At 66.8% G+C, this 56,969-nt stretch carries 54 protein-coding genes (1 of these 54 running past the window's edge); 8 read left to right on the top strand and 46 right to left on the bottom strand.

Annotated elements, in window-relative coordinates; genetic code table 11:
• Positions 1-911, bottom strand: the 5' portion of a protein-coding gene (gene hrcA, locus ACPYN9_RS14170; RefSeq protein ID WP_424467189.1) for a heat-inducible transcriptional repressor HrcA. Its footprint begins 121 nt before the window's first position; only the first 911 of its 1,032 coding nucleotides appear in the window; it begins with the start codon at positions 909-911; its stop codon lies off the left edge, out of view.
• A 162-nt stretch (positions 912-1,073) separates the two neighbouring features.
• Here hrcA and ACPYN9_RS14165 point away from each other — a divergent pair, with 162 nt between their 5' ends.
• Positions 1,074-1,649 carry a DUF4870 domain-containing protein gene (locus ACPYN9_RS14165; protein ID WP_424467188.1) on the top strand — a complete coding sequence of 192 codons (576 nt, stop codon included), beginning with the start codon at positions 1,074-1,076 and terminating at the stop codon, positions 1,647-1,649.
• Between the two features lie 27 nt (positions 1,650-1,676).
• On the opposite strand, the gene hemW is transcribed toward ACPYN9_RS14165, so the two are convergent.
• Positions 1,677-2,888: a radical SAM family heme chaperone HemW gene (hemW, locus tag ACPYN9_RS14160; protein WP_424467187.1), complete on the bottom strand. Its 1,212-nt coding sequence runs from the start codon at positions 2,886-2,888 to the stop codon at positions 1,677-1,679.
• Positions 2,889-3,028: 140 nt separating this feature from the next.
• Between hemW and ACPYN9_RS14155 the strand changes: the two genes are divergently transcribed.
• Positions 3,029-3,982, top strand: coding sequence for a TIGR01777 family oxidoreductase (locus ACPYN9_RS14155; RefSeq protein WP_424467186.1), 954 nt, complete (start codon positions 3,029-3,031; stop codon positions 3,980-3,982).
• A gap of 13 nt (positions 3,983-3,995) precedes the next feature.
• On the opposite strand, the gene ACPYN9_RS14150 is transcribed toward ACPYN9_RS14155, so the two are convergent.
• The 10 genes from ACPYN9_RS14150 to ACPYN9_RS14105 form a co-directional block, all read right to left on the bottom strand.
• Positions 3,996-4,457 carry a hypothetical protein gene (locus ACPYN9_RS14150; protein WP_424467185.1) on the bottom strand — a complete coding sequence of 154 codons (462 nt, stop codon included), beginning with the start codon at positions 4,455-4,457 and terminating at the stop codon, positions 3,996-3,998.
• On the bottom strand, positions 4,454-5,191 hold the full coding sequence (gene dapB / locus ACPYN9_RS14145) for a 4-hydroxy-tetrahydrodipicolinate reductase (RefSeq protein ID WP_424467184.1): 738 nt from the start codon (positions 5,189-5,191) through the stop codon (positions 4,454-4,456). Before dapB ends, ACPYN9_RS14150 begins: the two co-directional genes overlap by 4 nt.
• Before the next feature lie 79 nt (positions 5,192-5,270).
• Complete coding sequence (locus tag ACPYN9_RS14140) at positions 5,271-5,870, bottom strand: histidine phosphatase family protein (protein WP_424467183.1); 600 nt, start codon at positions 5,868-5,870, stop codon at positions 5,271-5,273.
• Positions 5,870-7,219 (bottom strand): M16 family metallopeptidase, encoded by a 1,350-nt coding sequence (locus ACPYN9_RS14135; RefSeq protein ID WP_424467182.1) that lies wholly within the window; start codon positions 7,217-7,219, stop codon positions 5,870-5,872. The genes ACPYN9_RS14140 and ACPYN9_RS14135 overlap by 1 nt, the downstream gene beginning before the upstream one ends.
• A gap of 141 nt (positions 7,220-7,360) precedes the next feature.
• Complete coding sequence (locus ACPYN9_RS14130) at positions 7,361-9,619, bottom strand: polyribonucleotide nucleotidyltransferase (RefSeq protein WP_424467181.1); 2,259 nt, start codon at positions 9,617-9,619, stop codon at positions 7,361-7,363.
• A 238-nt stretch (positions 9,620-9,857) separates the two neighbouring features.
• Positions 9,858-10,940, bottom strand: coding sequence for a polyphosphate kinase 2 (gene ppk2 / locus ACPYN9_RS14125; protein ID WP_424467180.1), 1,083 nt, complete (start codon positions 10,938-10,940; stop codon positions 9,858-9,860).
• Between the two features lie 116 nt (positions 10,941-11,056).
• The gene (rpsO, locus tag ACPYN9_RS14120) at positions 11,057-11,326 is read right to left on the bottom strand and encodes a 30S ribosomal protein S15 (protein ID WP_068480294.1); all 270 of its coding nucleotides are present in this window, start codon (positions 11,324-11,326) and stop codon (positions 11,057-11,059) included.
• A 108-nt stretch (positions 11,327-11,434) separates the two neighbouring features.
• Complete coding sequence (locus tag ACPYN9_RS14115) at positions 11,435-11,809, bottom strand: FKBP-type peptidyl-prolyl cis-trans isomerase (RefSeq protein ID WP_424467179.1); 375 nt, start codon at positions 11,807-11,809, stop codon at positions 11,435-11,437.
• Positions 11,810-11,812: 3 nt separating this feature from the next.
• Positions 11,813-13,057 carry a PrsW family intramembrane metalloprotease gene (locus tag ACPYN9_RS14110; protein ID WP_424467178.1) on the bottom strand — a complete coding sequence of 415 codons (1,245 nt, stop codon included), beginning with the start codon at positions 13,055-13,057 and terminating at the stop codon, positions 11,813-11,815.
• Entirely contained in the window at positions 13,054-14,235 is a 1,182-nt protein-coding gene (locus tag ACPYN9_RS14105; protein ID WP_424467177.1) for a PrsW family intramembrane metalloprotease, read from the bottom strand. Before ACPYN9_RS14105 ends, ACPYN9_RS14110 begins: the two co-directional genes overlap by 4 nt.
• A 165-nt stretch (positions 14,236-14,400) precedes the next feature.
• Here ACPYN9_RS14105 and ACPYN9_RS14100 point away from each other — a divergent pair, with 165 nt between their 5' ends.
• Positions 14,401-14,904: a hypothetical protein gene (locus ACPYN9_RS14100; protein WP_424467176.1), complete on the top strand. Its 504-nt coding sequence runs from the start codon at positions 14,401-14,403 to the stop codon at positions 14,902-14,904.
• Between the two features lie 93 nt (positions 14,905-14,997).
• On the opposite strand, the gene ACPYN9_RS14095 is transcribed toward ACPYN9_RS14100, so the two are convergent.
• Both ACPYN9_RS14095 and ACPYN9_RS14090 read right to left on the bottom strand, forming a co-directional pair.
• On the bottom strand, positions 14,998-16,494 hold the full coding sequence (locus tag ACPYN9_RS14095; RefSeq protein WP_424467175.1) for an aspartate ammonia-lyase: 1,497 nt from the start codon (positions 16,492-16,494) through the stop codon (positions 14,998-15,000).
• A 51-nt stretch (positions 16,495-16,545) separates the two neighbouring features.
• Complete coding sequence (locus ACPYN9_RS14090) at positions 16,546-18,702, bottom strand: DEAD/DEAH box helicase (RefSeq protein WP_424467174.1); 2,157 nt, start codon at positions 18,700-18,702, stop codon at positions 16,546-16,548.
• Between the two features lie 265 nt (positions 18,703-18,967).
• On the opposite strand from ACPYN9_RS14090, the gene ACPYN9_RS14085 reads away from it, so the two are divergent.
• Positions 18,968-19,624: a maleylpyruvate isomerase family mycothiol-dependent enzyme gene (locus tag ACPYN9_RS14085; RefSeq protein WP_424467173.1), complete on the top strand. Its 657-nt coding sequence runs from the start codon at positions 18,968-18,970 to the stop codon at positions 19,622-19,624.
• Positions 19,625-19,668: 44 nt separating this feature from the next.
• Here the strand turns inward: ACPYN9_RS14085 and ACPYN9_RS14080 are convergent, their stop codons facing one another.
• From ACPYN9_RS14080 to truB, 4 genes are read right to left on the bottom strand one after another with little or no spacing between them, the layout of a single operon-like run.
• Entirely contained in the window at positions 19,669-20,628 is a 960-nt protein-coding gene (locus ACPYN9_RS14080) for a bifunctional riboflavin kinase/FAD synthetase (RefSeq protein ID WP_424467172.1), read from the bottom strand.
• Positions 20,612-21,064 carry a hypothetical protein gene (locus ACPYN9_RS14075; protein ID WP_424467171.1) on the bottom strand — a complete coding sequence of 151 codons (453 nt, stop codon included), beginning with the start codon at positions 21,062-21,064 and terminating at the stop codon, positions 20,612-20,614. Before ACPYN9_RS14075 ends, ACPYN9_RS14080 begins: the two co-directional genes overlap by 17 nt.
• A complete protein-coding gene (locus tag ACPYN9_RS14070; RefSeq protein ID WP_424467170.1) occupies positions 21,061-21,447 on the bottom strand; it encodes a hypothetical protein in 387 nt (128 codons plus the stop codon). Before ACPYN9_RS14070 ends, ACPYN9_RS14075 begins: the two co-directional genes overlap by 4 nt.
• Positions 21,444-22,367 (bottom strand): tRNA pseudouridine(55) synthase TruB, encoded by a 924-nt coding sequence (truB, locus tag ACPYN9_RS14065; RefSeq protein ID WP_424467169.1) that lies wholly within the window; start codon positions 22,365-22,367, stop codon positions 21,444-21,446. The genes ACPYN9_RS14070 and truB overlap by 4 nt, the downstream gene beginning before the upstream one ends.
• A 102-nt stretch (positions 22,368-22,469) precedes the next feature.
• Between truB and ACPYN9_RS14060 the strand changes: the two genes are divergently transcribed.
• A complete protein-coding gene (locus ACPYN9_RS14060) occupies positions 22,470-24,374 on the top strand; it encodes a 2-dehydropantoate 2-reductase (RefSeq protein WP_424467168.1) in 1,905 nt (634 codons plus the stop codon).
• Between the two features lie 73 nt (positions 24,375-24,447).
• Here the strand turns inward: ACPYN9_RS14060 and rbfA are convergent, their stop codons facing one another.
• The 12 genes from rbfA to ACPYN9_RS14000 form a co-directional block, all read right to left on the bottom strand.
• Positions 24,448-24,879: a 30S ribosome-binding factor RbfA gene (gene rbfA / locus ACPYN9_RS14055; RefSeq protein ID WP_424467167.1), complete on the bottom strand. Its 432-nt coding sequence runs from the start codon at positions 24,877-24,879 to the stop codon at positions 24,448-24,450.
• A 151-nt stretch (positions 24,880-25,030) separates the two neighbouring features.
• The gene (infB, locus tag ACPYN9_RS14050; protein WP_424467166.1) at positions 25,031-27,895 is read right to left on the bottom strand and encodes a translation initiation factor IF-2; all 2,865 of its coding nucleotides are present in this window, start codon (positions 27,893-27,895) and stop codon (positions 25,031-25,033) included.
• Positions 27,896-27,962: 67 nt separating this feature from the next.
• Entirely contained in the window at positions 27,963-28,268 is a 306-nt protein-coding gene (locus ACPYN9_RS14045) for a YlxR family protein (protein ID WP_424467165.1), read from the bottom strand.
• Position 28,269: 1 nt separating this feature from the next.
• Positions 28,270-29,289, bottom strand: coding sequence for a transcription termination factor NusA (gene nusA / locus ACPYN9_RS14040; RefSeq protein ID WP_424467164.1), 1,020 nt, complete (start codon positions 29,287-29,289; stop codon positions 28,270-28,272).
• A 109-nt stretch (positions 29,290-29,398) separates the two neighbouring features.
• Positions 29,399-31,177 carry a proline--tRNA ligase gene (locus ACPYN9_RS14035; protein ID WP_424467163.1) on the bottom strand — a complete coding sequence of 593 codons (1,779 nt, stop codon included), beginning with the start codon at positions 31,175-31,177 and terminating at the stop codon, positions 29,399-29,401.
• Between the two features lie 81 nt (positions 31,178-31,258).
• A complete protein-coding gene (locus ACPYN9_RS14030) occupies positions 31,259-31,984 on the bottom strand; it encodes a tetratricopeptide repeat protein (RefSeq protein WP_424467162.1) in 726 nt (241 codons plus the stop codon).
• Positions 31,981-32,967, bottom strand: coding sequence for a VWA domain-containing protein (locus ACPYN9_RS14025; RefSeq protein ID WP_424467161.1), 987 nt, complete (start codon positions 32,965-32,967; stop codon positions 31,981-31,983). Before ACPYN9_RS14025 ends, ACPYN9_RS14030 begins: the two co-directional genes overlap by 4 nt.
• Positions 32,964-33,959: a vWA domain-containing protein gene (locus tag ACPYN9_RS14020; protein ID WP_424467160.1), complete on the bottom strand. Its 996-nt coding sequence runs from the start codon at positions 33,957-33,959 to the stop codon at positions 32,964-32,966. Before ACPYN9_RS14020 ends, ACPYN9_RS14025 begins: the two co-directional genes overlap by 4 nt.
• The gene (locus tag ACPYN9_RS14015; RefSeq protein WP_424467159.1) at positions 33,950-34,438 is read right to left on the bottom strand and encodes a hypothetical protein; all 489 of its coding nucleotides are present in this window, start codon (positions 34,436-34,438) and stop codon (positions 33,950-33,952) included. The genes ACPYN9_RS14020 and ACPYN9_RS14015 overlap by 10 nt, the downstream gene beginning before the upstream one ends.
• Complete coding sequence (locus ACPYN9_RS14010; protein ID WP_424467158.1) at positions 34,425-35,321, bottom strand: DUF58 domain-containing protein; 897 nt, start codon at positions 35,319-35,321, stop codon at positions 34,425-34,427. Before ACPYN9_RS14010 ends, ACPYN9_RS14015 begins: the two co-directional genes overlap by 14 nt.
• Positions 35,322-35,323: 2 nt before the next feature.
• Positions 35,324-36,262, bottom strand: coding sequence for an AAA family ATPase (locus ACPYN9_RS14005; protein ID WP_424467210.1), 939 nt, complete (start codon positions 36,260-36,262; stop codon positions 35,324-35,326).
• 199 nt (positions 36,263-36,461) lie between these two features.
• On the bottom strand, positions 36,462-37,799 hold the full coding sequence (locus ACPYN9_RS14000; RefSeq protein ID WP_424467157.1) for a M50 family metallopeptidase: 1,338 nt from the start codon (positions 37,797-37,799) through the stop codon (positions 36,462-36,464).
• A gap of 111 nt (positions 37,800-37,910) precedes the next feature.
• Here ACPYN9_RS14000 and ACPYN9_RS13995 point away from each other — a divergent pair, with 111 nt between their 5' ends.
• Positions 37,911-38,924, top strand: a complete 1,014-nt coding sequence (locus ACPYN9_RS13995) for an asparaginase (protein ID WP_424467156.1) — start codon at positions 37,911-37,913, stop codon at positions 38,922-38,924.
• Here ACPYN9_RS13995 and ACPYN9_RS13990 read toward each other — a convergent pair.
• From ACPYN9_RS13990 to prmC, 16 genes are all read right to left on the bottom strand, one after another.
• Positions 38,890-41,838 carry an FtsK/SpoIIIE domain-containing protein gene (locus ACPYN9_RS13990; protein ID WP_424467155.1) on the bottom strand — a complete coding sequence of 983 codons (2,949 nt, stop codon included), beginning with the start codon at positions 41,836-41,838 and terminating at the stop codon, positions 38,890-38,892. The two genes, ACPYN9_RS13995 and ACPYN9_RS13990, sit on opposite strands and share 35 nt — an antisense overlap.
• A complete protein-coding gene (locus ACPYN9_RS13985) occupies positions 41,828-42,916 on the bottom strand; it encodes a DUF4192 family protein (RefSeq protein ID WP_424467154.1) in 1,089 nt (362 codons plus the stop codon). The genes ACPYN9_RS13990 and ACPYN9_RS13985 overlap by 11 nt, the downstream gene beginning before the upstream one ends.
• 165 nt (positions 42,917-43,081) lie before the next feature.
• The gene (locus ACPYN9_RS13980) at positions 43,082-43,786 is read right to left on the bottom strand and encodes a DUF5684 domain-containing protein (RefSeq protein ID WP_424467153.1); all 705 of its coding nucleotides are present in this window, start codon (positions 43,784-43,786) and stop codon (positions 43,082-43,084) included.
• Positions 43,787-43,956: 170 nt separating this feature from the next.
• Complete coding sequence (locus tag ACPYN9_RS13975; RefSeq protein ID WP_424467152.1) at positions 43,957-44,772, bottom strand: YaaA family protein; 816 nt, start codon at positions 44,770-44,772, stop codon at positions 43,957-43,959.
• Positions 44,769-45,047 carry a F0F1 ATP synthase subunit epsilon gene (locus tag ACPYN9_RS13970; protein ID WP_424467151.1) on the bottom strand — a complete coding sequence of 93 codons (279 nt, stop codon included), beginning with the start codon at positions 45,045-45,047 and terminating at the stop codon, positions 44,769-44,771. The genes ACPYN9_RS13975 and ACPYN9_RS13970 overlap by 4 nt, the downstream gene beginning before the upstream one ends.
• A 2-nt stretch (positions 45,048-45,049) precedes the next feature.
• Positions 45,050-46,516, bottom strand: a complete 1,467-nt coding sequence (gene atpD, locus ACPYN9_RS13965; RefSeq protein ID WP_424467150.1) for a F0F1 ATP synthase subunit beta — start codon at positions 46,514-46,516, stop codon at positions 45,050-45,052.
• 30 nt (positions 46,517-46,546) lie between these two features.
• Positions 46,547-47,443 carry a F0F1 ATP synthase subunit gamma gene (locus ACPYN9_RS13960; protein ID WP_424467149.1) on the bottom strand — a complete coding sequence of 299 codons (897 nt, stop codon included), beginning with the start codon at positions 47,441-47,443 and terminating at the stop codon, positions 46,547-46,549.
• A gap of 38 nt (positions 47,444-47,481) precedes the next feature.
• A complete protein-coding gene (atpA, locus tag ACPYN9_RS13955) occupies positions 47,482-49,107 on the bottom strand; it encodes a F0F1 ATP synthase subunit alpha (protein WP_424467148.1) in 1,626 nt (541 codons plus the stop codon).
• 52 nt (positions 49,108-49,159) lie between these two features.
• Entirely contained in the window at positions 49,160-49,951 is a 792-nt protein-coding gene (locus tag ACPYN9_RS13950; RefSeq protein ID WP_424467147.1) for a F0F1 ATP synthase subunit delta, read from the bottom strand.
• Positions 49,951-50,520: a F0F1 ATP synthase subunit B gene (locus ACPYN9_RS13945; protein WP_424467146.1), complete on the bottom strand. Its 570-nt coding sequence runs from the start codon at positions 50,518-50,520 to the stop codon at positions 49,951-49,953. Before ACPYN9_RS13945 ends, ACPYN9_RS13950 begins: the two co-directional genes overlap by 1 nt.
• 12 nt (positions 50,521-50,532) lie before the next feature.
• Positions 50,533-50,763, bottom strand: coding sequence for an ATP synthase F0 subunit C (gene atpE / locus ACPYN9_RS13940; RefSeq protein ID WP_104241494.1), 231 nt, complete (start codon positions 50,761-50,763; stop codon positions 50,533-50,535).
• A 58-nt stretch (positions 50,764-50,821) separates the two neighbouring features.
• On the bottom strand, positions 50,822-51,730 hold the full coding sequence (gene atpB, locus ACPYN9_RS13935; protein WP_424467145.1) for a F0F1 ATP synthase subunit A: 909 nt from the start codon (positions 51,728-51,730) through the stop codon (positions 50,822-50,824).
• Positions 51,731-51,820: 90 nt separating this feature from the next.
• Complete coding sequence (locus ACPYN9_RS13930; RefSeq protein ID WP_424467144.1) at positions 51,821-52,264, bottom strand: hypothetical protein; 444 nt, start codon at positions 52,262-52,264, stop codon at positions 51,821-51,823.
• Positions 52,261-53,472 carry an MraY family glycosyltransferase gene (locus ACPYN9_RS13925; RefSeq protein ID WP_424467143.1) on the bottom strand — a complete coding sequence of 404 codons (1,212 nt, stop codon included), beginning with the start codon at positions 53,470-53,472 and terminating at the stop codon, positions 52,261-52,263. The genes ACPYN9_RS13930 and ACPYN9_RS13925 overlap by 4 nt, the downstream gene beginning before the upstream one ends.
• 1 nt (position 53,473) lies before the next feature.
• Positions 53,474-54,214 carry an L-threonylcarbamoyladenylate synthase gene (locus ACPYN9_RS13920; RefSeq protein ID WP_424467142.1) on the bottom strand — a complete coding sequence of 247 codons (741 nt, stop codon included), beginning with the start codon at positions 54,212-54,214 and terminating at the stop codon, positions 53,474-53,476.
• A gap of 6 nt (positions 54,215-54,220) precedes the next feature.
• On the bottom strand, positions 54,221-55,129 hold the full coding sequence (prmC, locus tag ACPYN9_RS13915; RefSeq protein ID WP_424467141.1) for a peptide chain release factor N(5)-glutamine methyltransferase: 909 nt from the start codon (positions 55,127-55,129) through the stop codon (positions 54,221-54,223).
• Positions 55,130-55,263: 134 nt separating this feature from the next.
• On the opposite strand from prmC, the gene cysK reads away from it, so the two are divergent.
• Entirely contained in the window at positions 55,264-56,199 is a 936-nt protein-coding gene (cysK, locus tag ACPYN9_RS13910; protein ID WP_424467140.1) for a cysteine synthase A, read from the top strand.
• A 3-nt stretch (positions 56,200-56,202) separates the two neighbouring features.
• Positions 56,203-56,805: a serine O-acetyltransferase gene (gene cysE / locus ACPYN9_RS13905; protein WP_424467139.1), complete on the top strand. Its 603-nt coding sequence runs from the start codon at positions 56,203-56,205 to the stop codon at positions 56,803-56,805.
• Positions 56,806-56,969 lie beyond the last annotated feature (164 nt).

The following is a 56,969-nucleotide window of genomic DNA, read 5'->3' as shown; positions in this document are numbered from 1 at the left end:
CTGCCCGAACTGCGATAGCCGCTCGTCAGGATCGCGGTCTCGCCGAGTCCGAGGTCGACGTTCTCCTGGCCGATACTCACCGAGTAGGCCTCCTTGCTGGAGTGGAGCTCGTCGAGCAGACGCAGCAGCACGACCTGCTCCTCGATCGCCTCGAGGACCGGCAGGATGCTCGAAGGGAAGTCTCGCTCGGTTCTGGCGAGATTCGCAGTGCCCGCCATGACGAGACGCTCCTGGCGGTGCGAAAGCACGAGCTCGAGCAGGTTCGCGACGACCGGTGCGAAGAGCTCGGCTTCCTGCTCCCCCATTACTCCGCTCACGTCGCGCAGCTCAAGCGATGCCTGCGCCACTGTCTTGCCGACGAGGCGGCCCGCGAGCCGGTCACGAAGCACGTGCAGTTGCTCGACACTCACCTCAGCGCTGAGGTGGCCAATACGCTGCTCCACCCGGCCGGAGTCGGTGATGAGCACGGTCAGCACGCGCATGCTGGAGAGCAGGACGAACTCGACATGCTGAATGGATGCGTTGGCGAGCGACGGGTACTGGGCGATCGCCACCGAGTTCGTGAGCTGCGCCAGAAGCCGCACCGACCGGCCGAGCACCTCGTCGACGTCGTCGTTCCCCTCAATGAACGTCTCGATGGCGCGTCGTTGCGCGCCAGAGAGTGGTCTGAACTCGGCGAGTCTGTCGACGAACAGGCGGTAGCCCTTGTCGGTCGGGATGCGCCCTGACGAGGTGTGCGGGGCGACGATGAGCTCCGCGTCTTCGAGCTGCGCCATGTCGTTGCGGATGGTTGCGGCCGACACTCCGAAGTCGTGGCGATCCGCGATCGACTTGGACCCGACCGGCTCGCGGCTCGTCACGTAGTCGGTGACGATGACCCGGAGCACCTGCATGCTTCTGTCTGAGACCACGGTGCTCCTCCCTTCACACGTCGCCGACCGTCCGGAAACCGACTGGCACTCCGAACCTGAGACTGCCAATCCTACCGCGTTCGCCCTTCCTCGTCACCGGAACGCCCAGGGCTCCTCGGAGGAAGCCGATTAGCCTTGAGCGAACCCATCGAGAGGAATCCAGTGTCAGATCACAACGCACCGACGCCGCAGCCCGACCCACAGGATTCCGCTCGTCCGCCGCAGCCGTACAATCAGCCTGGCGCGTACGGGCAGCAAGCCCCTTTCGGGCAGCAGCCGCCGTTCGGCCAGCAGGCCCCGTACGGTGAGCAGGCCAGCTACACCGGTCAGCAGCAGGGCCACTACTCGCATACGTACCCGAATCAGGCACAGCCCGCTACCGAGCCCCCGCTGACCCCCGACGGCGACCGCCTCGTAGCGACCTTCGCGCATCTGCTCAACATCGTCGCACCGGCGGTCGGACCGCTCATCCTCTGGCTGGTCACGCGGAGACGCGGGCCGCTGGCCGACAGCGAGGGGCGCGAGGCGCTCAACTTCGGCATCACCGCCGCGATCTTCTCGCTCGGTATCGGCGTGCTCTCGCTGTTCGCGCTGTTCGGCGGCCCGCTCGCGCTCCTGGTGCCGCTGCTCTTCCCGCTGCTCGGTGTGGCCGTGGTCGTGTTCGCCATTCTCGGTGCCGTCCAGGCGAACCAGGGACGCCCCTGCCGCTACCCGGTCACGTTCCGTCTCGTGAGCTGACAGGCCCCGAAAGCAAAGCCGCACCGATCACGCGGCGATGCGGCGCACGATCGCATCGGCCATGAGGCGTCCGCGGAGCGTGGGAACAAGCCTCCCGGCAAGCGCCGCCCTGCCATCGACCAGCGACTCGGCGATGAGCTCGGCGACGACGCCGCGATCCGGTAGCTCGGAGATCGCGAGCCCCTCCCTGAGCCTCGAGCCGAGCATGATCCGCTCGAATCTCCTCGTATCTTCGTCGAGCACCTCGCGGCCGACGGCCGGGGTGCTTCCCTCAGCCAGTCGCGATGCGTACGCGCTCGGATGCTTGGCGTTCCACCAGCGCACGCCGCCGACGTGGCTGTGAGCCCCCGGGCCAAAGCCCCACCAATCGGCGTCGCGCCAGTACGACAGATTGTGGCGTGATGGATGCTCGCCCCGCAGTGACCAGTTGCTGACCTCGTACCACTCAAAACCGGCGCCTGCGAGTCGCTCCTCGGCAAGCTCGTACATGTCAGCTTGGAGGTCGTCGTCCACCGTCGGCACTTCGCCGCGGCGGATCTGCCGCGCGAGCTTGGTCCCGTCCTCGATGATGAGCGCGTACGCACTCACATGCAGCGGCTCCTGCTCGAGCGCCATGTCCAGCGAACGACGCCAGTCGTCGATCGACTCGCCGGGCGTCCCGTAGATGAGGTCAAGGCTCGGTTCGAGCCCGACGCGCTTGGCGGCGGCGACCACGATCGGGATGCGGGCTGGGTCGTGTGTGCGCTCGAGCACCGCGAGCACATGCGGGACGGCGGACTGCATCCCGAAGCTGACTCTCGTCACCCCCGCCTCGCGTAACTGCGCGAGCTCACGCTCACCGACCGAATCGGGGTTCGCCTCGACAGTCACCTCTGCCCCTGGAGCCAACCCCCAGCGGCTGCGGACGCCGTCGAGCATCCCGGCGAGGTCCTCGACCGGAAGCAGCGTCGGGGTCCCTCCCCCGAAGAACACCGTCGAGACAGGGCGCGGGGACTCGCGCAGCACTCGCTCCGCGATCGCCATCTCCTTGTCCACCTCGCCGGCATAGCTCGATCGCGAGACACCGCCGAGTTCCTCCGCCGTGTAGGTGTTGAAGTCGCAGTACCCGCAGCGGACACGGCAGAAAGGCACGTGAATGTACACGCCGAAATCGCGGGCCTCTGCGCCGACGAGCGCCTGCTCTGGCAGCTCGCCGCTCGGGGGCACGGGCTCACCAAGCGGCAGGGTGCTAGGCGCCACGGCGCCCGCCCGATCGGGCACAGTCTGGAGCTCGGGTCTCGTGATGCACCCGCACAGCCTAGGCGCAATCGGGACCCACGTCAGCCGCAGCACCGCTCGCGTTGCGCTCCCGCCCAACTGAGAGGGCTACCGTCGGTGGTATGAGCACCCAGGCGACCTCACCGAAACACGTCCTCATCTCCGGAGCCTCCGGCATGATCGGCCACGGCCTCATCGAGGAGCTCCAGGCGCACGGCCATCAGGTCACGAGGCTCGTCCGGCGCGAGCCAAAGCATCCCGGCGAATTCCAGTGGAACCCAGCCCAGCGGATCCTCGACGCACGAGTGCTCGACCGCGCCGACGCCGTCGTGAACCTCTCCGGCTCACCGCTCAGCAAGCTGCCGTGGACCTACAACGTCAAGAAGGAGATCCTGCGGTCGAGGGTGAACGCGACCCTCACCATCACCGCAGCCATGGCCGCATCCGCGAACCCACCGTCGTTGCTGGTCAACGGCTCCGCGTCCGGAGCCTACGGGGACCGGCCCGGCCAGGTCCTTGACGAGCATTCCGCGTTGCCAGAGACCGACGAATTCCTGCCACGCGTGGTCGACCGCTGGGAGCGCGCCGCGCAGACCGCGCCGGAGGGAACTCGCGTCGTGCTGGCCCGCACCGGACTCGTGCTCGGCCGCGGCGGGGTACTCACCGTGCTCAAGACCCTGGCGAGCGTCGGACTCCTCTCCCAGCTCGGCGACGGCACCCAGCATTGGCCATGGGTCAGCCTGCGCGACGAGGTCCGCGCGCTCCGCTTCCTGCTTGAAGCCGACAACGCGGAGGGTGCCTACAACCTGGTCGGCCCCGCGCCCGCCACCGCCGACGAGATCCAGCAGCACCTCGCGAGCGAACTCGGGCGCCCCTACAAGCTCAAAGCGCCGTCAACCCTCATCGACCTCACCCTGCAGAAGGCCGGCCGGGAACTCTTCCTCGCCGACCAGGAGATCCGCCCCACGCGCCTGCTCGACGCGGGCTTCACGTTCAAAGACCGCACCGCGGCTCACGCCGTCGAGCTGGCGCTCAAGTCGCCGGAATTCGAACCAGAGCCAGGCGGAGGTGTCTAGAGGGCCGACGCGGTCAAGCCGAGGCCCTGGAGGACTTCTCGAGGCGAATGCCCTCGCGCAGCGCCGCCCGTGCGCGCTTCCGGTCGCCCGAGGCTGAGTACGCGAGGCCCAGGCGCATCCACGTGCGCCAGTCGTCTGGCGCGGCCTCAGCCTCGGCCTTCCACCTCGGAAAGTCCTCATCGGCTGCTTCTCGCACGACTCGGCCGCTTGGCCGCTTCGGTAAATCGTCCTCGGGCAGTTCGCCGGCGTCGGCCAGACGACGCAAGAGCCGCTCCGTTTGCACGCCGAACAGCAGTTCGCGCGCCACGAACACCACCGCGAGGACCGGCAGCACCAACAGCGCCGCGCCCATGATCTTGGCGACGACGTCACCTGCGAAGAGCGAGATCGCCATCCCGGCGACAAAAACGACGTAGATCACCAAGAGCAGGCTGACGGCCGCGACACCAAGCTTCGTCGAGACGTTGCTCTTCATGCTCGCCCGAGCAGGCCGTCGAGACCCAGCACCCCGTCGAGCCCGACGGTGGTACCCCGTGAGCTCACCGCGTGCGCGATGGCGAGCCTGATGCCCCGCACGTACGCGTCCTGCGAGATCGTCTCGTGACGGATCGTGAGCACCTCCCCCTCGCCACCGAAGACCACCTGCTGGTCCGCGACGACGCCCCGGAGACGCATGCTGTGGATCGGCACGCCCGCTACAAGCTGCCCTCTGGCTTCTTGCTCAACATTCGGCGCGAGCAGCGGCTCGTCGCGTGATGCCGCGATCCGCTCCGCGGTGCGGACTGCCGTACCCGAAGGTGAGTCGATCTTCTTGTCGTGGTGCGCCTCGAGGATCTCGACCGAGTCGAAGAACCGGCCGGCAACGCTCGCCAACGCCGTACCGAGTACTGAGCCGAGCGAGAAGTTCGGGACGAAGACGACGGCGCGGTCAGCTGGCACCGCCTCGGAGACCTGAGTGATCCGGCGCTCGTCCCAGCCGCTCGTCCCGACGACGACATCGATGCCGTGCTCGAGCGCGAACGGCACGGCGACCTCTGAGGCCTCGATTCGCGACACGTCCACGAGCACGTCTGCGCCGAGCATCTCCTCGAGAGACGACGAACTCGTCAGCGCAGCGTGCAGGGCAAGCCCATCGGTGGAGTCGATGACGCGGCCCAGCAGACTTCCCATGCGACCGGACGCGCCGAGCACGGCGACCTGAGTATCCATGCCGACCAGCCTACGGCCTCGTTCATCCACCCCCGCCGCGATGACAGGTCGCCGCGGGGCGCGCAACAGCGCCAGGTGGTCAGACGACGATGGCCGTGTTCACTCCGGTTTGCAGCTCGGGAGTCAGGTGCGCCCGGTCGTTGAACAGGAGCAACTCAGCGGGCTTGCGGGTGCGGACCCGCACGACGGTGAGCCCCGTGTTGACCGAGTTGAGTCCGAGCCAACGCCATTCGGGTGCGTCGAGCGCTCGACGCACGAACTCCCCGATCACGAAGTTATGCGTCACGAGGAGGGTGTGTCGATCCTCCCTGCTCTTACTGAAGAACGTGTCGTACGCGTCGTTCATCTGCGCCATGCCCGCCTCGACCACCTCGTCGCCGATGCCACCGAAGAAACCGTCGTAGGTGGGGGGCGCCCCGTCCTGACCGGTGGGGATGCAGTCGAACAGCAGCGTGGACTCGAGCGCCGCGGGTCCGCTCGTGTACTGGTCGATGACCGCACTGGTCTCGACAGCACGGTCGAGCGGCGAGGTGTAGCTCTCGCTCAGCGGAACCGAGGCGAGCCTGCGGCCGATAAGGTGCGCCTGCGCCCGACCGCGTTCCGAGAGCGGACCATCGTTGATGCCGTGCTCTGCGTTCTCCTGCTCCCCGTGCCTGACGAGGTAGAGGTAGTGCGACATCAGCGGCGCTCCAGTTCGTTCCTTGCTTCTGTGGAGAGCTTACCGACGGCAGAGGCGACGAGCTCGCCGCTGAACATATCGGCCGCCACAGACTGCACCTCGTCGAGGGTTACGGCCTCGACGCGCGAGAGCGCGGCCTCGAGGTCGTAGAAGCGCCCCGTGTGGATCTCGGCCCGTCCAAGGCGCGACATCCGAGTGTCTGCGTCCTCGATCGCCAGCGCTGAACCCCCGGCGCTGGCGCTCTTGGCATCGGCGAGCTCTGTCGCCGTCACACCGTCCTGCACGAGCCGTTCGGCCTCCTGGCGGAGCACCCGAACAGTCTGCAGCACGTTGTCCGGTGCACATCCGGCGTACATCCCGGTCACCCCGAGGTCAGAATGGCTACCGCCGAACGAGTAGACGGAGTACGCGAGGCCCCGCTTTTCCCTGATCTCCTGGAACAGGCGCGACGACATGCCGCCGCCGAAGATGCGGTGCATCAACCCGAAGGCCTCGCGTCGCGGGTCGAGCTGCGTGATGCCCTGCCCACCGATCACGAGCGCCAGCTGCTCCAGCGGGCGGTCGATCGCGGAGAGCGGGCCCGTGGGGAGCGCCGAACCAACCTCCAAGGAAGTCGCGCGACGGTCGACCGGTGCGGCAGGAGCGTCGAGGTCCCACCCCCCTGCACGAAGGTGCCCTTCGAGCTGCGCCCGGACGGTGTCGTGGTTGACAGCCCCAGCGATCGTGACGACAAGCTCCTCCGGGCGGTAATGCTGCCTGTAGGAGCTCCAGACGGCGTCGCGCTCGGCCGCGCGAATCGAGGCCGGTGTCCCGCCGATGGGGCGAGCAAGCGGATGCGAGCCCAGCAGGGTCTCGTAGAACCGTTCCCAGACCACGTCGTTAGGGTCGTCGTCGGCCATCGCAAGCTCTTCGATGATGACGCCGCGCTCGATCTCGAACTCATCGCGGTCGATCACGCTCGAGGTGATCATGTCGCTCAGCACTTCGACGGCCATCGGGAGGTCCGCGTCGCGCACCTTAGCGTGGTAGAGGGTGTGCTCTTTCGCCGTTTGCGCGTTCACCTCTCCTCCAACACGCTCGAAGGCGGCAGACACCTCGAACGCCGTGCGAGACGGCGTGCCCTTGAACAGGAGGTGCTCGAGGAAGTGCGTCGAGCCGTACTCGTGCGGGAGCTCGTCGCGTGACCCCACTGGCACCCAGAGACCAATGCTCGTGCTTGCGGCGCCGATGACCTCCTCGGTCAGCAGGCGCACCCCGCTCGGCAGCACGGAGCGGCGGAAGAGTCCACCGTTCGACACACGTGCTTCGATCTCGGGAAGGTCAAGGGGCAGTTCAATGGCTTCGCGCATAACCAGTCAAGCCTAGAGCGTGACGGCGCCCCCGGTGGCAGCGACGTGAGAACTCCCAGCGACACGAGACGTAGACCCCGGGTACGCCGAAATGGCCCCGCGCATCTCGCGCGGGGCCATCTCGTGGGTGAGGAAGCGGAATTACTCGGCGCTTGCCTCGAGCGCGACGCCCTCTTCTGCCGCCGTCTCTTCGATCACGGGTGCGAGCGACAGCTTTCCGCGGTCGTCCACCTTCGTGATCTCAACGAGGATCTTCTGTCCGACGCCGAGCACGTCTTCGACGTTCTCGACGCGCTTGCCACCGGCAAGCTTGCGCACTTCGGAGATGTGCAGCAGGCCGTCCTTGCCCGGGAGCAGCGAAACGAAGGCACCGAAGGACGCGATCTTCACGACCGTTCCCAGGTACTGCTCGCCGACCTCAGGGTTAGTGGGGTTGGCGATCGCGTTGACCGCTGCACGCGCTGCCTCCGCCGAGGGGCCGTCAACCGCGCCGATGTAGACGGTGCCGTCGTCCTCGATCGAGATGTCAGCACCGGTGTCGTCCTGGATCTGGTTGATGACCTTGCCCTTCGGCCCAATCACCTCGCCGATCTTGTCGATCGGCACACGGACCGAGATGATGCGCGGAGCCGTGGCAGCGAGCTCATCCGGGGTGTCGATGACGGCGTTGATCGCCTTGTCGAGGATCTGGATGCGCGCATCGCGAGCCTGCGTCAGCGCCCCGTCGAGGACCGAGGTGGGGATGCCGTCGAGCTTCGTGTCGAGCTGGATGGCCGTCACGAACTCCGAGGTGCCAGCGACCTTGAAGTCCATGTCGCCGAGCGCATCTTCTGCACCGAGGATGTCGGTGAGCGCGGCATAGCGCGTTTCACCGTCGACCTCGTCGGAGACGAGCCCCATGGCGATACCGGCGACCGGAGCGCGCAGTGGCACACCGGCGTTGAGCAGCGAGAGCGTCGATGCGCAGACGGAGCCCATCGACGTCGAGCCGTTCGAACCCAGGGCTTCGGACACCTGACGGATGGCGTAGGGGAACTCCTCGCGGCTGGGCAGCACCGGCACGATGGCGCGCTCAGCGAGGAAGCCGTGGCCGATCTCACGACGCTTTGGCGACCCGACACGTCCGGTCTCACCGGTCGAGTACGGCGGGAAGTTGTAGTGGTGCAGGTAGCGCTTCGACGTGATCGGCGAGAGCGAGTCAATCTGCTGCTCGAGCTTGAGCATGTTCAGCGTGGTGACGCCGAGGATCTGCGTCTCGCCGCGCTGGAAGATCGCCGAGCCGTGCACGCGAGGCACAACATCGACCTCGGCGTCGAGCTGACGGATGTCGGCGACGCCGCGACCGTCCATGCGCTTGCCCTCGCGGAGGATGCGGCCGCGAACGACGTCCTTCGTGACGTCCTTATAGGCCGCCGAGACCTGACCGGCGACGGAGGCGTCGAGCTCACCGCTCTCGATCTTCGCGGCGATCTGCTCCTTGACACGGGCCTTGAGCGCGTCGTCGGCGTCCTGGCGCTCGATCTTTCCGGCGATCTGGTACACGTCGACAAGTCCGTCGTGTGCGAGCGCCGTGACGGCGTCGAGGGCTTCCTGCGTGTAGGGCAGGAAGACCGGGTACTCGACGACCGGCTTCGCGGCCTGGTCTGCGAGCTCCTGCTGCGCCTTCACGAGCTGCGTGAGGAACGGCTTGGCGGCCTCAAGGCCCTGGGCGACGACCGCCTCATCGGGCTTCTGTGCGCCAGCCTGGATGAGACCCCACGCGTGCTCGGTGGCTTCGGCCTCGACCATCATGATGGCGATGTCCTCGGAGCCGTCCGCCTTCGTGACGATGCGTCCCGCGACAGTGAGATCGAAGACCGCCTCAGCGAGCTGCTCGAACTTGGGGAATGCCACCCACTGACCGTCGATGAGCGCGAGGCGCACACCTGCGATCGGACCGGAGAACGGCACACCGCTGAGCTGCGACGAGAGCGAAGCGGCGTTGATGGCGAGCGCATCGTAGAACTCGCCGGGCGCGATGGAGAGCACCGTGACGACGACCTGGACCTCGTTGCGGAGACCCTTAACGAAGGAGGGGCGCAGCGGACGGTCGATGAGGCGGCAGACGAGGATCGCCTCGGTCGAGGGACGTCCCTCGCGACGGAAGAACGATCCGGGGATCTTGCCCGCGGCGTAGCTGCGCTCTTCGACGTCGATCGTCAGCGGGAAGAAGTCGAAGTTTTCCTTCGGGTTCTTCGAGATGCTCGTTGCCGAGAGCAGCATGGTCTCGTCGTCGAGGTAGGCGACGGCCGAGCCCTGTGCCTGCTGTGCGAGGCGGCCTGCCTCGAAGCGGATCTTGCGCTGACCGTGCTTGCCGTTGTCGAGGACAACTTCAGAGAACTTGATTTCGGGACCTTCCAAGAGGTCTCCTCCTTAAGCGTGTGCACGCGAAGGGAGAGCGCGACCGGGTCATCCCGGGCTGATCGTCAGTAGAAGACCTCTGTCTTGTTCGCGCTTCGACGCGAAGCCACGACAGGAACCCACCACCGAGGACCAGCTACTCGCCGCCCCGCGTATCTTGAGTGATTGCGTGACTGACTCTACCAGCGCAGGGCGACGAGCGGCTGGAACCGATGCGGCGATTGCCGAACGGCCCTAGCTACTTCTTGCGGGACACCCCGGGGAGTTCCTTCACGAGCGGGAACTCACCGGTCGGCCTCTCCCCCTCGTCGTAGAGCTTGCTCGGGGAGCCGACGATCTTCTTGTCTGCAGCGTGTGCCACGCTCTCGTCCTTCGACGGGTAGTCGAACTGGGAGAGCACGAAGCGCATGGCTTCGAGTCTCGCCCGCTTCTTGTCGTTCGACTTGACCACGGTCCACGGCGACTCGGCGGTGTCGGTATAGAAGAACATGGCTTCCTTCGCCTCGCTGTACTCGTCCCATTTGTCGAGCGAGGCGAGGTCGGTGGGGCTCAGCTTCCACTGGCGCACTGGATCGTCGCGGCGGGCAGCGAAGCGCGCCAGCTGCTCAGCTCGTCCGACGGAGAACCAGAACTTGATGATGGTCGTGCCCGAATTGACGAGCATGCGCTCGAACTCGGGCGCCGAGCGCGTGAACTCGAGGTATTCCGTCGGCGTGCAGTACCCCATGACGCGCTCCACACCAGCGCGGTTGTACCAGGAACGGTCAAGGAGCACGATCTCACCCCCAGAGGGTAGGTGCTCGACGTAGCGTTGGAAGTACCACTGGGTTCGTTCCTTCTCAGTGGGCTTCTCCAGCGCGACGGTTCGGGCGCCGCGAGGGTTCAGGTGCTCCATGAACCGCTTGATCGCACCACCCTTGCCCGCCGCATCCCGGCCCTCGAAGATGATGACGACCTTCTGTCCCGTCTCCTTGACCCAGGTCTGGAGCTTCAGAAGCTCAATCTGCAGTGCACGCTTCTGCTTTTCGTACTCCTTGCGCGGGAGTTTGCTGTCGTACGGGTACCCGTGACGCCACGCCTCACCGAGCGGATCCTCATCTCGCAACTCGGCGAGCTCGTCCACTTCCGGAGTCATGTCGGGGATGCCAGCTCGATTGAGGCGGTAGGAACCCTCCGAGTTGGCGGCGCTCTTGCGCGTTCGAGTACTGGCGCTCGCCGCAGGCTTGCCCGCGGCGACGAGGGCGGCGTCGCCCTCGCTCGCGTTCTTCGCCTGGCCCTTGGCGTCAGTCTGCTGCTTCGCTGGAGTTCGAGGGGCTGCCATGGCAACAGCATAGTGTCGGCTGGCCAGCCCGAGTGTGTCGCCATCGAGCAGTTCGTGCCTACCTGGAGACGGAAAAGAGCCCCTGCCGGAGGCAGGGGCTCTTTTGCAGAAAGTGCTTAGCGGCGAAGGCCGAGTCGCTCGATGAGCGAACGGTAACGCGCGATGTCGACGTCGGCGAGGTAGCCGAGCAGACGACGACGCTGGCCCACGAGGAGGAGCAGGCCACGACGCGAGTGGTGGTCGTGCTTGTGCTCCTTGAGGTGCTCGGTGAGCTCCTTGATTCGCGTGGTGAGGATGGCAACCTGAACTTCAGGGGAGCCAGTGTCACCCGGGTGCGTTGCGTACTCTTCGATGATGGCCTTCTTGCCCTCAGCGCTTAGTGCCATTGACAGACCCCCTTCTCTTCGTTGCGCGGCGCTCAACACACAGCGTGCGAGCTCTCTTGATCCGCGGCCGTTTCACGGCAACCGAAAGAGCATAGCAGGTTCCGAGAGTCAGCTCACGCCGAGCAGGTCGATGATGAAGACCAGCGTCTTGCCCGAGAGGGGGTGTCCTCCGCCGGCCGCGCCGTACGCGAGGTGCGGGGGCAGAACCAGCTTGCGCCGACCGCCAACCTGCATCCCGGGAATCCCCTCCTGCCACCCACGGACGAGGGCCTTGAGCGGGAAGTTGACGGACTCGCCGCGGTTCCAGGAGGAATCGAACTCCTCACCCGACTCGAACTCGACGCCGAGGTAGTGCACGTCGACCGTGGAAGAGGCTTCAGCCACCGCCCCATCGCCCACAATGATGTCCTCGGTGACCAGCTCTGCTGGCGCCTCCCCGCCTGGGAAGTCGACTTCTGGCTTTGTGCGATCAGTGTTTGTCATGCTCTACATCCAAGCGCCGGAGCCTGGACGAGTCCCGGATGACGCGCCGTGCGGCTGACCCTGGGCACGGATGAGCTCGGCTCGAAGCTCGCCCAGCCGCCGCAGCAGCAGCCGCTCGTCGAGCAGCTTGCTCGTGCGATTGGGGTCGAGCACAACCTGATGCCGGACGCTCGCGAGCCGCGTCGACTCCGTGATGAAATCGCGCATCGCCCTGTCGGCTCGCTTGCCTGACCTTCGCGCCCAGGCCCGCGCGCTTGATCGGCCCCGCATCGTCGAGAGCATCGTGATCTCGGCTTGCGAGTACCAGCCCACCGCTGCGTATTCAGACAGGCGGTCGACGATGATGCGCGCGTCCTGCTTCCGGAGCACGAAGATCGTCACGACCCACGCGATGAAGATCGGCACCATGATGAGTGCGAAGAACGCGATGAGGCCAAGGCTGCCGGCCGCCTCCTGCGCGAGACCGGAGCCGACGTTCCAGAGCGCGTGCAGGCCCATGGCTGGGATGAGGCCGACGGCGAAGCCGCCGAGTGCCGCCCCCCATCCCCCGCGGCGGGCGCCGATCCCCATCCCGATTCCGGTGAGCGAGACGCACATTGGGTGCAGCAGCGGCAGCGCGATGCCGCGGATGAAGTACTGCGCCACGAAGCCGCCGACTCCGGCTTCCTGCCACATGGCCGAGAAGTACAGGATGTTCTCCGTGAAGGCGAATCCGGCACCGAGCAAAGCGCCGTAGACGAGACCGTCGGTGGGCCCGTTGAAGTGGCGACGCGCGACCGCGTAGATGACGATGAGCCCGAGCCCCTTCCAGATCTCCTCGCCGATAGGCGCTTCGACCGAAGGCCCCCACCACGCGGGGAGCGCGCCGGGGAGGAGCAGCTCACGGAGGAGACCGGTTAGGAGGGCCCCGCCGACCGCGATCCCACCACCCCAGAACACGGCGCCGATGAGCAGGATTCGAGGCTCCGGTTCCCAGCGGTCGATGAGCCACACGACCATCCACACGACGAACAACGGGACGAGAGCCGCGAGCACGCTGCCGAGGAGCATAACATCACTGCTGCCGAGGTAGGCGAGGAACAGGACCACCGCGATGATGACGGCCGCGAGGCTCATCACCACGATCGTCGTGATCCGCATCGCGAGTTCGCCCTTCGTGGGCGCCTGCGGAATTACGAACTGCGGGTCGACGGGCCGGTGCGCGCCAGTCGCCGCCCACTGTCCCTGGCGCTGCTGGGGAACGCTCACGATGCGGCCCTCCTGTTGCCTGCCACGCCGAAGGCGGCCAGCTGCGAGCGATGTTCCTTGACCCGATCGAGCATGCGCTTCTCGACGACGCGGCGACTGGGGTCGCGCTTGTTCACGCGAGCGTGCTCTCTGGCGAATGCGAGACGCGACGCATCCTGCACGAAGCCGCGCATGGCCCGGTCCGCCTCCGGACTCACCGACTTGGCCCACGCGAAGGCCTGCTCGCGTGCGCTCCAGTCCCCGATCATGGCGACTTCGGAGCTCGTGAACCAGCCCGCGTCCGCGTACTCGCCGAGGCGGTCGACGATGATCAGACGGTCGCGGTCATGGAGCTTCACGAGAAGCCAGGCGAGCAGGAGGAAGATCGGCAGCTGGACGACGAGGTAGAAGATCAGCCAGCCGAACTGGTTGCTCGGGTCGACGCCGAGGAGCGGCAGGATGAGCAGGCTACCGCCGTTCCAGAAGGCGTGGGCGAGGATGGCGATGAAGAGCCCGCCGATGCCCATGGCAATCGGGCGCAGCCAGCCGCCACGGCGCGCGCCCCACCCGATGGCCATCCCTGTGATGCCGGTGAACAGCGCGTGGGCGAACGGCGACAAGATGCCACGCACGATGAAGGTCGAGGCGAACCCGGCCGCGGACTCAGCCGCCTGGGAGAAGTAGATGATGTTTTCGGTGAACGCGAAGCCCGCCCCGATGACCGCGGCGTAGCTGAACCCATCCAGCGGGCTGTCGAAGTGGCGTCTCGCGAAGACGAGAATGAGGAACAGGCCGACGGCCTTGATCGCCTCCTCGGAGATCGGGGCTTGGATCAGCACCGAGAACTTGCTGACGTCGCCCTCGGTCGCAAGATAGGACCTTGCAACATCGAGCATCATGCCGCCGGTGACCAGCGTGCCGACGACGGAAGCACCGGCACCCCAGAACAGGCCGAAGGCGAGCAGGATGCGCGGCTCGGGCTCCCAGCGGTCGAGCCACCAGACGGCGGCCAGAACGAGTCCGAGCGGGACCAGCGCGGGGATCGCCATGGTGAGTGCCGCGAAGCGGAGCTCGCTGAAGAGCCAGGCCACGACACCGACGGAGAGCAGCACGGCGAAGCCGAGCAGCAGAAGCCAAGTGAGCCTGCCTCGCGTCAGCCTTCGACGCCCCTTCGGCGCGACGGACGTGGCACTGCTCATCGATGTTCCTCCGTGCGTTGGGGTAGCTGTCCGGATCGTGAGCCACGAGGTCGCGGCGTACGCGGGGCTCTGCGCCTCGCGGGCGCTGCGGTCAGCATAGTCAAGCGGGGACCCGTGCGGCGAACGGCCAGTCGACTCTTCCGGACGCACGGTAGATTAGGAGCCATGATGCGTCTCGGATTTCTTCTCGGTGCCACTGTCGGCTTCATCGCTGGTATCAGCACGAGTCGAGTCCACGCCGAGGAGGTAGCGAAGGACCTCGGCGGAAAGTCAAAGGCCTTCGCGGAGCGCATGACGGTCTCCGCTGAGGACCTCCGCAGGCGCAGTGACACCCAGCTCGAGGACATGCGTCGGCGCATGGACGAGCAACTCGAGGACATGCGCAAGCGGGTCGACGAGGGCTTCGACGACGTCAAAAGGCGCGTCGAGGAAGAGGTCGAGAAGAGCCTGGAGTCTCAGGTGCAGACACTGGTCCGCGCTGGCCAGGCGCGCGAGGACGTGCTCGAAACTTTTGAAGACGACGATGCCGACGCCATGGTCGCTCCGGGTGAGACAACGTCGCCCCGGCACGCGGCGGCAACGTCCGACGACCAGCACTCGACGGACTCGACCCATGCCGACGGCCGCCCAGCCGACGGTGACCATGGCGACGAGAAGGTTGCCCGATAGCGACCAACCCTGCTGATGACTTCGGCCCCGCCGGTGCACGCACCGGCGGAGCCGAAGTCATCTCGAGCGGCCGCCTCGAGACAATCCGCGCCGCTAGGAGAGGTCCCTGAGATCCGCCCGATCGAGGCTGTCCTCAAGCGCGAGGGCCTGCGCCTGGGAGATGATCGGGATGGCGCTCGTGACGGCCTGGATGCCCGAAAGCCGCTCAGGCGAGAGGATGCTGGTGACTTCCTCCCTGCTGAGGAGCCCACGCTCGACCACGAGATCCGCGATGGTGGCGTTGGTCGTCAGCGCTTCCTTCGCGAGCTTCGAGGCTTCGGAGTAACCCACGTAGGGGGTGAGCGCCGTCACGACGCCCACGGAACTCGAGACCCGCGATGCGAGCAGCTCCTCGTTGGCTGTGATGCCATCGATGCAGTTCACGCGCAGCGTGCGTGCTGCTCGACGGAGCCAGGCGGAGTTCTGCATGAGCGTGTGCAGCATGACGGGCTCGAAGGCGTTGAGCTGGAGCTGTCCAGCCTCCGAGGCCATGGAGACGGTCACGTCAGCACCGGCGATGACGAAGGCCACCTGGTTGACGGCCTCCGGGATGACCGGGTTGACCTTGCCTGGCATGATCGACGAGCCCGCCTGACGCGCGGGCAGGTTGATCTCGCCGAGGCCAGCCTGCGGTCCGGAGGACAGCAGCCGAAGGTCGTTGCAGATCTTCGAGAGCTTCATGGCCGTACGCTTGATGACGCTCGAGAGCGACATGAACACGCCAGTGTCGCTGGTCGCCTCGATCAGGTCGTGGGCCGTCTGCAGCTCGCCGTAGCCCGTGATCTTGCGCAGATGCCGCATCACAGCTGACGCGTAGCTCGCCTCTGCGGTGATGCCGGTGCCGATAGCCGTGGCGCCCAGGTTCAGCTCGAGCAGTAGCGGGAGCACATCGCGCAGGCGCTGGATGTCCTCAGCGATCGTGGTCGAGAAGCCGCTGAACTCCTGGCCGAGCGTCATCGGCACGGCGTCCTGGAGCTGCGTGCGGCCGATCTTCAGGATGTGCTTGAACTCGCTCCCCTTCACTCGGAAGGAGTTCTGCAGCAGCGTGAACTCATCGATGAGGCGCTCGGTCGCGTGTACAAGCGCCACCTTGACGGCGCTCGGGTACGTGTCGTTCGTCGACTGCGAACGGTTCACGTGGTCGTTCGGCGACAGGAACTCGTAGTCACCAAACGACCTGCCGGCGAGCTCAAGGGCGCGGTTCGCGACGACCTCGTTGACGTTCATGTTGGTGCTGGTGCCCGCACCGCCCTGAATCACACCGACTACAAACTCATCGTGGAGCTTGCCGTCGATGATGTCCTGGCACGCGCGATCGATGAGCCACGAGCGTTCCTGGTCGAGCACACCGATCTCGAGGTTCGCCCTCGCGGCGGCCTGCTTGACCTGCGCGTAGGCGACGATGAAATCCGGATACACGCTGATGGGCCGGCGGCTGATCGAGAAGTTTTCGAGCGCACGCGCCGTGTTCACGCCCCAATAGGCACCTGCGGGGATCCGCATCTCGCCGAGCGAGTCGCGTTCGACACGGAATTCCTGCGTTTCTGACATGACCTGATGGTCCTCCAACTTCGTCGTCTGAGATCCCGCGCTGACCTCAGCCTACTGCCGGCGCGCACCTCGGATCGCCGCTTCGAGGAGACTCGCGAGCGCATCCACCTGGATGCTGTCGGCCGACTGCTCGCCCGTGTCGACGCCCTCGAGGGCGCGCAGGGCCAGGCCCTGCTTCGCGTCGATGAGCTCGGCGATGCGTGCGTCGATCGTCTGAGCGGCGACGATGCGCCACGCCGTGACGGGCTCCTCCTGGCCGATGCGGTGCACGCGGTCGATGGCCTGCGTCTGTTCCGCGGCGGTCCAGCTCAGCTCGGCGAGCACAACGTCCGACGCGGCCTGCAGGTTGAGGCCGACACCGGCGGCAAGCAGTGAGCAGACGACGACTTGCACACTCGGGTCGTTCTGGAACGCGTCGATAGCGGCCTGACGCGCTGCCGCACTCTGATCGCCACGGATGGAGACCGACGAGATCTCGTTGTCGGCGAAGGTCCGCTCCGCCGCGTCCATGACCTCGATGTGCTTCGCGAAGAACACGACCTTGCCCGCCGAACGTGCGATCTGACCGGCGTACTCCGCAGCCAGGCGAGCTTTCGCGGCTCCGATGGTTCGCAGCATGGTGAAGATGCTTGCACCGGTCGAGGAGGCCTTCGACTCCTCCACCTCCTGGCGAGCGATCATCCTGACCCGCTCGAGGTCGACAACGCCCGGCTCGAGTCCTGCGGCCGACGCCATGCGCCGGTAGCGCTCGAGGAGGCGCGCGACGAGCGCAGCCTCGGCGGCACGGATGCTGCGCCCCTCGTCTGAGTCCAGCTCGACCGGCAGGTCAACGACGCGCTTTGCAGGCAGATCTGCGGCCACATCGATCTTGCGTCGCCTGACGATGCCGAGATCGATGACCGTCTGTCGCGCCGCCGCTAGGAAGCCGGGGTCGCTCGGAACGAGGCCCGTCTCATCGAGACGGTCGAGCAGCTGCTGCGATGGCCTGTCGCCTTCGAGCCAGCCAAGGAACTGCCAGATGGCCTTGAAGTCGTCGACGTCGTTGATGAGCGGCGTGCCAGTGAGCGCCATGAGCAGCGGGTCGGCACCGGGGACTCGTGCGCGGATGCTGTGTGCGAGCTGCATCACGAGTCGGGATCGCTGCGACTGCAGGTTCTTGATGAAGTGGGCCTCGTCGAGAACCATGCCCTTGAAGCCGAGCGAGGTGAGCCAGCCAAGGTGGCGGTCGAGGATCTCATAGTTGACGATGAACACGTCGGCGAACGCGTCGATGTCCTGCCCGTCGCCGGAGATGACGGTGACGCGACGATTCGGCGTCCAACGCTGGACCTCGCGAGCCCAGTTGGTCTTCACGACGTTGGGGACGACGCAGAGCAGCGGGTAGGCGTCGGCGACAGACGCGGCCAGGAGGGCCTGAGCGGTCTTGCCGAGTCCGGGCTCGTCGGCGAGCAAGTACGCACGGTGACCTTCGGCAACACTGGCGAGGAGCCGAGCCTGATGGTCCATGAGCTCGCGACCAGGTGGCGAGATGCGATCCCAACGGGGCGCGGGGGGCAGCTCCATCGAGGCCGCGTTTCCGCCGGCACCGGTCTCGAAGGCGCGGAGCAACGGGCCGAGAAGTTCCCAGTTCGACAGGCGCGAGTAGTGCGGCGTCGGGATGTTCAGGTTCGTGAGCACGGGCGCCAAGAACGGGTTCGACCGCGTGCGTGCCTTCACGGATCCGGGCACAACCTGACGCTGCGCAATCTCTGGCGGCAGCTTCTCGGCCTGCGCCTCCGGCTCTGGCTGCTCGTCGACGACCATCTCGATGCCGCCGGCGAAAAGCATCTGCTTCCGCAGGGCCTTCGCCGCCTCGCTGACCGGAGCACCCGGCTCGAGGAGGCTGATGAGCGAGGTGTCGCGAGCGGCGGTCTTCGCGAGGATCGAAGCGAGGCCGTCGAGGCGCTTGAGCGCCTCTGCCTTGTCATGCTCGCCGAGCTCCGTCGTCTCCTTGGCCTTCGCGCGCTCCTCGCGCATGAGGAGGGCGATGACCTGGAACTTCGTGCGGTTCGACGGAGAAACCTTGCCGCGCTGTGCGGAGGCTTCGACCTCCCGTGCGGCCTTCGCGAGCTGAGGGATGACGCCGGTGTTGTCGACCGGCTTGCGGTGGCGTGGCGCGGTGTGAACGCCGGCGCGACCGCCAGCTTGGGCGCGTGTCCTACGAGACATGCCCCTCCTTATGCAACGTGGCAGGGATCGTGAAGTTGAGCCGGGCGGAGGTCGCAGCTTCGGCGCCGAACGCGGCGACCGGCAGTGAGGCGGGCGTCGGCCCACTCGAGTGACGAGCTCCCGGATGTCATGCAGGTCTCGAGGAGAGTTCAGATTCCCTCAGACACCAGCGCTCACAGTGTACGCCAGGCGACCCGAAGGTTTCGACTCGGGAACGACGTGTCGTTGTGGGGCACAGACTCCGAGCGGGTGCGATAATTGCCTGGTGCCACAACGCCCCTTCCCAGATCCTGATCGGCCGTACTTCACGCCGTCGAAGCGGGTTGCAGGCGACTGGAGCGCTCACATCGCCACGACGCTCGACCGAACTGCGACGCTCCTCTCCGGGCTCACCTCCGAGCAATGGAACTCGCCGAGCAAGTGCGACGGGTGGAGCGTGCGCGACGTTGCCGGCCACCTCACCTGGCGGCTCGGCTCTCCGACCTCGGAGCTGGTGCGCGAAGCTTCGCGAGGTGTGCTCCGCAAGGGGCTTCGCGTCGACTCCTACCTGGACGAGGTCGCGAAGCGCGAGGCCGCTGCTCCGACCGACGAGCTCGTCGCCCGCATTCGCACCATCGCCGCGGCGAAGGTGGTCTCCCCCACCAGGGCAGGCATCTCCGAGCTGACCGAGGCCGTCGTGCACACCTACGACATGACCGAGGCGCTCGGGCTCCGTATCCGCCTCAGCCCGCGGTCGACGAGCGCCGTCGCGCTCGTTCGCACCCGCGTTCCGCTCACGAGCGCCGCCTCGCTTGCGAGGCGGAACCGGCTTCGTGCCACGGATGCCCGCTGGCAGATCGGCGATTCTGGCCCGGTCGTCGAGGGAACCGCGGCCCGTATCGTGCTCAGGCTCTTCGGTCGCAGCGTGCAGCTCGACGACTAATCCCGCGAGGCGCACGCGCCTCGCGGGACACCCGGCCTGCGCCGTCAGACGACGTAGCTGCCCCCGAGCGTGTCTGCGGCCTCATCGACGTCCAGCGCCATGCGCTCCTTCAGCGCGTCGATGCTGTCGAACTTCTCCATTCCGCGGATGCGCTCGACGAACTCGACCTCTGCGATCAAACCGTAGAGGTCGACCGTCTCGCCGATCAGATGGGCTTCGACCTGCTTGCGGGGCACGCCATCGAACGTGGGGTTGTTGCCGATCGAGATTGCGGCAGGGGCGCTGGTCTCGCCGCCCCGGAACCACCCCGCGTAGACGCCGTCCGCGGGAATGAGGCCCTCAAGGTCGGGTGAGAGGTTCGCGGTTGGGAAGCCCAGCTCCCTCCCCCGCTTGGCACCGTGCACGACTTCGCCCCGGACGACATGGTTGCGACCGAGCACCTCGGCGGCCGCGCGGACGTCGCCGGTCGACAGGAGCTCGCGGACCCATGTTGAAGAAGCCCTGCGCTCAGCGTGGGAGCGTTCATCCTCGGCCATCTCGTCGTCGGCGATGACGATCTCGAACCCGCAGGTCGTCGAGAGCTCGCGCAGCAGCGCAACGTCGCCGGCGCCCTTCGCGCCAAAGCGGAAGTCCCGACCGACCACGATCAGTTTCATGCGCAGCGCGTCGACGAGCAGATCCCGGACAAACGATTCAGGACCCATGCCGGCGAGCTCGTCGTCGAACGGGAGGACGAGCGTTGAGCCGAGCCCCGTCTCCTCGAGCAGTTCAATCTTCTGCGGGAGCGACGTGATCGGCTCGGGTTCGCTGCTTGGCGTGATGAGCGAGAGCGGATGCCGGTCGAACGTCACCGCCGCGGGTTCAAGACCCCGCGAAGCGGCCTCCTCCACGAGGCGTGAGAGCAACCAGCGATGGCCGCGGTGCACGCCGTCGAACTTGCCGACGGTGACAGCACTCGGTGCCGGTTCCGCCGGCAGCTCAGCCAGGTCAGTGAACAGCCGCACGTTCCCTCTTTCGTCTCGATCTTCCTGTCTCGAGCCACGCGATGCCGAGGATCGGGAGCACAAGAGGAATATACGCGTAGCCCACGCCGAAGTCCGACCACACGGTGTCAGATGGGAAGAGCTCCGGGTGGAACTGCGTCAGCGACCCCACCACGAGCACGCCGACCAGCTCGAAGACGATCGTGAACCAGGCGATGCGGTTCCACACCCAACCTCGTCGAACGAGAGCGATCGTCGCGAGCAGGTACACCAGCGCGGCCGCAGCCGAGAGCGAGTACGCGAGTGGGGCCTCCCCCAGTTTGGAGATCAGCTGATACGAGCTACGACCGATCGACGCCAGTGCTAGTACCGCGTAGACGACGACGAGCGCACGCCCAGCGCCGCGTGCTCCTGCGTAGCCCACCTGCTCGCCCCTGGGGCTCTGCTGCGCGTTCACGCCGACCCCCCGACGAAGGGACTCGCGCCGATCCAGATCTGATGCATCCGGAAGACCATGACGCCGATCGTGAGTGCCGCGACTCCGAGGATGACGGTCGACCACTTCGTGCGCTCGACGAGCCCCCAGAAGACCGCGGCGGGCGGAATGATGATGGCCACGACCCAGTACATCCAGAACTCGAGCGCATCTCCGACCGGCTGATTGCCCAGCGCGGGAGCCACAAGCGCGATGACGAACTGCACCACGAGCAGGAGCTCCACGAGAGCCACCGCCCCAACCGTCACGTCCCCAGGCTTGCGCCCTGTGGCTCCGGCGATGATGCAGAACAGACCCGCCGCGGCGCTGACGAGGCACAGCACCCAGGTGAACCACTCGATCACGCCTTTGCCCCAGTCGGCATGTTGAACTCCGACTTCAGCACTCCGCCCGTGACCGTGGCGATGCCGATGAGGTCTCCGTCCGGGTCGATGGCCGCAAGGCGGCCTTCGGGCACATCTGGCCCGAGACGCACCTTGCGCCCGTTGCGCAGATCAGCGGCCTGCTGCGCATTCGCATCAAACGCGGCGAACCTACGCAGGGCAGCCTGGGCTGGAGACAGAAGGCGTCGTTCCAGCCCCTCGGACTCCGGGGCCGCGGCGTCGGTGACGTCGAAGTCGCCGACTCGCGTGCGCCGCAGCGCGGTGAGGTGCGCCCCGGTCCCGAGTGCCTCGCCCAGATCTCGAGCCAGTGCCCTGATGTATGTGCCTGACGAGCACGAGACACGGATGTCGAGGTCGAGCACCGGCTGATCGCCGACGAACGCGGCACGGGAGGCGCGCAGGTCGAGCTCTGAGATCGTGACCGATCGCGCCGCCAGCTGGACCTCCTCGCCGTCGCGGACTCGCTTGTACGAGCGCACTCCGTCAACCTTGATCGCACTGACAGACGACGGGATCTGCTGAATGGGGCCGCGCAACGCCGTCATGGCCGTTTCGATGCGCTCGGGGGTCACCGCGGCTACCGCCTCGCTTGGTGCAGTCGCCGTGACCTCGCCCTCGGCGTCCTCGGTGTTCGTCGCGATGCCGAGTCGGACCGTCGCGAAGTACTCCTTGTCATCGCCCACGAAGTAGGTGAGCAGCCTGGTCGCGCCACCGACGCCAAGGATCATGAGGCCGGATGCCATGGGGTCAAGCGTGCCAGCATGGCCAACCTTCCGCGTGCCGAGTGCCCGCCTGGTCATCGAGACGAGCGTGTGGCTTGTCGGGCCCTGCGGCTTGTCGAGGAGCAGGACACCGTTGGGGCCAGGAGCTGGAGTCGTCATGTCCCCAACATCCTACGGTGCCCGTAGGCTCGATCTCGGCCGCCGGGCGGGGAGCGCTCGGCGAGGCCACACCGGTCTGGCGCAGGCGAAGGAGTGATCAGGATGCGAGTTGCGGTCATCGGCGCGGGTGCGGTCGGCGGAACGCTCGCCCTCCTCCTCGACCGAGCCGGCCACGATGTTGTGCTCGTGGTACGAGACTCGGCTGACACTGGACGAGGCGCGCGACGCGAGCTCCTGCTCACCGGTGCCTACGGAAAGCACCGCGCCTCGTTCACGCAGACGACGGAGCTCGCAGGCGCGTTCGACCTCGTACTCATCGCGGTCAAAGCACACGACACCCGGCGCGCCGTTGAGCCGCACCTGCTCGCCGTCGCCGCGGCACCAACGATCGTGGTCCAGAACGGGCTCGAGGGGGCAGCCACGGTCGAGCGCATGCTCGAGCACGTCCCGGCCTCGCAGCGGACCGGCTTCGTCGCGGGCGGGCTGGCCACCTTCGCGGTAAACCGACCAGCGCCGGGCCAGGTTCAAGCGACCGCAACGGGCACGCTCACGGTGGGGACCTCCCGCGTCCGCAGAAGAGCACAGCTGGACCAGCTCGCAGCGCGGCTTTCCCCCGCGCTCGACTGCACCGTGACGGAAGACCTCGCATCGGCGCTCTGGAGCAAGCTCCTCATCAATCAGGTGAACGCGCTCCCGGCGATCACCGGCCTCAGCGTGCAAGAGGTCGGGAGAGACCCTGAGCTGCTCAGCGTGCTCGCAGCAAGCATCGGCGAGCTGCTCTCCGTGTGCACCGCCAGCGGGGCGGCAATCGTGGAGCTCGGACCGCTTGACAGCGAACTCACCGCACTCGCGAATGCGGTACCCGCCGACGCCGCCGCCGCACGCGCGCGCGACCGGCGACTCGCGCGCGAGCTCTCCGCCGCGTTCGGACCGACTCCGAACTACGCCTCGACGCAGCAGAGCATCAGTCGCGGAGAGAAGACGGAGATTGACGCCCTGCACGGAGCCGTCGCAGCGCAGGGCACGGCGTCAGGCATCCCCTGCCCCGTGAACGCCTCCCTCACGGCCCTCGTCCACGACATCGAGGATGGCTCGCCGAAGCTGTCCGCCGCCAGCACCCGCGCCAGTGTTCTCACCTCGTCCGTCAACGAGTGGTTCGCCCGCAGCCACCGACCGCTCGCCTGGCGCGCAGCATCCACGACACCCTGGGGCGTGCTCGTGAGCGAAACCATGCTCCAGCAGACGCAGGCGGCTCGCGTCGAACCGAAGTGGCTCGACTTCATGGAACGCTGGCCGACGCCCGCCGCTCTGGCTGCTGCCACGGAAGCCGAGGTGCTTCGATTTTGGGACCGTCTCGGATACCCGCGGCGGGCGCTGTGGCTGCTGGCCTGCGCGAGAGCCATCACCACGCAGCATGGCGGGGTCGTGCCGAGGAGCCGGGACGAGCTGCGCGCGCTCCCGGGAGTCGGCCCCTACACGGCCTCCGCCGTGCTGTCGTTCGCCTACGGCATCCCCGAGCCAGTCGTCGACACGAACGTACGCCGAGTGCTCGCAAGAGCGTTCCTCGGCGAGGAGACACCATGGGCTCCCTCTGCCGCAAGGGACGAGACGGAGATGCGCTCCGTGGCCCCCGGCGACCAAGCCGCCGCCAACCTCTGGAACGCCGCCTCGATGGAACTCGGCGCCGTCATCTGCACGTCGAAGAGCCCGAAGTGTGACGACTGTCCGGTCGCAGAGCTCTGCGCCTGGGTAGCTCTGGGACGCCCCGCATCGGCCACCGTCAAGCGACGTCAGGCGAAGTTCGCGGGATCTGACCGCGAGATGCGCGGCCTGGTGCTCAGGGAGTTGCGAGCCATACCTGGCGGCGTGGAGGTCGAATTCCTGCGCAGGCACCTCGATCCAACCGGCGACGACACCGAACGCTTCGACCGCGCGCTGTCGACACTCCGAGGCGACGGGCTCGTGGTCACGCGAAACCGTTCAGAAATAGCGCTGGCCGGCGACTGAATCGTCGCCGGCCAGTGCCGAGAAGGGAGCGGACCCTCAGGCCACAACAAGGCCGTCAGACCGCGACAGGGGCTCAGGCGTCCTCATCATCCTTCTTCTCGTACGGATCCGCGTCTCCCGCGTAACTCGCGGTCTTCGCCTGCTGCGCCGAAGCGACATCACGGTCGTGTGCCTCGCGAAGCAGCGCCTCGATGGCGTCGGCGTTCTCGGGGATCGCGTCTGGAACGAACTCGAGGCTCGGCGTGAGGCGCGAGGTGATGTTCTTGCCGACCTCGGTGCGGAGCATGCCCGTCGCGCTCCTCAGCGCGGCAGCGGTGTCCCGTCGCTCCTTCTCGTCTCCGTAGACGGTGTAGAAGATGGTGGCATGCTGCAGGTCGCCCGTGACTCGAACATCGGTGATGGTGACGAACCCGAGCCTCGGGTCCTTCACACCGCGTTCAAGCGTCTTGGCGACGATGACCTTGATGCGGTCCGCGAGTCGCAGTGCCCGTGAATGATCGACCATGGTGGCTACTTTCTCGTGTGCTGTTGCAGTCAGTCAATTGCGTCCGCCGCGTTTCAACCTGCGGAGAAGCTGAAGGCGGGGTCCCGGCCAGCTGGCCAGGACCCCGCCGAAGGTGGCCTCGCTGCGAGCAGCGAGGCCACCGAGTGAGCACCTAGGCGCGCGGCTTCTCCACGAGCTCGGTTGTCTCGATCTCGTCACCGACCTGGATGTCGTTGTACTTACCGAGGCCGATACCGCACTCGAAGTCCGTGCGGACCTCGGTGACGTCATCCTTGAAGCGACGAAGCGAGTCGATCGCGAGGTTGTCCGCGATGACGATGCCGTCGCGGATGACCCGAGCGGTCGCGTTCCTCGTGATCGTTCCGCTGCGGACGATGCAACCTGCGATGTTTCCGAACTTGGAGGAGCGGAACACCTCGCGGATCTCGGCAACACCCGACTGGACCTCTTCGAACTCGGGCTTGAGCATGCCCTTGAGCGAGTTCTCGATGTCCTCGAGCGCTGCGTAGATGACCGAGTAGAACCGCACATCCACGCCCTCACGAGCAGCGCGCTCGCGCGCCTTCGTGTCGGGACGGACGTTGAACCCGATGATGATTGCGTTGTCGACCGTCGCGAGGTTGACGTCGGACTCCGTGATGGCGCCGACACCTCGGTGGATGATACGCAGCTGCACCGAGTCGTCCACATCGATCTTGAGCAGCGATTCCTCGAGCGCCTCGACGGCACCGGAGACGTCACCCTTGATGATGAGGTTGAGCGATTCGACCTTGCCCTCTTCGAGTGCACGGGTGAAGTCCTCGAGGCTGATGCGCTTGCGGGATTTCGCGAGGCTGGCGTTGCGCTCCACGGCTTCACGCTTCTCGGCGATCTGACGCGCAGTGCGGTCCTCTTCGGTCACGATGAAGGTGTCGCCGGCGCGCGGAACGCTCGACAGACCCTGCACCTGGACCGGGCGGGACGGCTCGGCCTCGGTGACGACCTTGCCGTTCTCGTCCAGCATCGCGCGGACACGTCCGTAGGCCGTTCCGGCCACGATCGGGTCTCCGACGCGGAGCGTTCCCGACTGGATGAGGACGGTCGCGACCGCACCGCGCCCCTTGTCGAGCTTCGCTTCGATCGCGATACCGCGCGCTTCCTTGTTGGGGTTGGCGCGAAGGTCCAGACCGGCGTCCGCCGTGAGGAGGACCGCCTCGATCAGGTCATCGATGTGGAGGTTGTTGCGCGCGGAGACATCGACGAACATCGTGTCGCCACCGAACTCCTCGGCGACCAGCCCGTACTCGGTCAGCTGTGCGCGGACCTTGGCCGGGTTGGCGTCTTCCTTGTCGATCTTGTTAACCGCGACGACGATCGGCACGTTCGCAGCCTGAGCGTGGTTCAACGCCTCGACCGTCTGGGGCATGATGCCGTCATCGGCGGCGACCACGAGGATCGCGATGTCGGTGACGTCGGCGCCGCGGGCACGCATGGCCGTGAAGGCCTCGTGACCCGGGGTGTCGATGAACGTGATGGCGCGCTCGACGCCCTCGTGCTCGTGCCACACCTGGTAGGCACCGATGTGCTGCGTGATGCCACCGGCCTCGCCGTCGACGACGTTCGCGTTGCGAATCGCGTCGAGCAGGCGCGTCTTTCCGTGGTCGACGTGACCCATGACAGTGACGACCGGCGGGCGGATCTCGAGGACGTCGTCTCCTTCGTCCTCCGCTTCCTGCTCGAGGTCGATGTCGAAGCCCTCGAGGAGCTCGCGGTCTTCGTCCTCTGGGCTGACGATCTGGATGCGGTAGCCCAGCTCCTCGCCGAGCACCTCGAAGGTGGCCTCGTCGAGCGACTCGGTCGCCGTCGCCATCTCACCGAGGTGGAAAAGCACCGTCACGAGATCGCCGGGGCTGGCGTCGATCTTCTCAGCGAAGTCCGAGATCGAGGCGCCACGACGCAGACGGATCGGCGTCGTGCCGTCTCCGCGGCGAACCTTGACGCCGCCGACGCTCGGGGCCTCCCGCATCTCGAATTCTGCCCGCTTCGTCCGCTTGGACTTGCGCGCCTTCGACTTTCCGCCGCCACGGCCGAATGCACCCGCGGTCGAACCGCGACCGCGACCGCCACCACCTGGGCGTCCGCCGCCGCCACCTGGGCGAGGCGCGAATCCGCCACCGGCACCAGGGGCGCCACCTGGACGTCCGCCACCTGCACCGCCGCCTGGACGGCCGCCAGGCCGGCCCGCACCTGCGGGACGAGCGCCTGGAAGCACACGAGGCTGACCGGGACGCGGAGCTGCGGGGCGAGGACCGCCTGGGCTCTGCGGACGGGGACCGCCCGCTCCGCCGGGACGTGGGCCACCCGAACCGCCACCCGGGCGCATGCCCTGGTTCGAGGAGAACGGGTTGTTGCCCGGGCGCGAACGGCCCATGCCCTGGCTGGATGCGAAGGGGTTGTTGCCGGGACGGGGACCTGGACGAGGTCCACGGGGACGCGGAATCGAGGGGCTTGCGCCTCCGTCAGCCTGCGCAGGCTTCGCGTCGCCAGGAGCGGCGGGACGCTGAGCGTTGGGCTTGGGTGCGCCGCTCTCCGCGGCCGGTGCTGGAGCTGCGGGCGCAGCAGGAGCTGGCGTCGCGGCTGGAGCAGCCGGTGCGGCAGGAGCAGGCTCTGGCTTGCGCTTCGGGCCAGGCGTCGGGGCCGACGATGCTGCCTTTGGCGCAGGCGCCGCAGGTGCCGCAGGTGCCGCTGGAGCGGAAGGCGTCGACGGGCCCGGCTTCGTTCCGGGGCGAACGCTCGATGGCGTTGCTCCACCCGGACGCGGTGCGCCGGGCTTCGATGCCGAGGGCGCCGCAGCCTGTGGCTGCGCGCTTCCTGCGGCGTTGCTCTTCAGCGCCTCGCGAAGTCGACGGGCCACCGGGGGCTCGACGCTCGAAGAAGCGCTCTTTACGAACTCACCCATGTCTTGCAGGGTCTTGAGGGCTGTCTTGGAATCGACACCCATCTCGCTCGCGATTTCATGTACGCGTGGTTTTGCCACTTTTCTCCTGTCTGAGGCCCGCCCAGACAGGAGCGGACCGTTAAAGTCGGATGTGCCTCATCGTGAGTCACTCATGATTAGTCCATGGTCCGATCAACCTTTTCTCGTTGTAGAGCAGTTCGCCTTGCTCCAGTGTGCTCGCGTGCGTGCTGAGCGCCTCGGTGTCCACCTGACCGATCTTGAAAGCCCGCAGGAACGCGCGCCGCTCAATGGCCAGCCTGGTGCACTCGGCGGTCGGATGGATCCAGGCTCCGCGCCCTGGAAGACTCGCCGAGATGTCGACTTCGAGGCTTCCCTGACGAAGCACAACCCTGAGGAGCTGACTCCGTGCGGAGCGCGAACGGCATCCAACGCACGTTCGTACAGACGACATACTACCCCTCTGCGCGCGCTTCGTCTCCGTCTTCGAGGATCGAGTCGGGCTGGATGTCGATTCTCGCACCGGTGAGCTTCGCTGCGAGCCGCGCATTCTGCCCTTCCTTGCCGATCGCGAGCGAAAGCTGGAAGTCGGGGACGAGGGCGCGGACAGCCTTCGTCGCGCGATCGATGACAAAGGCACTCGAGACCTTGGCCGGGCTCAGCGCGCTGGCGACGAACGTCGGCAGATCGTCGGAGTAGTCGACGATGTCGATCTTCTCGTCGCCGAGCTCGTTGGTGACGGCGCGGACCCGCGCACCGAGTTCGCCGATGCACGCACCCTTGGGGTTGATGCCCTCCTGGGTCGCCCGGACCGCGATCTTCGAGCGGTGGCCCGCCTCGCGAGCGAGCGAGACAATCTCGACGACACCGTTGGCGATCTCAGGCACCTCGAGCGCAAACAGCTTGCGAACGAGCGATGGGTGAGTGCGGGAGACTGTGATCTGCGGGCCCTTGGTGCCTCGCTCGACCTTGGTGACGAAGACGCGCAGCCGGCGGCCGTGCGAGTAGTCCTCACCCGGCACCTGCTCCTCGGGCGGCAGGATCGCCTCAACCGTGCCGAGGTCGACGTGGATCATGCGCGGGTTCGGGCCCTGCTGGATGACGCCGGCGACGATGTCGCCTTCGCGTCCGCGGAACTCGCCGAGCACCTTGTCGTCGCCGATGTCGCGGATGCGCTGATTGATGACCTGCTTGGCCGCGAACGCAGCGACGCGTCCGAAGTCGTCGGCGGGAAGCTGAGCCTCGCCGATGATCTCGCCGTCATCGTCAAGCTCCGGCACGAACACGTTGACTTCGCCGCTCTTGCGGTCGAGGTGCACCCGGGTCGAGGCCGGCGGGATGTCTTGGCCGAGCTCTTGCGAGACGTGCTTCTCGTATGCGGTCAGAATCGCCTGTTCGAGAATGCTGGCGAGTTCTTCAAACGGAATCTCACGCTCTCGCTCGAGAATCCTCAGGACAGCAAGGTCGATCTTCATGGCGCTCCCTCTATTCAGATGAAAGAACAAGTTTACCCCATGGCGCCCACCAGTGTCCGCTGGTGGACACGCGGGATGAGGCGCGGCGCCGCCCCATCCCGCGCGGGCGTCACTGCGAGCGCTTGGACTGCAGCAGTTCGAGGACGTCGTCCTTCGAGACCGCGTCGCGCTCGTTCGTGCGGCGGTTCCAGAGCTCGACCTGGCCGTCGGCTGCTCCCTTGCCCGCGATGACGATCCACGGAACTCCGAGCAACTCGGCGTCACCGAACTTCACCCCGGGAGAGACCTTCTTCCGGTCGTCGTAGAGGACGTCGAGGCCAGCCTCGTCGAAGACTGCGGAGAGCTCTTCCGCGACCGCGAAGGGCTCCTCGTTGCGGCCCGTCGCGATGACCTGCACGTCGAAGGGTGCCACCTGCTCTGGCCAGATGAGTCCTCGGTCGTCGTGGTTTGCCTCGGCGATGAGCGCGAGATTGCGCGTCACGCCGATGCCGTAGGAGCCCATTGTCACCGTCGTGAGCTTGCCCTGCTCGTTGAGCACCTTCAGCCCGAGCGCCTCGGCGTACTTTCGTCCGAGCTGGAAGACGTGCCCAATCTCCGTGCCGCGAGCGGTCGTGATGGCACCGCTGCCGTCGGGGGCCGGGTCGCCGTCGCGGACCTCTGCGGCCCCGATGCGCCCATCCGCCGAGAAGTCACGACCGACGACCAGCGAATGCACGTGCTTCCCGTCGATGTTCGCGCCGGTGATCCAGCTCGAACCCTCTGCGATGGTCTCGTCGAGGAAGTAGGCGATGCCGGTGCTCGACTCCTCCCCGAGTACCTGGCCGTTCGCCGACCAGGGCCCGATGTAGCCGCGGACGAGGCCCGGGTGCTTGGCGAAGTCGTCCTGGGTAGCTGCCTCGACTTCTGCCGGCTGGAGCGCGGTCTCGAGGCGCTTCATGTCGACCTCCCGATCTCCGGGGATACCCACGACGACGAGGTCGCGCGTGCCGTCAGTGTGGATGCGCGCGACGACGACGTTCTTGAGCGTGTCGGCAGCCGTCCAGTCGCGGCCGTCCACCTTCGCGACGACAGCGTTCGCGTGCGCGACCAGCGTCGCGATCGTGGGAGTCTCCGGGGAGTCGAAGATCGTGACGGGCCCCGCTGAGCTCGAGTCGATGGCGGCGGGCGCCGGGGCGACGTACGCCTCGACGTTCGCCGCGTATCCGCCGGGCGAGCGCACGAAAGTGTCCTCGCCGACTGGGGTCGGGTGCAGGAACTCTTCGCTCCGCGAGCCGCCCATCGCTCCCGCGTTCGCCGCGACGATCACGTACTCGAGCCCCAGACGGTCGAAGATGCGCTCGTACGCGTCGCGCTGCGCCTGATAGCTGGCGTCGAGCCCCGCGTCGTCGATGTCGAACGAGTACGCGTCCTTCATCGTGAACTCGCGACCTCGCAGTAGACCAGCTCGAGGGCGGGCTTCGTCGCGGTACTTGTCCTGGATCTGGTAGATCGCGAGCGGCAGGTCCTTGTACGACGAGTAGAGGTCCTTCACCGCAAGCGTGAACGCCTCCTCGTGCGTCGGGGCGAGCACCAGGGGCGCGCCCTTGCGGTCCTCCAAGCGGAAGATGCCATCGCCGAAGTCGTCGAGGCGGCCCGTCGCCTCGTAGAAGTCGGCCGGGAGGAGCCCTGGGAAGTGCACTTCCTGGGCGCCGGCCGCCTCCATCTCCTCACGGACGATCTGCTCGATGCGGCGCTTCACCTTGAGGCCGAGCGGCAGCCACGCGAAGACACCTGGCGCCTGGCGCCGGATGTAGCCGGCGCGCACGAGGAGCCTGTGGCTGGCCACCTCGGCATCGACGGGGTCTTCGCGGAGGGTGCGGACAAAGAGCTTGGAGAGGCGAGTAGTCACCCCGCCAATGCTAGTCGTGCGCGGCGCGGCGCGTGATCGGGGCACGAGGCACGCTCCGCCCTCCTGACCACGCGCCGCCGGTCACCAAGGCTTATCGTGCGACGAATCGCCCTCAGTCTGGCCGCGGTCCTGGTCGAGCTCATCCTGCCGATCCTGCTGGTTCTGCTGCAGCTGCTCCTCCAGCTCGGTGATCTCGGGCGACTGCGTCGACTCCGGTGGCTCCTCCCCGTCATTCGGCTCCTGGGCCTCGGACTGCTGCTGCAGCTTCTGCTGGATCCGCTCCGCAGATTCCGTCGTCGGCGGCTCGAACTCCGTGGAGGCGCAGCTCGGGTCTCGAGCCTCCAGCACGGCGAGCGCCTCTTGCCAAAGCGTGACCGCGCCTGCCGCATCCTCAGCGGCGAGCCGCGCGTCACCCTGGCGTTCGATCGTGATCGCGAGGTTCGCCCGGATGGGGCACTGCTGCGGTGGCTCAGCCATCGGCAACGCACCCTCGAACTCGCTGCGAGCTTCCTCGAGCAGGCCGAGCTGGAGCATGGAGGTGCCCGTGTTGTACGGGGCCTTCCAGCTCTCGAGGATGTTCACGAACTTCTGCTGCTGAGCTGAGTTCATGCTCCCCTCGTAGTCTGCATCTGCGTAGAGCGCCACGGTCCGATCGGCGATGACCGACATGCTGATGAGCTTCGCCGCGAACGCCGCTGCGATGAGGGCGAACGGGATGCTAAAGAGGATGAACCGCCTCCTGCGCCTCGCGGCAGCCGCCGTATACGAAAGCGGCGTGTTCCTGCTCTTCGACTCACGACGACTCATGCCGCCCCTCCCCTCGCCCTGCTGAGCTCGATGAAGTGCTTCACCGATTCCCAGACGTCCCTGAGCAGGAGCACGAAGGCGGCGATGGCGAGGATCCAGTAGACCTCGAATGCCGTCTCGGCGCTGCCTTTGGTCTGTGTCACCCGCGAGCTATCCACCTCCGCGGCAACCACCTCGGTGCCCGGCTCCCTCACCTCGAGCGGTACGCCGAGCTCATCCGCGATGGTTTGCAGCGCGCCCCGGTCGATGACGGAGAGAGCCTGCTGGCCCTGCGCATCCACGATGTAGCCCGGCTCGCCGGCGTCGATCGTGCCAGCGGTCTCCCGCATCGGCCCGCCGGCGTCGGTGCCGTAGCCCAAGACGGCGCCGCCGGCGAGGTAGCCCGCGAGGTCGCCGAACGAGTCGGGCTCGGTGTCTGCCGTCTGCTCGCCGTCGCCCAGGTAGTACACGACCCGAGCACGCTCCGGTTCCGCCTCCGAGGCGGACTCCAGAATGTCCTTCACAAGCGGCTCCGCGATCGAAATGGAGCTCCCCCTCGAGTACTGCGTCACCTCTGGACGCAGCGTCTGGAGCAACGAGTCGAGCGCTGTCGTGTCCGAGGTGAACGGAAGCCGTTGCACGGCTGCGGCATCGAACGTGACGAGCCCGAAGCGAGCCCCCTCGTGCGCGGACGCCAGCGCCGAGATATCCGCCTTCACCCCGTCGAGGCGGGGCGCACCCTGCCAGTCCTCCGCGACCATGCTCGCCGTCGTGTCGACGACGAACAGCACATCGACCTCGCTCTGCAGATTCGGTGCGGGCGCGCTGCCGATGCCCGGACGGAACGCGGCGAGCAAGATGAGCGCGCACGCGGCGAGGCGAAGTGCCCAGTTGATGCGCCGACGACGGTCACTTGCCCTGACGAGCGCGAAGACGCAGAAGCCAAGCAGCAGGACGCTGACGAGCACGAGAACGAAGGCGGGCAGGATCGGGTTCCAGGTCATAATCGCAACCTCCATGCCAGCACGACGTAGATGGACGCGAAGACGAGCATCAGGATGAGCCAGACGTTCGGTCGATCGGTGATGAGCAACTGCGGTTGCCCGACCATGAGCGATGTCTGCTCACTCGTGATCTGGTCAACGATTCCGGAAACGCTCGCCGGGTCGGTCAGCTTGAAGTAACTGCCGTCGACTTGGAGGATCGTCGTCCGGAACTGGTCAGCGAACGCGTCCTCGAACTGGTTGGCATCGAGCGCATAGATCTTGATCCCCCGCTGCTCCGTGTAGTCGGCCGCCTCCGGGAAGGAGACGAGCGGGTCACCGTTCACGGCGTTGTCCGTCGCGAAGATGATCGATCGCGACCTACCGTCATCTGCGGCCGGGTCGTAGTCGCCGAAGCTCATGGCGCAGGAGGCCAGTCCGTCCCCGACAAGCGACGCACCCGCGGCGCTCTGGGTACCCTGCGCGAACGAGTACTCGATGTTCGAGCCACCCGACGCGGACTCCATCTCGTCCCGCACCTGCTGCAGCTGAGCCTCGACGAAGGCGTAGTCGTCTGTGAGCGGGAACAGCTGCACCGCGGTCGCGTCCCACAGCATGAGCGACATGCGCTCGCCATCGAACCCGGGCAGCATCTCCAGGTAGCGATCGAGCACCTCGACGTCGTAGTCGACCATCGAGCCGGAGATGTCGAGGCACAGGACGATGTCGCGGTTGAACTTCTCGGGCGACTCCACCCGCTGATAGACCCAACGACCGGCCGCGACGCTCGTGACGGCGAGCAGGATTGCGAGCACAACCCCGACCGCGGTCATGAGGCTCGAGTACCGCACGAGCGCGCGCCGGTACGCAGGAAGTCGCGTCAAGCGGCGGGAGTTGGCGACGGGGATGGCCCCCGATCGGCGTCGCCGGCGCGAGCGCCACCACGCGAGCAGCGCGACCACGGCCGCGGCTGCAAGCAGCGCGAGGCTGACCCACCATAGCGCTATCGCCATGTCGCGATCACCTCCCTGGCCGCCGCAACGCCGGCCTCGATTCCTCGCGGATCATGGGCACCGAAGACCATCGGGTAGTACTGCCCGACGGCATGGGAGACCCCACGAAGTTCCGTCCGCCGCAAGTCGGTGAGCGTCATCTTGTCAGCCGGAACCGTCGACACTGCGGCAACAAACCCGCGGACGAGCACGCTGAGTTCTGCATGCGCCCGCCGCGGAGTGAGCTCACCCGCAGACGCACGCCGTGCGACATCGTCGACGCGCTCCAGGTACTCCTGCTGCAGGGCGTGGACCGGGGGCCGAGCTGGCGGGAGGACAGGAGGCGCCTTCGGCGGGCGCGGCCGAGTCAGGAACACGACCAGGAAGTAGTAGGCGGCGATGGCCGCGAGGATCAAGAAGCCGAGCACCAGCCAGAACTGTGCGTAGTCGATGACGGGGATGATGGTGCCCTCGGGCGGCTGGACGTCAGCGGCGAACATTGGCCCTCGCCTTCAAGAGCGCGAGGAGGACCGGCGCGACCTGCGCCTCGCTCGCAACCTCCGCATACGAGACGGCGTTCGCCTCGAAGGTCTGCTCCATGTCGATCGTGCGCTTCTGCTCGGCGTACTCGAACTCGCGCTCGAGCAGGCGGTCGCCGCCGAAGAGGCTCGGCATCGCCCAGGTCCCCTCCACGTCGAAGGCGAGCTCACCGCGCCGACCACGCTGGTGCGGCTCCGCATCGGTGATCTGCAACCACACGATCTCGTGCTGCGCGGCGAGGCGGCGCACGAGCGCCGCACGCTCGTCGTCCCAGTCGAACTCATCGGCGATGACGACGAGGAGCGCACGTTGCCTGACCGTGCGACGAACGCGATCGAGAATGGCGTTCATGTCGCTGGTGGCCCCCTCAAGACCGACCGTGTCGTAGACGGCGTGGAGCATCCGCTCGAGTGCCGACGTCGTGCTGCGGAAGGGCAGCTGCCGAACGCCCTCCGAGTCACCGGTCACGAGGCCAACCTCGTCGCCGTGCCTAATCGCGAGGTAGCCGAGGATCCCGAGGGCGGTCACAAGCACCTCACGTTTGGGTTCGCCGCTCGCGGACAGCGCAGCCATGTTTCGCCCGCCGTCGACGGCGAACAGCACCCGGTGCCGCCGTTCGGCGACGTAGCGCTTCACGAGCGGCTCGCCCACCCTGGCGCTCGCCTTCCAGTCGATGTCCTTGATCTCATCGCCGGCGACGTACTCGCGAAGGTCGTCGAAGTCCATGCTTCGCCCGCGAAGGTGGGATGCGTATTGGCCGTCGAGCAGGTGCAGCACGCGCCTTCGCGCGTGCAGGAACATCTTCGACTTAACCTTCGAGAGGAGGGGTCGTTCGCTGGACATCGTCACGGAGTGCGAACTGCCCCGAGCACGGCATCGATGATCTGCTCGACTCGAACGCCTGTCGCGTCGGCCTCGAATCCGAGAATGATGCGGTGGCGCAGGATGCGGTGCGCGAGTCTGCGCACGTCCTCGGGGACGACGTGGTCTCGACCCTGCAGGAGCGCCACCGCCCGCGCGCCCTTCGCGAAGTTGATGGAGGCACGCGGTGAAGCACCGACCTCGACGAGTCTGGCGAGCTCCGGCGCGATGTACTCCCCCGGGTGGCGCGTGACGTAGACGAGACCCACGATGTACTCCGTGATCGCCTTGTCGACGTAGACGCGGGCCGTCAACTCCTGAAGGCGCGTCACGTCCGCCAGCCCAACGGCGGGCGGCTCCCCGTGCTCGAAGACGCCCTCGTCAATACGACGCAGAATCTCGGCCTCTTCCGCTGGGTTCGGGTATTCCAGAACGTCCTTGAGCATGAACCGGTCGAGCTGCGCCTCGGGCAGCACGTACGTGCCTTCTTGCTCGATCGGGTTCTGCGTGGCGATCACGAGGAATGGATCTGGCAGCGGGTACAGCGTGCCGCCGATCGTCGTCTGGCGTTCCTGCATCGCCTCGAGCATGGCCGACTGTGTCTTGGCGCTCGACCGGTTGATCTCGTCGAGCAGCACAAAGTTGGCGTGCACAGGGCCAAGCTGCGTCGAGAAGCGGTGCTCGGCGGCGTCGTAGATCTGCGTGCCGACGATGTCGGACGGAAGGAGGTCGGGGGTGCACTGGATGCGACTGAACGACCCGCGCACCGACTGCGCCAGAGTCTGGGCGGCAGTCGTCTTCGCCAGCCCGGGGACGGACTCGAGGAGCACGTGCCCGCCCGACATCAACCCGACAAGCAGCGTCTCGCGGAGCTGCGCCTGACCGACCACCTTGTGCGCGAAGGCCCGGGACACGGCACCGATCGACCTCCCAGCCTCCTGGAGCTCCTGGTGGCTGAGCTTGAGCTGCTGACCGCCGACAATCGTCACGGATGCCTCTTTCCGCGGCTGCTCTCGCCAGCCGTCTCTTCGTGTCGTCTCGTGCACTTCGGTGAATTCCAAGGGAAATCGTAGTGATGCAGTCCGTCACGCGCGTTCAGGCTCTTGCATCGACGCACCCGAGCTACTGGAACAGGCGGATGGGGTTGACGATGTCCACGTAGATGAACAGTGCGCTCATCGCCATGATGCACCCGGCGATGACGAGCGTCACCGGGAGCAGCTTCGCCGTGTCGAAGGGGCCAGGGTCAGGGCGCCCGAACAGCTTCGCGAGTTTGCGACGGATGCCGTCGATGAGGGCGGCGAGGATGTGCCCGCCGTCGAGTGGCGGGAGCGGCACCAGGTTGATCACCCCAAGGGCGATGTTCACGGACGCGACGAGCTGCACGATCGTTGCGACCCTGTCGACCACTGGAATGCTGGTCTCGGCGGCGACCTCGCCGGTAATCCTTCCGACCCCCACAACGCTCATGGGCCCGTTCGGGTCGCGCTCAGCGCCACCGAAGCCGGCGTTCCACATCTCGACGATGCGCTCCGGAATCGTGATGATGAAGTTCCCGACTGCCCGGATGTTGGCATCAGCCATCGTGAAGGCGTAGAGCGGCGATTGCCTGGTCCGCTCCTGCGTTGGCGTGATGCCGACGAACCCGACCTCCTCGGTCACGTACGAGCCATCCGCGGCCTCGACCCGCGCACCCGTGAGGCTGTCGAGCTGGTACACCGTGTTCACCCGAGGCGTCAGCTCGAGCTGCAGCTGCTCGCCCGCGCGGTCGACCCCGAGCGAGATCGCCTCGCCAGGGCTGACTCGGATGGCGTCTTGGAGGACGTCCCAGTTCTCCGCCGCTACCCCGTCGACGCTGGTGATCTTGTCTCCGGGAAGCAGCCCGGCTTCGAACGCAGGCGCGGGGGTCGCACAGGGCTCGCCGGCTGCGGGCGCGGCGGACCCCGCGGGTACGACGCACTCGTAGACGGTACCGACGGTAGTACTCGGCTGGTAGAGCCCGAAGCCTGAGCAGACAATCATGAAGCCGAGGATCGCGACCACGAAGTTCATCGCGGGACCACCGACCATGATCACGATCCGCTTCCAGACGGGGAGCGATGCGTAGGTGCGCGATTCCTCCCCCGGGGCGACTCCTTCAGCTGATGCGAGCCTCGCGTCGTCGATCATGCTCGACATGAAGCCGGTTCCTCCGGTGCGCGCGGCCTCGCCGGCCTGAGCTGGCGGGTACATGCCGATCATCGCGACGTACCCCCCGAGCGGGATCGCCTTGACGCCGTACTCCGTCTCTCCCCGCGTTCGCGAGAAGAGCGTCGGGCCGAAGCCGATCATGTACTGCGTGACGCGCACCCCGAAGCGTTTCGCAGGCACGAGGTGCCCGACCTCGTGGAGCGCGATGGAGGCGGCGAGCCCGATAACTGCGGCCAGCACGCCGATGATGAACAGCAAGACAGATTCCACGGAGGTCAAGCGTAGACCCGCAGCGCCGACCGCTTGCTGTCGAACTGCCTGGCCGCCCGGCCGAGCGGGTGCAGGCCCGCCGGGGGGATCAGCGCGTAGGCTTGCCCGATCATGAGTGAAGCATCAACGCTGTCGGCCGCAGACGCCGTCGAACTCGCCGTCGTGGTTCGCTCCGGGTTCATCGAGTCTCGGCACATCGGCGCGGCGGTGCTCACTAATCCGGACGCTTCGCCTCGCACTGAGCTCGGGGACGCGCACCAGCCGGTGTTCCCGCGATCCGCGCTGAAGCTGTTCCAGGCGCAGACCGCGCTGGCGCTCGGGGCAAACCTGACCGACGAGCAAACGGCGATCGCCTGCGGCAGCCACCCTGGCTCCCCGGCGCACGTCGCGCGTGTGCGTGAGCTCCTGCACGCCAGCGGACTCGACGACCGCGCGCTCGCGTGCCCCGCCGCCTGGCCGCGCGACCGGGCATCGCGAGATGCGCTCGTGCGAGCGGGTGAACCCTCCGCCTCCGTCTACATGGAATGCAGCGGCAAGCACGCGGCAATGCTGGCCGCCTGCGTTGCGCAGGGCTGGCCCACGGAGGGGTATCTGTCTGCTGATCATCCGGTGCAGCTGGCAGTCCGCGACACGATCGAGCGCATGACCCGGGAGCGGCCGAGCGCCGTCGGAGTCGATGGATGCGGCGCTCCAGTGTTCGCGGTGAGCTTGGTGGGCCTGGCGGCTGCGGCGAGTCGTCTCGCCACGGCGAGCTCTGCCTCGCCGTTCCCGCTCTTCAAGGCAGCCGCTTCGGTGTGGCGCTCGGTGTGCTCGAACGGTTGGCTCATCGATGGCCACGGGCGACCGAACGCGCTGGTTATCGCCGAGCTCGGCGTGCTGGCGAAATCCGGCGCTGAGGGTGTGCTCCTGCTGGCCGCTCCGGATGGGTCTGCGGTCGCGGTGAAGATGCTCGACGGGTCGAGCCGAGGCACGACGCTGGTCGGCCTGCAGCTGCTCGTCGCCGCAGGCGCCGTTGACGTCGCTCGAGTCCAGCACCTGCTCCCGAGGCTCGGGCTCGAGGTCATGGGCGGCGGAAGCCTGGTCGGCGAGGTCATGGTCGGTTCCGGGGTACCCACGAGTCTGTAACTGCGGTTCCCGAATCCTGCGTCTCGTCGCAGAACGCGCGCTCCGGCCAGCGCACTCTGCGCACGGTACCCGAGGGGTCGCGGATCACCGCGCTCCGGGCGGGGTCCAGAACCAGCGGCGGGAGCGGGTCCCCTTTGAGCAACGTGCCGTGTTCGACCGGCGTCACGCCCGACAGGAGGATCTCGTGGTCCGCGGCGAGGCGGGGAAGTAACCCGAAGTGCGAGTGCCAGCTCTCCACATCCGCAACGACGGCCCGGCGCCGTTCGTGCGGGTGCGCGCCACCGGCTCGTGGTTCCCCCGGTGCCGCGGTGCTCGGAGCCTCTCTCCGCCAGTCGTCGAGACTGACGCACTCGAAGCCGTGCGCTGCCAGGGTCTTGCGGAGGCGGGATCCCTGACGCGAGACCACGAGCAGGACCGACTGGACTCCAGGCCGCGCTCGCAGCTCCGGAACCGCACCGAGCCGCGAGCGTTGTTCTCCCCCGTGCACTGCCCTGAGCCCTTGCGAGGCGCTCGCTACCTGACACGGCAGTCCCCGCCAGATCGCGCGCCCTGGCGGTGCCCCTTCGCGGTGATCTGCGGGGGCTCCCCCAGCCAGCACGTAGGAACTCCGATCCCCACCCATCAGGCGCAGCGTCTGCGGTGCGGCGGCGACGAGCTGAGCGGTCGCAGCGGTGACTCGGTCGACCGAGAACGCAATCGCTGGCGATCCGTCGGACGAGTCCCTGGTGAGGCGCAGCAGCCGTGCAGTCAGCTCCGTCCGGTAGGGCTCATCGATGCGCACGAGGAGCCGGTCCACGTCGTCGATCACCACGAGTCCGTGTGTCTCGAGAGCGGTGTCTGCGGTGAGCTGATCCCAAGCGGTCTCGGGGTCGTCGTCGATGACCAGCACGCTGTGGGCCCAGGCCCTGCGCGCAGCCTGCACGATCGCCGCCAGGCTCGAGGTCTTTCCAGTCCGCGGTCCACCGATCACCACCACGGCTCCTTGGCTGATCTCAAAGATGGACGGGGCCTGGGTTCGAGCGGAGACGTCGTCGGTCAGCCCAAACGCCGCCCCGAGGCTCGGATCGAGCGCGGCAAGAGGAAGCTGCGTCGGCAGCGCGGGGAGCCATGGGCGCCTGGGCGGTGCGTGGCCCGCATGCTGCTCCCGCTCGATCGCCGCGTGGATGCGTCGTGTGATGTCGTCGGGGGTGCACCGTTCCACTTGGACCGTGGTTCGCCGTCCGCCCGCGGCGAAGATGGCAAGCCCCGGTGCCGAGGTTGGGAGATGGGCGGCTTCTGCACTTCCGACCAGCGCGACGCTGTCCGCCTCCGAGACGACACGGAGGCACACCCGAACGCTACAGTTCGAGAGCGTCGCGCCACGAACCGCGGCAGCTGGTTGTTGCGCACACAGGATGAGGTGCATGCCCAGGCTTCTCCCCCGTGCGGAGACATCGGCGAAGACAGCCTGCAGCTCGGGGCCAGCATCGACGAGCGCCTGGTACTCGTCGACGATGATCACGAGCCGTGCGAGCCCCGTGACCTGTCCGATGTGCGAGGCACCCGCCTCCCGCAGGGTCTGCTCCCGGTCGCGGAGCTCCGACTGCAGGCTCGCGGCTGCGCGCCGCGCTTCGTCTGGGTCGAGGTCGGTGACGATTCCCACGCAGTGCGGCAGCGCGGCCAGGGCGTCGAACGTGGCTCCGCCTTTGAAGTCAAAACAGTGCAGCTGGATCTCGTGTGCGAATCGTTCCTCCGTCATCGCGAGTGCCCACGCGATGAGCAGCTCGCTCTTGCCAGCCCCAGTAGTCCCTCCGATGACGGCGTGTGGTCCGACTTTCGCGAGGTCGATGCTGAACGTCGCAGCGCGCGAGCTGCCGATCTCTGCAGAGAGCGACACCTCTCGCCCTGGCGGTGCAGAACGAGAGAGGTCGGACCGAGGATCCCCAGGCGACGGTCTCGAGAGGTGGTGACCAGCATCCGCGTTCGACGAGCTGTCGGTCCACCGGTCAGCGTCGAGCCGCGTCCGCAGCTCCTCAGCGGTCACGAGCATCGGTCGCACACCGAGCCAGGAGCCGCCAGACAGCAGGACAGCCCTCGACGTGCTCTCCATGCGGAGCTGGATCGGGGCGTCCGTGGAAGCGAATGTAGGCGCCGCCGATTCTTGGCTGACTGAGCTCCCGAAGTCCAGCACCAGGGTGTCGCCCTGGGCCGCCACGGAGCCACTCAGATCCACCAAACTGCACGCGACGCCGAGATCCCCGAGCTCGCGCGCGAACGCCTGTCCGACGCCCGTGATCCCGATGCTAATCGGATGCCCGTGTTGACGCCCTTGCAGCAGCAGAGCGCGGCCAGCCGACAACAGGAGACTCCGGTTTCCGGTAAGACTGAACCGAGATCCGGCGACCAGCACCGGCGCATGCTCGTGGATGAGCAGTCGGTCCAGCGCCGCGCGAGCGTCCGCAGGAAGGGCATGCATGTCGCCCTGTACCGATGCCCTGACCTTGACGGGTCCGTGACCGACGCAGAAGGTTCCAGGAGCCGGTGCCGGCTCGTCCGAGCGAGCCAGCCGAGACCCCGGCGCCGCACCCCAGAGCGCCTGCAAGTCGTCCCTGGCGAATCGTCGTGCGCGGTCCAGGCATGCACTGAGCTCGCGGTCGAACCGCTCCTGTGCGCGAGTGTGCTCGCGTCTCGCCTGCCGCCTCGCTTCGACGTAGCTGGCCACCGCCATGACCGGCCCCAGCAGCGCGAACGCGAGCAGAGAGGCCGACCCGAGCACCAGCCAGAGCAGCACGGCGACGACCACCGGGGCGAGCGCGAGGATGGCGGGAAACGAGACCGTGCGAGTTTCCCCGACCGGCGCGGGAAGGTGCAGCGTTGCATCGACGGTGGACGGGATGGTTCGCTGTGAAGGCGCGTGAGACTGCTCAGCCCTCACGGCCGACCGGTGCCGAGGACCCGACGTCGTCTTGCCAGTGTTCGACGACCGACAACCAGGGAGGGACAACACATCGGGCGACGAGCCAGGCGACGCTCGCCGCGAGCGGATCGTCTGGTGCACTGGCGAGCGTCTGCGTGGCGAACGATGCAGCCGCGCTCGATCGACCTGAGGCCCATTCCAGCCAGCTGAGGCAGGAGAGAACGAGCGGTTCATCGTCGTCCTCGACCAGCGCCGATAGGCCGCGGAAGACGTCGACAGCCCGGCGAACCCGCACGCGCGAGAACGGAGGCAGCTGCTCGTGTTCGTCGTCATCCGACATCAGCACGGCCCAGACCGGCGCGAGCGAGAGCAGCGATGGACTCGCTCCGAACGCGATGGTCACGAGAAGAAGCTCCGTCGTGTAGTGACCCCGGAGCATGCAGAGGAGGCGCGCCAGGTGAGCGTCATCTGGCGCGGGGGCGAACGCCGCTGGCGCGAACGAAGCCAGCAGCCGCTGGCGCAGGGCTTCCAGGTCGTCCTCTCCGTCGTGCACCTGCCAGTGCAGTTCGTCCGCCCTCGAGAACGTCGCTCTTCGTGCCGGAGCTGCTTTCGGGAGGGCGGGGCTGTCGGCCGGGCGCGGAGCCGCTGCGAGCCAGTGTTCCTGCGTGCCGAGGTCGCGGGGACCGATGTCGCAGCAGTCTGGGTCATCGCACCCGTAGACACCCCAGGCATCCGCAGCTCGACAGATGCAGAGAACGACCTCGATACCCGCCCGGTCGGCCGCGCTCGCCAGCTCCTCCGCGAGCACGGAGTACGGGGGTATCGGGCCTTGACCGAACGGGACGTCGGGGCTGAAGACGAAGACTACGCGCTCGACGCGGTCAAGACGAGCAAGGTGACCTATAACGCCGCTGGCGTAGGAGACGGTCGAAGCGCCGCCTTGACCCTCTTCGGCTGGCAGGTCGAAACGCAGCACCACACCACCACGCTTTCCGTTGAGCGGAATGGCCACCAGGGAGCCTACCGGTGTGTAGCCGAGGAGGCGTGGCACGGCATCGAGGATTTGCTGTGGTGTGGTGAGGCGAATCTCTTGCATGCACCGAAGCTAGGCCGGGGAACAAGAGGGTTGTCTGCGGGTGCTGAGTGCTGTGGACAACGCCGGTCGAGACGTCCTGTGACAACGAAGTGAACGCGCCAGCGCGGCCCGCGGCGTATGCCGCGGGCCGCGCTCTCGAGCTTCACTCAGATCTGCGTACTTGGCTCAATGCTGAGGGGGCGTCTGCCGTCCGTATGGCTGCTGGTCTTCGGGCGACTGGCCAAGCGGCGGCTGCTGCGCGGGAGCCAGACCGTACGGCGACTGCTGCGCGGGAGCCTGACCGTACGGCGACTGCTGCGCGGGAGCCTGACCGTAGGGCTGCTGACCGTAGGGCTGCTGACCGTAGGGCTGCTGTTGCGCAGGTGCCTGCCCGTAGGGCTGGACGGGAGCCTGCCCGTACGGCTGCGCTCCGGGCCCCTGCGGGTAGCCGACGGCCGCGTGTGGCTGCCCACCGTACTGCTGACCACCGAGGTTCATGAGGGCGGGGTTCCAGCGCGAGCTGTCGAAGCCGAGCACCGCGAGCCACACGATCGGTAGGAAGATGTAGAGCAGCACCCACACGCCGCTCTTCCCGAAGCCGAGGCCGAGGCGGTAGGCGGCGATGGCCAGCAACACGACAAGTGCGATGTTCAGGCCCGGGATGAACCCGACGAGCACCCACCAGCCGGGGAAGCCGGCGGCTTCCACGAACGTCCACGAGTTGTAGACCGGCACCCATGCCTTCCAGCCCTCGATGCCCATCTTCGTGAAGACCTTCGACATGAACCAGGCGGTGAGGGCGTAAATGCCGAGCACGAGGATCAGCCAGAGGAGGAGCCCGAGGACGCCGAATCCGGCCGCAGCCTGATCACCGTACGAGTTGAATTCCATGGAGAGTTCACTTTCTGATATTCAGTCGATGTCTGCGGCCAGAGCGGGGACTGCACTGGAGCCAAATTTCTCAGACATGCAACAAAGTAGTGGCGCTGTACCGGCTTTGTCGATGGGGACACGTCCCCTGCGCGCTCAGTTGGCGTCGAGACCCCGGCGGCCTCGGCGGTTCACAGCGCCTCCGGCACGATGAGACGTGCGGCGGTGGCGCTCGTCGGCTCCAGCTCCCAGCCCGCGTCGCGACAGAAGGCCGCGAGCTGTTCGACGTCACCGATCTGGTCGGCGCGGTGCGGCGACGAGGCGGCGTGCGAGATGATGCCGCGAGTGAAGAGCCCCTTGCCACGCTTGTTGAAATGGTTCAGCGAACGGACGGTTCCGTCAGGCGTGCGAGACACCACGTCGAGCGTGACGTGGCTGCGCGCGGCGGCGACAGGCCCGAGGGCTGCGTACGCCTTCGAGCGGAGATCCACGACGAGGCCACGATGTGCGGCAAGGGCTTCCGTCGTGGCCGGAGCCCACCGCTGGTGAGGGGCGACGCCGCCGACCCTCGAGCTTGCGGAGAGGCGGTACGCGGGGATGCCCTCTCCCCCGCCGACGAGGCCGAAGAGCGCGGAGTGCACCGCGACGTGATGCGCGGCCCAGCTCAACTGAGGTGCCGTGAGCGTCGGCGCGTCGAGGGCGTCATAGAGCACGCCCGTGTAGCGCAGCAGCGCAGGCATGCGGGGCGCCGTGCGGAGGGATCTGTTCCTGTCGAGCTCGATCTCCGCCTGCTTCTCGGAGATCTTGAGGATCTTGCGTGCCGCTCCTCGATCGCCAGCCAGCTGATGGAGATCGCTGGCGACGAGTTCACGGGTTGCCCCGAACGTCTCGGCCCAGCTGAGGCCGCCGTCTTTCGGAGTGTCGACAAGTTCGCCCGTGAACGCAGCGTTGCCGCCGTCCCGTTTGGTTTCGGACGGCGGCAACAGCAGCAGGAGACTTTCGGTCACTCCCCGGAGACGAGTTCGGCCTCGCCAGCGACGACGGTGACGACGTCGCTGTTCACCGAGAGGAAGCCGCCCTCGGCGTTGGCGACGATCTTCGATCCATCGGCGGCCGTGATGCGAACCTGGCCGGAGCCCAGGGCCGCGAGCACAGGCTCGTGGCCGGAGAGGATTCCGATCTCGCCCTCGGAAGTGCGAGCGACGACCATGGTCGCGCTGCCTTCCCAGACCAGCTTGGTTGCTTCAACGACCTTGACGGTCAGTTCGCCTTTGCCTGCCATGACTATGCGTTGTCCTTCTGCATCTGCGCCCACTTCTCTTCGACGTCGTTGATTCCACCGACGTTGAAGAAGGCCTGCTCGGCGACGTGGTCGAAGTCACCCTTGGCGATCGCGTCGAACGACTCGATGGTCTCCTTGAGCGGAACCGTCGAACCCTCGACACCGGTGAACTTCTTCGCCATGTAGGTGTTCTGCGAGAGGAACTGCTGGATGCGACGTGCGCGGGAGACGGTGATCTTGTCTTCCTCGGAGAGCTCGTCAACACCGAGAATGGCGATGATCTCCTGCAGTTCCTTGTTCTTCTGGAGGATCTGCTTGACCTCGGTAGCAACCCGGTAGTGGTCGGCACCCAGGTAGCGGGGGTCGAGGATGCGGCTCGTCGAGGTGAGCGGGTCGATGGCCGGGTAGAGGCCCTTCGACGCGATCTCACGCGACAGCTCCGTCGTTGCGTCGAGGTGCGCGAACGTCGTTGCAGGGGCCGGGTCGGTGTAGTCGTCAGCAGGCACGTAGATGGCCTGCAGCGACGTGATCGAGTGGCCGCGCGTCGACGTGATGCGCTCCTGGAGCACACCCATCTCGTCGGCGAGGTTCGGCTGGTATCCAACGGCGGACGGCATACGGCCGAGCAGCGTGGAGACCTCGGAACCCGCCTGCGTGAAGCGGAAGATGTTGTCGATGAAGAGGAGCACGTCCTGCTTCTGCACGTCGCGGAAGTACTCGGCCATGGTGAGGGCCGAGAGGGCGACGCGGAGTCGCGTTCCCGGCGGCTCGTCCATCTGGCCGAATACGAGCGCCGTCTTGTCGAAGACGCCTGCTTCTTCCATTTCGTAGATGAGGTCGTTGCCCTCACGCGTGCGCTCGCCGACGCCGGCGAACACCGAAACGCCACCGTGGTCCTGAGCGACTCGCTGGATCATCTCCTGGATGAGGACGGTCTTGCCGACACCGGCACCACCGAAGAGGCCGATCTTTCCACCCTGCACGTACGGGGTGAGGAGGTCGATGCTCTTGATACCGGTCTCGAAGAGCTCGGTCTTCGACTCGAGCTGGTCGAAGGCCGGGGGCTCGCGGTGAATGGGCCAGCGCTCGATGATCTCGTAGGGCTCCGAGATCATCGTCTCGTTGAGCACGTCACCGGTGACGCTGAAAACCTTGCCCTTGGTGACGTCGCCGACGGGCACCGAGATCGGGGCGCCGGTGTCACGGACTTCCTGGCCGCGGACGAGTCCGTCGGTCGGCTTGAGCGCGATGGCGCGAACGAGGTCGTCACCGAGGTGCTGCGCGACCTCGAGCGTGAGCTTGAGCGACTGGTCGCCGAGGCTGACCTCGGTCTCGAGCGCGTGGTAGATGCCGGGGATGGCGTCATGCGGGAACTCGATGTCGACAACGGGACCCGTGACACGGGCGATCCGGCCGACACCGGCCGGAGCCTTGGTGTCTTCCCTGTCGGAGACGATGTGCGTCGTCATGTCTTGTCCTTTTCTTGCGTGTTCGCGCGGTTATGCGGTTGCGAGCGCGTCCGCGCCGCCCACGATCTCGGAAATCTGCTGCGTGATCTCGGCCTGGCGCGCGTTATTCGCGAGCCTGGTGTAGTCGCGCACCAGGGTGTCTGCGTTGTCGGAAGCCGCGCTCATGGCGCGCTGGCGGGCAGCGTGCTCGGATGCGGCGGAGTGCAGCATGGCGTTGAAGAGGCGAGCCTGGATGTAGTCGGGGAGCAGCGCGTGCAGCACCGTCTCCGCATCCGGTTCGAACTCGTACAGCGGGAGCAGCGGGGCCTCTTCAGCGACCTCATCGCTCTCGACGACCTCGAGCGGGAGGAGCCGGACGACGGTAGGCGTCTGCGTGACCATCGACTGGAACCGGTTGTAGACGTAGTGGATCTCTTCCACGCCGCCTTCCTCGAACGGAACAGTGAACCGCTCGACCAGTGCCTCGCCGAGTTCCTTCGCAGTCTGGAAGACCGGGAGGTCGGTGGAGCCGGTCCACTGCTGCTCGCTCGCACGCTTGCGGAAGGCGAAGTAGCCGACCGCCTTGCGTCCGATGAGGTAGTAGACGACTTCCTTGCCCTCTGCCTCGAGGGTGTTCGTGAGGCCCTCGGCCTCACGAAGCACGCTCGAGGAGAAGGCGCCGTTGAGGCCTCGGTCGCTCGTGAAGATGACCACCGCGACGCGGCGGACCTCTTCACGCTCGGTGACGAGGATGTGATCGATGTCCGTGTAGCTCGCGACTGCCGAGACTGCCTCGGTGATCGCCTGCGCGTACGGGTTCGACTCGGCCATGCGTTTCCGCGCCTTGGTGATGCGCGAAGTGGCGATCAGCTCCATGGCGCGGGTGACCTTCTTCATCGTCTGGGCAGACTTGATCTTCTGCCGGTAGACCCGAAGTTGTGCTCCCATGCTTCTCCTGTGCTCGTCGTCGAAGTCGTCGAGGGCGCCTAGCGGCGCTTCTTGACGATCTTCTCCTGCTCGATCTCGTCAGCGGCGACCTGTTCGGCGCTTTCGACGAGCGGAGTTCCGTCGTTCTTGAGGTACGTCTTCGTGAAGGCGTCGACGCCGTCGGCCATGGCCTTCAGCGTGTCGTCTTCCAGCTTTCCGCTGTCGCGGAGGCGGCCGAGGACGTCGGTGTTGCGCTCGAGGTACTCGAGGAGCTCGCGCTCGTAGCGGAGCACCTCGTCAACGGGCACGAGGTCGAGCTTGCCGTTGGTGCCAGCCCAGATCGCGACGACCTGCTGCTCGACCGGGTACGGCGAGTACTGCGGCTGCTTGAGGAGCTCGGTCAGGCGAGCGCCTCGCTCGAGCTGCTTGCGCGTCGTGGCGTCGAGGTCGGATGCGAACATCGCGAACGCCTGCTGCGAGCGGTACTGGGCGAGCTCGAGCTTGAGTGTTCCCGAGACCTTCTTGATGTGCTTCTGCTGGGCGTCGCCACCGACTCGCGAGACGGAGATACCGACGTCGACCGCTGGGCGCTGGTTGGCGTTGAAGAGGTCGGACTGCAGGAAGATCTGGCCGTCGGTGATCGAGATCACGTTGGTCGGGATGTATGCCGAGACGTCGTTGGCCTTGGTCTCGATGATCGGAAGACCGGTCATCGAGCCGGCGCCCATTGCGTCGGACAGCTTCGCGCAACGCTCGAGCAGGCGCGAGTGCAGGTAGAACACGTCACCCGGGTACGCCTCGCGTCCCGGCGGGCGGCGCAGGAGGAGCGAGACCGCGCGGTAGGCCTCAGCCTGCTTCGACAGGTCGTCGAAGACGATGAGGACGTGCTTGCCCTCGTACATCCAGTGCTGGCCGATGGCCGAGCCCGTGTACGGGGCGAGGTACTTGAAGCCAGCGGGGTCGGAGGCGGGAGACGCGACGATCGTCGTGTACTCCATGGCGCCTGCGTCTTCCAGCGCGCCCTTGACGGAGGCGATGGTCGAGCCCTTCTGGCCGACGGCGACGTAGATGCAGCGAACCTGCTTGTTGACGTCGCCGGAGTCCCAGTTGGCCTTCTGGTTGATGATCGCGTCGATGGCGATCGCCGTCTTGCCGGTCTGGCGGTCGCCGATGATGAGCTGACGCTGGCCGCGGCCGACGGGGATCATCGCGTCGATCGCCTTGATGCCGGTCTCCAGCGGCTCGTGGACCGACTTGCGGTCCATGACGCCAGGTGCCTGCAGCTCGAGCGCGCGACGGCCGGACGTGGCGATCTCGCCGAGCCCGTCGATCGCGTTGCCGAGCGGGTCCACGACACGGCCGAGGTAGCCGTCGCCAACGGGGACAGAGAGGACCTCGCCGGTGCGGCGGACTTCCATGCCCTCGACGATGCCGTTGAACTCGCCGAGCACGATGACACCGATGCTGCTCTCGTCGAGGTTCTGCGCGAGGCCGAGCGTGCCATCCGCGAAGGTGATGAGCTCGTTGGCCATGACGCCAGGCAGACCCTCGACGTGAGCGATGCCGTCCGAGGCGTCAACCACGGTGCCGACCTCGGTCGCCGTGGCGCCTTCCGGACGGTATGAGGAAGCGAACTGCTGAAGCGCGTCGCGGATCTCATCCGGATTGATTGTGAGTTCTGACATGTTCTTCCCTTGTCGTCCGGGGCCTCGCCCCGAGAGTTTCAGTGCGTGAGGCTCAGGCGAGCTGTAGGCGGAGGTTGTTGAGTCGAGCGGCGACACTGTCGTCGATAACGTCATCGCCAAGCTGCACGCGCAGGCCGCCGATGATCTTCGGGTCGATAACCGTCGTGACCGAGACGCGTCGGTTGAAGCGACGCGTCAGTCCGGCCTCGAGCTTCGCGAGCTGTTCTGGAGCGAGCGGGCTCGCCACGGTCACAGTTGCGACCGAGCGGCCAGCCTGGTCTGCCACCACTTCGCCGGCCCAGGTGAGCAGGCGACGCGTGCGGCGACCGAGCGGGTTGCCCACGAGCTCCCGGAGGATCAGCAGGCTTGGCGCGCTGATCTTGCCCGCAAAGAGACGCTCGATGAGCTGCGACTTGACGGCCGAGTCTCCGAGACGCGACCCGAGCGTGAGCTCGAGCTCCGGGTTGGCGCTGATCGTGTCAGCGACCGTCGTGAGCTCAGCGGCGATTGCCGACTGCTCTCCCGCGGCCTGGGCCGTCGCGCGGACTGCGAGTTCCTGCAGTCCGAGTGCGAACTCATGGTTGCTCGACCAGGTCTGGCTGACAGCTTCCTGGAGGAGCTGCAGCGCACGCGGGCTGAGGTGAGAGCCGAAGACTCTCGCCGCGAGCTCGCGCCTGGCGCTGACGTCGGCGGCGGGGTTGGACAGAGCGACGAGGAGGTGCTGGTTTGCGCCCGCCGCGTTGACCGCTGCGAACACCTGCTCAGCCTCCGAAAGCTCTGCCTGGCCCCAGCCGTCAACGCTGTTCTTGAGGGCTGCCAGTGCGTGTCTGGTCGCGCTTCCCATCAGCTGTGCGTTCCTGCCTTCTGGTCGTTGTCGAGCTCGCTCAGGAACCGGTCGACGTAGGCCGTCGAACGGCTGTCCTCGCGCAGGCTCTCACCGACGACGCCTGAGGCGAGGTCGAGTGCAAGCGTGCCCACCTCGGCGCGGAGCGAGACGATCGCCGTCTGGCGCTCCGCCTCGATCTGTGCCTTCGCGGAAGCGGTCATGCGGTCGAGCTCAGCCTGCGTCTCGGCCTTCTTCTGGACCTTGATCTGATCTGCATCGACGCGAGCCTGCTCGCGGATCTCCGCAGCTTCGGTTCGCGCGGCGGCGAGAAGCTTCTCGTTCTCGTCGCGCTTGGCAGCTGCCTCGGCCTGAGCGATCTCCGCCTTGCGGATGCCGCCCTCGATCTGCGCTTCGCGCTCGTCGAGGATCTTGCGGAGGGCCGGGATGGCGAACTTCCAGAAGAAGAATCCGAGCACAACGAAGACGACCGCCGACCAGACGATGTCATACGTAGCGGGCAGGAGGACGTTGCCGCCTTCCTCCGCTGCGAGAGTCGACGTAACCGCCGACAGTGCGAAAGTGCTCATGTGCGGACCCGCTTACTGGAAGATGAAGAACGTTGCCACGCCGATGAAGGCGAGCAGCTCGGTGAAGGCGATACCGAGGAACATGGTGACCTGGAGGCGGCCGGCCATCTCGGGCTGACGTGCCATGGCCTCGACGGTCTTGCCGGCGACGATACCGATGCCGATGCCGGGGCCGATTGCAGAGAGGCCGTAGCCGACGGTAGCGATGTTGCCGGAGATCTCGGCGAGCGTGGTGGTTTCCACAGGGGTTTCCTTCCGTATGGGTGGTGAAGCAGGTTGCTTCGCGTGAGTCAGGTGGGTCTTAGTGGCTCTTGGCGGCGGCCTGCTGGATGAAGACCGCGGTCAGGAGCGTGAACACGAAGGCCTGGAGGACCGACGCGAGGATCTCGACGAGCGTCATCACGAAGCCGCCAAGGAGTGTGGGGACGCCGAACAGCATGTCGAGCGGACCGCCGGGGCCCTGCATCGAGTACTGGATGACGAAGAAGTTCGTCGCGCTGAACGTGAGCACGAGCAGCAGGTGGCCGACCATCATGTTGAGGAAGAGTCGCAGCGCGAGCGAGACGGGGCGCACGATGAAGATGTTGATGAACTCAATCGGCGTGAGCAGGATGTACATCGGCCACGGCACACCGCTCGGGAAGAGCGCATTCTTGAAGAACGTGCCGGGCCCGGCCTCGCGGAAGCCCGCGTAGATGAAGGCGATGTAGGAGACGATCGCCAGCACGAGCGGCATGCCGATCAGCGAGGTTCCTGCGATGTTGAGCCCAGGGATGATGCCCGTGATGTTCATCGCGAAGATGCCGAAGAACATTGCGGAGAGCAGCGGCAGGTACTTGTGCCCAAGTCGCTCGCCGAGGATGCCGTCGGCGATCTGCGACTTGACGAAGCCGATGGCGATCTCTGCGAGCGACTGACCCTTGCCCGGGATGACCTTGGGGCTGCGCAGCGCGAGCCAGAAGAGGAGCAGCAGGACTGCGATCGCGAAGAGCCGAACCAGGATGATGCGGTTGAGCTCGAACGGCGTGCCGGCGAACGCCACTGCCTCGAGGAAGAACTCGTGGTCAAGCGACGGCGGGTGGAAGATGCTGTTGTCCTCCGCGGCAGCGATGAAAACTGGCAGATTCAGGGCTGAGGCGAACAGAGCACTCTCCTGTCTCGGGGCGCAGCTGTCTTTGCTGCGCTTCGATGAGTTCGGGCGGGTGAGCACACAAGAAGGACCCCTTCTCGGCGCACCTGGATCAGCCTATCAAGAAATCCCCAGGCAGGAGTGCACTTCGGGCCTCCGAAGCGAACTTTTCTACTCTTTGTCGTCGTTCGGCAGTCGCACGTCGCTGACGTGGCCCATCCGGCCGCGCACGACGCAGACGACATCTACGACGACCGTCGCGATCACGGCGACCACGAGGCAGAGCCAGAGCGTGAAGAGGTGGACGATCGGGAGGTCCCTGATCAGGAAGAGCGCGCCGAGGAAGACGATGAACTTGAGGATCCAGGCGCCGAGGATCGTGGCCATGAAGAAGATCTGATCGAGGTGCGAGGCCAGGATGACGGAGACCACCGTGATCCCCGTGAAGAGGAGCGTGATCGCCGCAGCGAAGAGCGCACTCCAGAGGCCGTTGATCCCGACCGTCAGATAGCCCACGGCACCACCGACGACGGCCACGGCGATCGCGACGACGACGGACCACTTGAGGATGCTCTTAAAGATGGGCACGGAGGTGGGAGTCGTGGAGGAGTTCATGCGTCCATTTCAGATTCGGGTGCTGCCTTCAGCAGCGATGCGTTGGCGTCGGCGAGCTCGTCGTGCGGGTTCTCCCCCGGCGCCTTCTGCGCCAGGCGTTCACGAGACTTGCGTCTGCTGAGCGGCGCCATCGTGACCAGGGTGCACACGATGAAGCCAACCACGACGAAGCCGATGACGAGGCCGATGGGGATGTTGATGAGGTCGGCCGCGAACGCCATGAGCGCGCCCACCGAGACCACAGCGGTCCAGGAGTAGAAGACGACGACGGCCCAGCGTTGGGAGTGCCCCATGTCCAGCAGTCGGTGGTGCAGGTGCTTTCGGTCTGCCGTGAACGGTGACTTGCCTGCCTTCATCCTTCGGAGGACGGCGAGCGAAAAGTCCAAGAGCGGCACGATGAGCACTGCGAACGGAATGATCATCGGGAGGAAGGCTGGCCAGAGCTCGGTGCGGCTGATGGTCTGCGGATCGACCTCGCCGGTGACGGCCACCGCGCTGGCGGCCATGAGGAGGCCGACGAGGAGGGCACCTCCGTCGCCCATGAACATCTTGGACGGGTACCAGTTCAGGCAGAGGAAGCCGAGGCAGATCCCGATGACGATGGCGGAGAGCAGCGCCCCCATCGTGAACCGCCCGGTCTGTCCGGCGAACTCGCTCAAGACGTAGCTGTAGACGAGGAAAACGCCGTTCGCGATGATGGCGACACCGGCGACGAGTCCGTCGAGTCCGTCGATGAAGTTCACCGCGTTCATGACCAGCACGACGGCGAGCACGGTCAGCGCGATCGACATCCACTGCGAACCGACCGTGATGCCGCCGATCGGGAGGGAGGTGATCGCCACTCCCTGCCAGGCGAGGAGGATGGCCGCGAGGATCTGACCTGCGAGCTTGGTCATCCAATCGAGGTCGATGAAGTCGTCGATCACTCCGATGAGGACGATCAGGGACGCGGCGCCGACAATGGCCCAGACCCGGCCTGGCTGTTCGAAGACCAACGAGAAGAATGGGATCTGGGAGGCCGCGGCGAGGGCGAGCAGCATGCCGAGGAACATGGCGACGCCGCCCAGTCGTGGCTTCGGCGTGGTGTGGACATCGCGGTCGCGCACCGGTGGGTACCACTCGTATCGCATCGCCAGCCGCCAGACCACGAAGACCAGCAGGAGCGTCACAAACGCCGTGCCGACAACGAGGGCGAGGTAGATCCGCACGCTAGGACTCGTGCTCCGCTGCTGGTGTGGGTTCGCTCGTTGTCGAGTCGGCGGGTTCCGGCTGTGCTGGCTCCTGGGTCGGCGCGTCGACGGGAGCGAGCTTGTCGCCGAGCACAGCTTCGATCTGCTCCCGCGCGAGCGCACCCTGGCGCACGATGATCGCAGGCTCTCCGCGGTTCAGCGGAGTCGCATCCACGATCGTCGACGCTTCTCCCCCGGCCGGTCCGCCATCGAGGAACACGCCGACCGAGTCCCCGAGGGCCTCAAGAGCTTCCTGCGCGGTCGTGGCTGCGGGCTCTCCGTGCTTATTGGCGCTCGAGACTGCGAGGGGTCCGGTCTCCTGGAGCAGCTCGCGGGCGAGTCGGCTGTCGGGGATGCGGAGTGCGACGGTTCCGTTCGTGTCGCCGAGGTCCCAGTGCAGCGAGCCGCGCGCCTGCAGGATGACCGTCAGCGGTCCTGGGGCAAAGCGCTCGAAGAGCTGCCGGGCCAGCGGATGCACGTTCTCGGCGAGGGCGTCGAGCGTCTCGTGGTTCGCGACGAGGACCGGGGGTGGCGTCGCGCGCGTGCGGCCCTTGGCGTCGAGCAACCGCTGGACGGCCGGTGCCGAGAAGGCGTCGGCCGCGATGCCGTAGACCGTGTCGGTCGGCATGACGATGACCTCGCCGCTCGCGATCGCCGTGCGTGCTGCACGGATCGCCGCGAGGAGGTCGAGTGAGTCTGTGGTCGCGTAGATCTGTCCCATTCTTCGTCACATGATAGTCGGCTGGGTCGTCGCGCCGCCGCCAGGCACGGGGAGCATCGCTGAGGTGATGCGGTCCCGGCCGGTCAGGTCCTGGTCCGTCGCAGCCTTGATGAAGCCCGCTGCGGCGAAGACTCGACGGATCTCGCCCCCCTGCGTGTCCTCGTGCTCGATGACCACCGCCCCACCCGGCCGAAGTGACCCGGCCGACCATGTGGCGAGCTGCCGAATGAGATCGAGGCCGTCTGCCCCCGAGTACAACGCCAGCTCGGGGTCATGCCGCCACACTTCCCTGCTCTCTGGACGCTTCGCCGCGGGGACATACGGCGGGTTCGAGACGACGAGGTCGAGCGAGTCCGGCGCCGTGGCACGGAACACTCGCTCGGCATGGCCGAAGAAGGGAGCGACCGCCCCGTCTCCGTAGCGATCGATGTTCGCGCGCAGCCACGGCCATGCCGCGCTAGACGCCTCGACGGCAGTGATGTCGATACCGCCGTGCTCTCGAGCCACACCGAGCGCGACCGCCCCGCTGCCGGAGCCTACGTCGATGCCCTTCAGCCGCCGGTCGGGTGTCGCCACCGCCAGCAGCGCGACCGCGGCGGTCACGAGCGACTCCGTCTCGGGCCGCGGAACAAAAACTCCGGGTCCGACCGCGAGCTCCATGTCGAAGAAGGGCGCGACCCCGAGCACATGCTGCAGGGGCACGCGCCTGGCCCGCAGCTTGGCGGCATCCGCCGCGTCACCCGCCTCCTGTGGCGACATGGAACGCCCCAGGAGCGATCGCAGCTGCACCTCCCCGCGCGAGATGCCGAGCACACCGGCCAGCAGCAGATCCGCTTCCACGTCGGCGGCGGCGATACCCGCGACCTTCAGCTGTTCGCGAACCAGCTTTCTCTGCGCTTCAACGTGCAAGATCATGGATAGAGTCTCCCGCACATTGACTCGCGGCGTCATGCACGGCATGCCTGCCCGAGATCATTGGGACGATTGACGCGGGCGAACGCTGCCAGCGGCACCCACGAAGTTCACACAGCATCCCAGAAGGGCACGAAGTGACTGGAAAGATCTACAACAACATCACTGAGGTCGTCGGCCGCACCCCGCTCGTCAAGCTCGGTCGCATCAACGAGACCGGCGCGAACATCTTCGCCAAGCTCGAGTATTTCGGCCCTGGCTCCTCGGTCAAGGACCGCCTCGGGCTTGGCATCATCCGCGCAGCTGAGCAGAGTGGCGAGCTGCAGCCCGGTGGCACGATCGTCGAAGGCACCTCGGGCAACACCGGCATCGCGCTGGCGATGCTCGGCGCCTCGCGTGGGTACCGGGTCATCCTCGCGATGCCGGAGACCATGTCTATCGAGCGTCGCCAGCTGCTCAAGGCGTTCGGCGCGGAGCTCGTCCTGACGCCTGGCCCCGAGGGGATGCGCGGCGCCGTCGCCCGCGCCAAGGAGATCGTCGCAGAGACGCCCGGGGCGATCCTCGCGAGGCAGTTCGAGAACGAGGCGAACGTGCAGATCCACCGCGAGACCACGGCTGAGGAGATCTGGGCAGACACGAACGGCGAGATCGACATCTTCGTCGCGGGCATCGGCACCGGCGGCACCATCTCCGGAGTCGGCCAGGTGCTCAAGGAGCGCAAGCCCGAGGTGAAGATCGTCGCAGTGGAGCCCAAGGACTCCCCCCTCCTCACGGAGGGCAAGGCTGGCCCGCACAAGATCCAGGGTCTCGGCGCCAACTTCGTTCCCGACGTCCTCGACCGCGATGTCATCGACGAGGTGCTCGACGCGACACTCGACGACAGCATCCGCGTCTCTCGTGCGTTGACGTCCACCGAGGGCGTCTTCAGCGGCATCTCGAGCGGAGCGAACCTCTGGGCCGCGCTCGAGGTCGCGAAGCGTCCCGAGAACGCTGGCAAGAACATTGTCGTCATCATCTGCGACACCGGCGAGCGCTACCTCTCGACGGTGCTCTTCGACGACCTGCGCGACTAGCGAGTGGCGACAGCAACACCACGTCGAACGCCGGCACCTGATGGTGTCGGCGTTTGGCGTCGCGTCAGAGAAGATATCGCGGCGACGAGAAAGAACGACCCCGCCGCCCGCTCGAAGGCCGAGATCGTCATCAACTACTCGGGGCTGCACGCCCTGTGGCTACACCGAATCGCCCACCACCTGTGGATGCGTCCCGGCACGAAGCTGCTGGCGCGCACGCTCTCTCAGTTCAACCGATTCGCGACCGGCGTCGAGATTCACCCGGGCGCGCAGATCGGGCGCAGGGTGGTCATCGACCACGGCATGGGCATCGTCATCGGCGAGACGGCGATCGTTGGCGACGACGTGCTCATCTATCACGGTGTCACGCTTGGTGGCACGTCGGGCCACCGCGTCAAGCGACACCCGACGGTGGGGAGCCGCGTGCTCATCGGCGCGGGCGCGAAGCTCCTCGGGAACATCACCGTCGGCGACGACTCTCGGGTAGGCGCGAACGCCGTCGTGACGCGGGATGCACCCGCGAACTCGGTCCTCACGGGCGTGCCGGCGCGCATCCGCCAGCGCACCGCCGCCGAGCAGGACCTCATCGGCTACTACGAGATCTAAAAGATCTCAAAGCCGCGGAACCGCAGAAGGGGGGGGGGGGGGGGGGGGGGGGCGGGGGGGGGGGGGCGGGCGCGGGGGGGGGGGGGGGGCGGGCCCCAGGCCCTGGGGCGCCCCCACACCGCAACAACCAGCAACACGCTCAATAAAGAAGCAGAGCAGCACTA

Source organism: Pseudoclavibacter helvolus (assembly GCF_049707175.1).
In the GTDB taxonomy this organism is placed as follows: domain Bacteria; phylum Actinomycetota; class Actinomycetes; order Actinomycetales; family Microbacteriaceae; genus Pseudoclavibacter; species Pseudoclavibacter helvolus_A.
This window is presented reverse-complemented; position numbering and strand designations above follow the sequence as displayed.

Excerpts from the sequence above, each read along its gene's own strand:
- ACPYN9_RS14155 (WP_424467186.1), top strand. The coding sequence starts at position 3,029 with ATGAGCACCCAGGCGACCTCACCGAAACACGTCCTCATCTCCGGAGCC.
- ACPYN9_RS14150 (WP_424467185.1), bottom strand. The coding sequence starts at position 4,457 with ATGAAGAGCAACGTCTCGACGAAGCTTGGTGTCGCGGCCGTCAGCCTG.
- dapB (WP_424467184.1), bottom strand. The coding sequence starts at position 5,191 with ATGGATACTCAGGTCGCCGTGCTCGGCGCGTCCGGTCGCATGGGAAGT.
- ACPYN9_RS14140 (WP_424467183.1), bottom strand. The coding sequence starts at position 5,870 with ATGTCGCACTACCTCTACCTCGTCAGGCACGGGGAGCAGGAGAACGCA.
- ACPYN9_RS14135 (WP_424467182.1), bottom strand. The coding sequence starts at position 7,219 with ATGCGCGAAGCCATTGAACTGCCCCTTGACCTTCCCGAGATCGAAGCA.
- ppk2 (WP_424467180.1), bottom strand. The coding sequence starts at position 10,940 with ATGGCAGCCCCTCGAACTCCAGCGAAGCAGCAGACTGACGCCAAGGGC.
- rpsO (WP_068480294.1), bottom strand. The coding sequence starts at position 11,326 with ATGGCACTAAGCGCTGAGGGCAAGAAGGCCATCATCGAAGAGTACGCA.
- ACPYN9_RS14115 (WP_424467179.1), bottom strand. The coding sequence starts at position 11,809 with ATGACAAACACTGATCGCACAAAGCCAGAAGTCGACTTCCCAGGCGGG.
- ACPYN9_RS14105 (WP_424467177.1), bottom strand. The coding sequence starts at position 14,235 with ATGAGCAGTGCCACGTCCGTCGCGCCGAAGGGGCGTCGAAGGCTGACG.
- ACPYN9_RS14100 (WP_424467176.1), top strand. The coding sequence starts at position 14,401 with ATGATGCGTCTCGGATTTCTTCTCGGTGCCACTGTCGGCTTCATCGCT.
- ACPYN9_RS14095 (WP_424467175.1), bottom strand. The coding sequence starts at position 16,494 with ATGTCAGAAACGCAGGAATTCCGTGTCGAACGCGACTCGCTCGGCGAG.
- ACPYN9_RS14090 (WP_424467174.1), bottom strand. The coding sequence starts at position 18,702 with ATGTCTCGTAGGACACGCGCCCAAGCTGGCGGTCGCGCCGGCGTTCAC.
- truB (WP_424467169.1), bottom strand. The coding sequence starts at position 22,367 with ATGACGACTCCAGCTCCTGGCCCCAACGGTGTCCTGCTCCTCGACAAG.
- ACPYN9_RS14060 (WP_424467168.1), top strand. The coding sequence starts at position 22,470 with ATGCGAGTTGCGGTCATCGGCGCGGGTGCGGTCGGCGGAACGCTCGCC.
- rbfA (WP_424467167.1), bottom strand. The coding sequence starts at position 24,879 with ATGGTCGATCATTCACGGGCACTGCGACTCGCGGACCGCATCAAGGTC.
- ACPYN9_RS14045 (WP_424467165.1), bottom strand. The coding sequence starts at position 28,268 with ATGTCGTCTGTACGAACGTGCGTTGGATGCCGTTCGCGCTCCGCACGG.
- nusA (WP_424467164.1), bottom strand. The coding sequence starts at position 29,289 with ATGAAGATCGACCTTGCTGTCCTGAGGATTCTCGAGCGAGAGCGTGAG.
- ACPYN9_RS14030 (WP_424467162.1), bottom strand. The coding sequence starts at position 31,984 with ATGAGTCGTCGTGAGTCGAAGAGCAGGAACACGCCGCTTTCGTATACG.
- ACPYN9_RS14025 (WP_424467161.1), bottom strand. The coding sequence starts at position 32,967 with ATGACCTGGAACCCGATCCTGCCCGCCTTCGTTCTCGTGCTCGTCAGC.
- ACPYN9_RS14020 (WP_424467160.1), bottom strand. The coding sequence starts at position 33,959 with ATGGCGATAGCGCTATGGTGGGTCAGCCTCGCGCTGCTTGCAGCCGCG.
- ACPYN9_RS14015 (WP_424467159.1), bottom strand. The coding sequence starts at position 34,438 with ATGTTCGCCGCTGACGTCCAGCCGCCCGAGGGCACCATCATCCCCGTC.
- ACPYN9_RS14010 (WP_424467158.1), bottom strand. The coding sequence starts at position 35,321 with ATGTCCAGCGAACGACCCCTCCTCTCGAAGGTTAAGTCGAAGATGTTC.
- ACPYN9_RS13995 (WP_424467156.1), top strand. The coding sequence starts at position 37,911 with ATGAGTGAAGCATCAACGCTGTCGGCCGCAGACGCCGTCGAACTCGCC.
- ACPYN9_RS13985 (WP_424467154.1), bottom strand. The coding sequence starts at position 42,916 with ATGCAAGAGATTCGCCTCACCACACCACAGCAAATCCTCGATGCCGTG.
- ACPYN9_RS13980 (WP_424467153.1), bottom strand. The coding sequence starts at position 43,786 with ATGGAATTCAACTCGTACGGTGATCAGGCTGCGGCCGGATTCGGCGTC.
- ACPYN9_RS13970 (WP_424467151.1), bottom strand. The coding sequence starts at position 45,047 with ATGGCAGGCAAAGGCGAACTGACCGTCAAGGTCGTTGAAGCAACCAAG.
- atpD (WP_424467150.1), bottom strand. The coding sequence starts at position 46,516 with ATGACGACGCACATCGTCTCCGACAGGGAAGACACCAAGGCTCCGGCC.
- ACPYN9_RS13960 (WP_424467149.1), bottom strand. The coding sequence starts at position 47,443 with ATGGGAGCACAACTTCGGGTCTACCGGCAGAAGATCAAGTCTGCCCAG.
- atpA (WP_424467148.1), bottom strand. The coding sequence starts at position 49,107 with ATGTCAGAACTCACAATCAATCCGGATGAGATCCGCGACGCGCTTCAG.
- ACPYN9_RS13950 (WP_424467147.1), bottom strand. The coding sequence starts at position 49,951 with ATGGGAAGCGCGACCAGACACGCACTGGCAGCCCTCAAGAACAGCGTT.
- ACPYN9_RS13945 (WP_424467146.1), bottom strand. The coding sequence starts at position 50,520 with ATGAGCACTTTCGCACTGTCGGCGGTTACGTCGACTCTCGCAGCGGAG.
- ACPYN9_RS13930 (WP_424467144.1), bottom strand. The coding sequence starts at position 52,264 with ATGAACTCCTCCACGACTCCCACCTCCGTGCCCATCTTTAAGAGCATC.
- ACPYN9_RS13920 (WP_424467142.1), bottom strand. The coding sequence starts at position 54,214 with ATGGGACAGATCTACGCGACCACAGACTCACTCGACCTCCTCGCGGCG.
- prmC (WP_424467141.1), bottom strand. The coding sequence starts at position 55,129 with ATGATCTTGCACGTTGAAGCGCAGAGAAAGCTGGTTCGCGAACAGCTG.